Annotated in this window: 50 protein-coding genes; 8 read left to right on the top strand and 42 right to left on the bottom strand. The window is 47.9% G+C overall.

Annotated features, from left to right (window positions below):
• Positions 1-216: 216 nt before the first annotated feature.
• The 8 genes from ACKFKH_RS21395 to ACKFKH_RS21360 form a co-directional block, all read right to left on the bottom strand.
• Positions 217-774, bottom strand: coding sequence for a relaxase/mobilization nuclease domain-containing protein (locus ACKFKH_RS21395; RefSeq protein ID WP_446860378.1), 558 nt, complete (start codon positions 772-774; stop codon positions 217-219).
• Positions 775-814: 40 nt separating this feature from the next.
• Entirely contained in the window at positions 815-1606 is a 792-nt protein-coding gene (locus ACKFKH_RS21390) for an IS5 family transposase (RefSeq protein WP_446860377.1), read from the bottom strand.
• A 103-nt stretch (positions 1607-1709) separates the two neighbouring features.
• Positions 1710-2117, bottom strand: a complete 408-nt coding sequence (locus ACKFKH_RS21385) for a hypothetical protein (RefSeq protein WP_446860376.1) — start codon at positions 2115-2117, stop codon at positions 1710-1712.
• Between the two features lie 12 nt (positions 2118-2129).
• Positions 2130-2501, bottom strand: coding sequence for a hypothetical protein (locus tag ACKFKH_RS21380; RefSeq protein ID WP_446860375.1), 372 nt, complete (start codon positions 2499-2501; stop codon positions 2130-2132).
• A 189-nt stretch (positions 2502-2690) separates the two neighbouring features.
• Complete coding sequence (locus ACKFKH_RS21375) at positions 2691-3353, bottom strand: hypothetical protein (protein WP_446860374.1); 663 nt, start codon at positions 3351-3353, stop codon at positions 2691-2693.
• A gap of 131 nt (positions 3354-3484) precedes the next feature.
• Positions 3485-3775, bottom strand: a complete 291-nt coding sequence (locus ACKFKH_RS21370) for a type II toxin-antitoxin system RelE/ParE family toxin (protein WP_446860373.1) — start codon at positions 3773-3775, stop codon at positions 3485-3487.
• Entirely contained in the window at positions 3763-4029 is a 267-nt protein-coding gene (locus tag ACKFKH_RS21365) for a ribbon-helix-helix domain-containing protein (RefSeq protein WP_446860372.1), read from the bottom strand. Before ACKFKH_RS21365 ends, ACKFKH_RS21370 begins: the two co-directional genes overlap by 13 nt.
• A gap of 500 nt (positions 4030-4529) precedes the next feature.
• Positions 4530-4886: a hypothetical protein gene (locus ACKFKH_RS21360; RefSeq protein ID WP_446860371.1), complete on the bottom strand. Its 357-nt coding sequence runs from the start codon at positions 4884-4886 to the stop codon at positions 4530-4532.
• Positions 4887-5203: 317 nt separating this feature from the next.
• On the opposite strand from ACKFKH_RS21360, the gene ACKFKH_RS21355 reads away from it, so the two are divergent.
• From ACKFKH_RS21355 to ACKFKH_RS21340, 4 genes are read left to right on the top strand one after another with little or no spacing between them, the layout of a single operon-like run.
• On the top strand, positions 5204-5626 hold the full coding sequence (locus tag ACKFKH_RS21355) for a hypothetical protein (RefSeq protein WP_446860370.1): 423 nt from the start codon (positions 5204-5206) through the stop codon (positions 5624-5626).
• 12 nt (positions 5627-5638) lie between these two features.
• Entirely contained in the window at positions 5639-6754 is a 1116-nt protein-coding gene (locus tag ACKFKH_RS21350; RefSeq protein WP_446860369.1) for a ParM/StbA family protein, read from the top strand.
• A 13-nt stretch (positions 6755-6767) separates the two neighbouring features.
• Complete coding sequence (locus ACKFKH_RS21345) at positions 6768-7724, top strand: hypothetical protein (RefSeq protein WP_446860368.1); 957 nt, start codon at positions 6768-6770, stop codon at positions 7722-7724.
• Complete coding sequence (locus ACKFKH_RS21340) at positions 7711-8514, top strand: DUF6753 family protein (RefSeq protein ID WP_446860367.1); 804 nt, start codon at positions 7711-7713, stop codon at positions 8512-8514. Before ACKFKH_RS21345 ends, ACKFKH_RS21340 begins: the two co-directional genes overlap by 14 nt.
• A 222-nt stretch (positions 8515-8736) precedes the next feature.
• Here ACKFKH_RS21340 and ACKFKH_RS21335 read toward each other — a convergent pair whose 3' ends face one another.
• The 29 genes from ACKFKH_RS21335 to ACKFKH_RS21195 all read right to left on the bottom strand — a co-directional run bounded on the left by ACKFKH_RS21335 (position 8737) and on the right by ACKFKH_RS21195 (position 44547).
• A complete protein-coding gene (locus ACKFKH_RS21335) occupies positions 8737-9234 on the bottom strand; it encodes a response regulator transcription factor (RefSeq protein ID WP_446860366.1) in 498 nt (165 codons plus the stop codon).
• 136 nt (positions 9235-9370) lie between these two features.
• On the bottom strand, positions 9371-10234 hold the full coding sequence (locus ACKFKH_RS21330; RefSeq protein ID WP_446860365.1) for a hypothetical protein: 864 nt from the start codon (positions 10232-10234) through the stop codon (positions 9371-9373).
• A gap of 96 nt (positions 10235-10330) precedes the next feature.
• The gene (locus tag ACKFKH_RS21325; protein WP_446860364.1) at positions 10331-12979 is read right to left on the bottom strand and encodes a choice-of-anchor X domain-containing protein; all 2649 of its coding nucleotides are present in this window, start codon (positions 12977-12979) and stop codon (positions 10331-10333) included.
• A gap of 18 nt (positions 12980-12997) precedes the next feature.
• Entirely contained in the window at positions 12998-15103 is a 2106-nt protein-coding gene (locus ACKFKH_RS21320) for a hypothetical protein (RefSeq protein ID WP_446860363.1), read from the bottom strand.
• Between the two features lie 15 nt (positions 15104-15118).
• Positions 15119-17017, bottom strand: a complete 1899-nt coding sequence (locus ACKFKH_RS21315) for a DUF6519 domain-containing protein (RefSeq protein ID WP_446860362.1) — start codon at positions 17015-17017, stop codon at positions 15119-15121.
• Between the two features lie 15 nt (positions 17018-17032).
• Positions 17033-17608: a hypothetical protein gene (locus ACKFKH_RS21310; RefSeq protein ID WP_446860361.1), complete on the bottom strand. Its 576-nt coding sequence runs from the start codon at positions 17606-17608 to the stop codon at positions 17033-17035.
• 22 nt (positions 17609-17630) lie between these two features.
• Positions 17631-20813, bottom strand: a complete 3183-nt coding sequence (locus ACKFKH_RS21305; protein WP_446860360.1) for a phage tail protein — start codon at positions 20811-20813, stop codon at positions 17631-17633.
• Positions 20810-22324, bottom strand: a complete 1515-nt coding sequence (locus tag ACKFKH_RS21300) for a baseplate J/gp47 family protein (protein WP_446860359.1) — start codon at positions 22322-22324, stop codon at positions 20810-20812. The genes ACKFKH_RS21305 and ACKFKH_RS21300 overlap by 4 nt, the downstream gene beginning before the upstream one ends.
• 9 nt (positions 22325-22333) lie before the next feature.
• Positions 22334-22711, bottom strand: coding sequence for a GPW/gp25 family protein (locus tag ACKFKH_RS21295; protein ID WP_446860358.1), 378 nt, complete (start codon positions 22709-22711; stop codon positions 22334-22336).
• Positions 22708-23088 (bottom strand): hypothetical protein, encoded by a 381-nt coding sequence (locus ACKFKH_RS21290; protein WP_446860357.1) that lies wholly within the window; start codon positions 23086-23088, stop codon positions 22708-22710. Before ACKFKH_RS21290 ends, ACKFKH_RS21295 begins: the two co-directional genes overlap by 4 nt.
• Before the next feature lie 10 nt (positions 23089-23098).
• Positions 23099-23812 (bottom strand): phage baseplate assembly protein V, encoded by a 714-nt coding sequence (locus ACKFKH_RS21285; protein WP_446860356.1) that lies wholly within the window; start codon positions 23810-23812, stop codon positions 23099-23101.
• An 11-nt stretch (positions 23813-23823) separates the two neighbouring features.
• Positions 23824-24975 carry a phage late control D family protein gene (locus tag ACKFKH_RS21280; protein WP_446860355.1) on the bottom strand — a complete coding sequence of 384 codons (1152 nt, stop codon included), beginning with the start codon at positions 24973-24975 and terminating at the stop codon, positions 23824-23826.
• Complete coding sequence (locus tag ACKFKH_RS21275; RefSeq protein WP_446860354.1) at positions 24975-25286, bottom strand: tail protein X; 312 nt, start codon at positions 25284-25286, stop codon at positions 24975-24977. Before ACKFKH_RS21275 ends, ACKFKH_RS21280 begins: the two co-directional genes overlap by 1 nt.
• A gap of 5 nt (positions 25287-25291) precedes the next feature.
• On the bottom strand, positions 25292-25954 hold the full coding sequence (locus ACKFKH_RS21270) for a hypothetical protein (RefSeq protein WP_446860353.1): 663 nt from the start codon (positions 25952-25954) through the stop codon (positions 25292-25294).
• A gap of 30 nt (positions 25955-25984) precedes the next feature.
• Positions 25985-28006, bottom strand: coding sequence for a hypothetical protein (locus tag ACKFKH_RS21265; protein ID WP_446860352.1), 2022 nt, complete (start codon positions 28004-28006; stop codon positions 25985-25987).
• Positions 27999-28445: a hypothetical protein gene (locus ACKFKH_RS21260; RefSeq protein WP_446860351.1), complete on the bottom strand. Its 447-nt coding sequence runs from the start codon at positions 28443-28445 to the stop codon at positions 27999-28001. Before ACKFKH_RS21260 ends, ACKFKH_RS21265 begins: the two co-directional genes overlap by 8 nt.
• A gap of 50 nt (positions 28446-28495) precedes the next feature.
• Positions 28496-28639: a hypothetical protein gene (locus ACKFKH_RS21255; RefSeq protein WP_446860350.1), complete on the bottom strand. Its 144-nt coding sequence runs from the start codon at positions 28637-28639 to the stop codon at positions 28496-28498.
• 26 nt (positions 28640-28665) lie between these two features.
• The gene (locus ACKFKH_RS21250; protein WP_446860349.1) at positions 28666-29439 is read right to left on the bottom strand and encodes a T4 family baseplate hub assembly chaperone; all 774 of its coding nucleotides are present in this window, start codon (positions 29437-29439) and stop codon (positions 28666-28668) included.
• Positions 29440-29470: 31 nt separating this feature from the next.
• Entirely contained in the window at positions 29471-29932 is a 462-nt protein-coding gene (locus ACKFKH_RS21245; protein ID WP_446860348.1) for a phage tail protein, read from the bottom strand.
• Positions 29933-29956: 24 nt separating this feature from the next.
• Complete coding sequence (locus ACKFKH_RS21240) at positions 29957-32332, bottom strand: phage tail sheath family protein (RefSeq protein WP_446860347.1); 2376 nt, start codon at positions 32330-32332, stop codon at positions 29957-29959.
• Positions 32333-32344: 12 nt separating this feature from the next.
• Positions 32345-33955, bottom strand: coding sequence for a phage tail sheath family protein (locus ACKFKH_RS21235; protein WP_446860346.1), 1611 nt, complete (start codon positions 33953-33955; stop codon positions 32345-32347).
• Positions 33956-34000: 45 nt separating this feature from the next.
• Positions 34001-35263 (bottom strand): hypothetical protein, encoded by a 1263-nt coding sequence (locus ACKFKH_RS21230; protein WP_446860345.1) that lies wholly within the window; start codon positions 35261-35263, stop codon positions 34001-34003.
• A gap of 665 nt (positions 35264-35928) precedes the next feature.
• A complete protein-coding gene (locus ACKFKH_RS21225; protein ID WP_446860344.1) occupies positions 35929-36510 on the bottom strand; it encodes a hypothetical protein in 582 nt (193 codons plus the stop codon).
• Between the two features lie 88 nt (positions 36511-36598).
• Positions 36599-38416 carry a DNA polymerase gene (locus tag ACKFKH_RS21220; RefSeq protein ID WP_446860343.1) on the bottom strand — a complete coding sequence of 606 codons (1818 nt, stop codon included), beginning with the start codon at positions 38414-38416 and terminating at the stop codon, positions 36599-36601.
• Positions 38417-38466: 50 nt separating this feature from the next.
• Entirely contained in the window at positions 38467-39186 is a 720-nt protein-coding gene (locus ACKFKH_RS21215) for a response regulator (RefSeq protein ID WP_446860342.1), read from the bottom strand.
• Between the two features lie 4 nt (positions 39187-39190).
• The gene (locus tag ACKFKH_RS21210) at positions 39191-41992 is read right to left on the bottom strand and encodes an ATP-binding protein (RefSeq protein ID WP_446860341.1); all 2802 of its coding nucleotides are present in this window, start codon (positions 41990-41992) and stop codon (positions 39191-39193) included.
• A gap of 281 nt (positions 41993-42273) precedes the next feature.
• The gene (locus ACKFKH_RS21205) at positions 42274-43269 is read right to left on the bottom strand and encodes a DUF5895 domain-containing protein (RefSeq protein WP_446860340.1); all 996 of its coding nucleotides are present in this window, start codon (positions 43267-43269) and stop codon (positions 42274-42276) included.
• 61 nt (positions 43270-43330) lie between these two features.
• On the bottom strand, positions 43331-43912 hold the full coding sequence (locus ACKFKH_RS21200; RefSeq protein ID WP_446860339.1) for a methyltransferase: 582 nt from the start codon (positions 43910-43912) through the stop codon (positions 43331-43333).
• 2 nt (positions 43913-43914) lie between these two features.
• On the bottom strand, positions 43915-44547 hold the full coding sequence (locus tag ACKFKH_RS21195) for a hypothetical protein (RefSeq protein ID WP_446860338.1): 633 nt from the start codon (positions 44545-44547) through the stop codon (positions 43915-43917).
• A gap of 175 nt (positions 44548-44722) precedes the next feature.
• On the opposite strand from ACKFKH_RS21195, the gene ACKFKH_RS21190 reads away from it, so the two are divergent.
• Positions 44723-46540, top strand: a complete 1818-nt coding sequence (locus ACKFKH_RS21190; RefSeq protein ID WP_446860337.1) for a type IV secretory system conjugative DNA transfer family protein — start codon at positions 44723-44725, stop codon at positions 46538-46540.
• On the opposite strand, the gene ACKFKH_RS21185 is transcribed toward ACKFKH_RS21190, so the two are convergent.
• Positions 46509-49046: a DEAD/DEAH box helicase gene (locus ACKFKH_RS21185; RefSeq protein WP_446860336.1), complete on the bottom strand. Its 2538-nt coding sequence runs from the start codon at positions 49044-49046 to the stop codon at positions 46509-46511. The two genes, ACKFKH_RS21190 and ACKFKH_RS21185, sit on opposite strands and share 32 nt — an antisense overlap.
• Before the next feature lie 71 nt (positions 49047-49117).
• Here ACKFKH_RS21185 and ACKFKH_RS21180 point away from each other — a divergent pair, with 71 nt between their 5' ends.
• From ACKFKH_RS21180 to ACKFKH_RS21170, 3 genes are all read left to right on the top strand, one after another.
• Positions 49118-49372, top strand: coding sequence for a hypothetical protein (locus ACKFKH_RS21180; protein WP_446860335.1), 255 nt, complete (start codon positions 49118-49120; stop codon positions 49370-49372).
• A 355-nt stretch (positions 49373-49727) separates the two neighbouring features.
• Positions 49728-52145 carry an AAA family ATPase gene (locus ACKFKH_RS21175; RefSeq protein ID WP_446860334.1) on the top strand — a complete coding sequence of 806 codons (2418 nt, stop codon included), beginning with the start codon at positions 49728-49730 and terminating at the stop codon, positions 52143-52145.
• 2 nt (positions 52146-52147) lie between these two features.
• Positions 52148-54934 carry a hypothetical protein gene (locus ACKFKH_RS21170; protein WP_446860333.1) on the top strand — a complete coding sequence of 929 codons (2787 nt, stop codon included), beginning with the start codon at positions 52148-52150 and terminating at the stop codon, positions 54932-54934.
• 355 nt (positions 54935-55289) lie between these two features.
• Here ACKFKH_RS21170 and ACKFKH_RS21165 read toward each other — a convergent pair whose 3' ends face one another.
• The 4 genes from ACKFKH_RS21165 to holA form a co-directional block, all read right to left on the bottom strand.
• Complete coding sequence (locus tag ACKFKH_RS21165; RefSeq protein WP_446860332.1) at positions 55290-55586, bottom strand: hypothetical protein; 297 nt, start codon at positions 55584-55586, stop codon at positions 55290-55292.
• Positions 55587-55826: 240 nt separating this feature from the next.
• A complete protein-coding gene (locus ACKFKH_RS21160) occupies positions 55827-56141 on the bottom strand; it encodes a type II toxin-antitoxin system RelE/ParE family toxin (RefSeq protein WP_446860331.1) in 315 nt (104 codons plus the stop codon).
• Positions 56141-56374: an addiction module protein gene (locus tag ACKFKH_RS21155; RefSeq protein WP_446860330.1), complete on the bottom strand. Its 234-nt coding sequence runs from the start codon at positions 56372-56374 to the stop codon at positions 56141-56143. Before ACKFKH_RS21155 ends, ACKFKH_RS21160 begins: the two co-directional genes overlap by 1 nt.
• 162 nt (positions 56375-56536) lie before the next feature.
• Entirely contained in the window at positions 56537-57484 is a 948-nt protein-coding gene (gene holA, locus ACKFKH_RS21150) for a DNA polymerase III subunit delta (protein ID WP_446860329.1), read from the bottom strand.
• Between the last annotated feature and the right edge of the window lie 187 nt (positions 57485-57671).

The raw sequence follows: 57671 nt of genomic DNA, 5'->3' as shown, positions 1-57671 counted from the left end.
GAAATCGTGCTTGAACAACCGCGAATGTACCTTGCCATTCTTGTTTCAGAATTCGTTGTGCTGCGATCGACGATCACCATAGTTTGGAGTAGAGCATTTTGGCGTAGGACTGAATTAATTGATTACGAGATTGAGGATCAAGTGCATCAATCGGTTGCGAGTTAGGTAAAACCATAGACGGAATAACAATGCTTCACCACCTCTCGGCGGTAGGCATCACAATTCTAACTGACGGATTTGTTCGTATGGAATGGAAAGTCTTTGGTGGTTATTTTCTTCATTAAGACTGGGTAGCACTAACTCTGGATATTGCCTCTTTTCCTTCTCCCAAGTAGATTCAACTGGAGTCAAATTAAACTCCTGTTCTAACTCTCTCACCACTGTCTGAATACGAAGGTGATCCCAGCTATCTGAGACACAAGAGCCATTCAGCTTGATACGACTGGCAATAATGTGAACATGATCATGGGCACGATCGCAATGCCGCACAACCACATACTGGTTATCATCAAAACCCATCTGTTTCAAATACTTTTGTGCAAGGTTATGCCAGACCGCATCTTTTATCTGCTCTGGTGGAGGCAGACTGAGGGATGCATGATACATACAGCGATCAACTGCTGGGTTCAGCCGTCTGAAAAAATCAAACTCCTGTGCCAAGTCAGCGGGCTGTGAATTTGCCATGTTGCTGCCAATCAACTTCGCTCCTTGCTTTCCGAGCGCGTATGCCAGCACTGGATAAAACGCTTTTCCTTTGAACTGCTTACCAATCATCAAAACAGTACTTTTAAGAGGATGTCTGAGAAGTTAAAAGTTACGCCAAGCGCCTGACCATTAACCGTACCATCGCGGCATAAACGAGAGCTTCATGGGTCTCTGGTAAGACCTCATAATCCTTGCTAAAGCGGCGACACCAGTTCAACCAACCAAACGTGCGTTCTACCCGCCAGCGCACGGGCAATTTGACAAAGCCCTTGGCTTCCTCTGGACGGCGCACCACCCGCAACAGCCAGTGATAGGTCTGCATCACCCAGGCGCTAAAGTCGGACCCAGTATAGCCGCCATCCACCCAAACCCAAAGGAGACGGGGAAAGCGTCGTCGAACCGTGGCAAATACCAAGCGTGCACCCTCCCGTTCTGGGACACTGGCAGCAGTGACAACTGCGACTAACACCAAGCCCAGAGTATCGACCAGCAGATGCAATTTGCGTCCTTTGATCCGTTTGCCTGCGTCATAACCCACTGCCTGAGCAATCAGGCTCGCTAGCTTGCAGGTTTGGCTGTCGAGAATCGCGGCACTGGGACTGGGATGCCGACCCTCCCTAACTCGTACCATCCGACGCAGCCGGTCGTTGAGCCGTTGCCATACCCCGTCCCTTCGCCATTGCCGGAAGTAGTGGTAAACCGTTTGGTAGGGGGGAAAGTCTCCCGGCAGCATCCGCCAAGCACATCCACTGACGAGAACGTAGAAGATGGCGTTGAGAATCGTCCGCAGATTCACACGGCGCTGCCGTCCCCCAGACTTGGCGGCGGGTAGAAAGGGTTGCAGGAGTTGCCATTGCGGGGTCGTCAGGTTGGTGGGATAGGATTTACTTACGGCTTTCATTGGCTGTCCTTGAATTTGTACAGACAGCTTACCGAATGGGAGCCTTTTCTCACCCTTCATCACTTCTCAGACATCCTCTAAGACTAAGTCGCTATGCGATCGTTCAATGAGTCAGAGAATTACTGAGGTGGCTGCAATTTGGCTCTACCGCTTTGAGCGTCGTTCTCACCTGCCGTTCCTCAATCGCTGTGCGAACCTGCTCACCTAGCGCCGTGTAGATTTCATTCAAGGTATTCTCAATCTCAGTCAGAATGACTAAATCAGCCGAACCCTGTTCCCCTTCATAGTGATTTGCAGGATCAAGTTCTCGACAGAGCCTCCCTAATTTAACCACTTGTTCTCGGTGCAACATTGCACTGGCAATCGCACCATATTTGGACAAGATTTCATAGCTGATCAGTTGAGCTGCACTAATGCCCAATTTTCTTGCCCGTTGTTCTGATTCAAATTGTCGGACTGAGTCAATCGGGAACTCAATGCGTAACTGGTCTTGAGGTCTTGCTAAATTCACAATAGTTCTCCTTCAAGCATTAATTTGGACAATGAGATTTTGGATTTGCTTGATCATCTCATCCAACTCATCAAGCAGGGTTACACTCACAACTATCGAAGCTTCTGGCTGATACACGTTACTTGATTTCCTAACTTGATCAAGCACCGTATGAATCGCGCCGAGTTGTCGATAGAGACCAGCCAGTTGCAGAAGCTTCGTCTTTGAGAGCGATCTTGACTGGTCAGGAAATAGAAGCGATCGTTGAGCTGCCTGCTTCAACAACACTCGGATGAGATCACTCACTGACAGGTCATATTGAGTCGCTAATTGCTCTGCCAGCTCCCGATCTTCATCACTGGCTCGGAATTCAATGCGATCCAGACGCTGTGTAGACTTTGGCATTTGGCTTTGTCCAAGATGATTATTAAACGGATTATTGCAGAGAGCATAACGGCTTCCTGATCAGTAAGTATCTCAAGTGTTGCCACTCGTCGCCTCAAATCGCCTCTCCCACATGACCGGAAAAATTATTCCTCCCAATAGCAACAAAAACATTTCCAAGCGGTTTCACCTGCTGAGAGATAGAGTACGTTAGTCAAATAGGCTAACTTGCATCGTATTAGAGAGTTCTTCTACCATAATCGGCTTGAGCGCCTCAGTCTTCTGGCGATACTTGGGTGCAGACCTGACCACTTTTCTACGAATGTCCATCCCCAGTTCCCGGTAAGTTCGTTCAACTCGCTCAAATGAGATAGGCACATCGCCGTTCATCTCAAAAAATGAACTATACCCCGCTGGCACTCGGTTATGTCGTTGCAGCACTTGATCAAATGCCCATAAGACTAAATCCGCGTAATCGCGATGCAGCGGTGCTTCCAATGTCAGTGGTTGCAAAGCGCAAACAATCTCAGCCGGAGTTACTTGCTCTGTAATTGCGCCCTGCTCAAATTCATCCAGGATTTGTTCAAACCGCTCCCGTCTAACAGCCTGCAATAGCCAATCAGGAAGCATATCTGCCCAGGCGCTTTTGCCAACCACAATTGGACCCCGGAAGTAGTGGAGATGTTCAGCTTTGACCTGGAGCAGCAGTAGGCAAATTTCCATAAAGGCTGTCGGCGCTGGCTCCAATACTGAAACCATTGCTTTCATTTGGGCGATGGTTTGAGCAAGCCTTTCGCCCTCTGCTTTGCACACAACGTGAGGAGCGCCAGTCGTTTGGTCAGTAATACCGAAAAGTTTGAGTTGGTCTGTCATGGCGTAGTGGGTAACTCATTGCCATGACCATTGCGGTAGCAGAACCAACAACCTCTGCTACTGGAGAGAGTGAGACTATTACCTGCCTACTTCATGCACTGCCCATTACCACAGAAATGCTCCAGAGCAAATTAAGTTGGTCTATCCTCCAAGCCTTGCCAAATCTGAAGAATGTATATGGTGTCGTCTTGAATTTCAAAGTAAATCAAATACCCACGTTTACCCCAAAATACTCGCAGTTTCCTCCGATTCGGATGCGTTCTAAGTTGTGGACAGCGGAAAGGGTTTTCTGCCAAACTATCGGCTGCCGCAAAAATTGCCTGAACCGCACGAGCGGCAGCGTCAGGATTTTTAGATTCTAAGAAAGCATAGACCCGGTTGAGATCATCAAGAGCTTCTGGCAGCCAAACTATTGCGGACATGGCAAGGGATTATCCGTACTCAGGCTGTAAGCCCACTCTCTGATATTTTCATGGGAAACAGCATGACCTGTTTTCTGAAACTTCTGCCAGCGACGATCGTTCTCTTCATCTACCTGTGCTTCAAGTGCCGGGTCAATTAACTCATCAAATTGCAACAACGCCGCTGCAACGACCTCATCGGCGCTACCGTAGGCACCAGAAGCAAGTTGCCGTTCGATGATCGCCGTTAACTCAGGGGTTAGGGAAATTTGCATCGCGAGTACCAATGGGCAGTAGAAGGATTCAGATAATTCTAGTTTAGTCGATGTCACGGCTGATCGCGATTATCACATCTCCAGCGATCGCATAGCGTCTCACAGGAGAATCGTTCATTGCCTAGCTTTCACCAGCAACGATCACCTTCAACACCTGTGTCCATTCTCTAAAAACAAATTGTCCGTACACCGACATAGCTTGCAACGTTTTTCGAGGGGCAGTTCGCGGCGTAAACGAATGGCACATTGCCGCATCTTGACGGACACAGCATCCTGTTCAGTATCAAACATTACCTGTTGCTGACAGCTATTTCTAATAGGTGATTAAAGAAAAGCGGCAGTAGAAGGCATTTTGAGGACGATCGCCGCTATGCGCCTCAAACCGCCACATCACGAATCAGAACAGAGGAACTACTCCTTCGCCCTCACAAAGCGGGTGGGCTGGGTGGGCAAAAAGTAGCCCCATCCCTGAGTAGGAATTCGGAATGGGGATTGCTGGCTTAAGCAGTTAGCTCCGCCAGTTCATCGTTGCGGGCAACAGCTGCTTTATAAGCATTCTGACGTTTGTAAAACGTTGCCAGTTGTTTCTGGCGCTCTGCCCGCACTTCTTCAACCGAAGTGAAGCCGAACTTCGCTGCTTCAGCCATCAACTCGTCTAAATCGAGCTTGCCATACTGCCGTTCAAATAGCACCTTAAACTTTTTCCAATCAAAGTTCTTACCCTGACTGGAAGCTTTGATTTCAAGGGCATGTCCGGTCAATTCCCGCAGAGTATTGAGTACCATGCGGACTTGCACTTCACCGTTGAGGTGTTCGGTGGCAGCATCAATCAAGTTCACGCGAGTGTTCTGAGCCATGTTGATTCTCCTTGTTATTTTCAGGTTGTTCAGGTTGAGCCATGCTCACGATTGGCACGACCGTGGTCGCTCCCTTCGCTTGAGCAGCGTTTGCTCACCCCTACCGCGACAGCGTCGCTATTTCAAATTCCTTTCGCGTTAGGGAGGTGGGTGGGTCCTGAATCGGTGTTGAGCGCTGATCATCTCCCAACTGGCTAGAGTTCTTTGAGTACCAAGCATTCTCCGCTCTTAATAGAAGGTTTTTTCCATCCATCCTTCAGAGGCGATCTGCCACAGGTACTCGATACGGTAAGCAATGTCATTGGTCACGATTTGCTATGACATCTTCCTCCGAATTGGCAGAACTATCTTGTCGCCTGCGGGTTCCGGCAACCTCCATTTATGCTCATTTGTTACGCTACCTGAAGGAGCATCCGTATCACACCATCACTGATTTTTTGCTGGATGCAGCCACCGCCTTCTATCTGCCGCTGTCACTCATGGAACCGTCGATCGCGTCTGCTATCTCACCGGAAGATCTACACATCTATGGCTGTCAGGCAGTCTCCGCGTTAACGGCTCAATCAGCTTTGATTACTTCCCGGCTGAACGCCCAACTTCCGACTTCACTTCAGATTCACGCCTCACTGACAACATTCAATCAAACCTTAACTGCAAATAAAGATGTCGTCCAAGCGACAACTGTGCCTGATAAACTCGTCAACCCATTTAGTAATGCAAACTTCAGCAAACTCAAGTAGTGGAACCATTTCATGCCAACGACTAAACTTCAGTCACGTCACCTTATGGTTGCGATCGACTTTGGCGGCTCGTCTACCAAAGCAATTTATGCAACTCTGAACGAAATTTCATCTCCTACCAGTTTGGTAATGGCTCCTGAAGCGGCTCAGATCTCACCTACCAATTTGGAGCAATTGCAAACAACCCAATTGTTTACACCTGCTCCAGAACACAATACCTGGGTGAAGTTGGGTAATGATTGCTGGGCAGTAGGGACACTCGCCAAACGATTCCATGCTCATGCTGGACTGAATCAACCCAAGTTTGAGCGTGCCCTCTACAAAACACTGGCAGCCATTTGGGTGATTCAGCAGCGACTACAGTTTCCGCATGAATTTCACCTGTCGCTTTCCTGCCTACTGCCACCGAATGAGTATGAGGATAGAACACGCTTTGAGAAACAACTTCGCTCTGCTCTGACCCGCTTTGAAACACCCAGAGGTGGATTGAAGGTGAAGCTAGAGCAGTTTGACTGTCAACCTGAAGGAGCGGGGATTGCCATTCGCTATGCCAATAGTTATAAAGACAAGTTCTCAACTCAGCGAATCGTGATCGCCATGTTGGGACATCGCAATGCTAGCGTGATTGCCTTTGAACATGGAGCCTTGTCTGTCTTCAAATCCTCCAACTTAGGCTTCATTCGCTGCTTAGAGCAGATTGAGCAACGCAGCAGTGGACAAACTCCTGAACTTCTGCTTTCAGCGATCGTCGAGTGGATTGCCAGTAAGATGCAAAGTGAGGAACCCTTTGTGGAGATCGCCCGCTCCACTCAAGCATCCAATCGAACAGAGGAAGCCAAACATTTGGCAGCGATCGCTCGGCAAGCACGGGCTGATTACATTCGCACTATCACCTCCTGGCTACAAGAAGTGATGCCCAACGGTGCCGATGAGTGGGTATTTGCCGGTGGCACGACCAACCTGATCGCCACGGATTTAGTCAAGCACTTTGGTCAGCATCTTTCCTTTCATGTCGATGTAGAAATACCAGAACCCATTGACGCTGATGGATTGGGGCACCGGCTCTCAGACGTTTGGGCACTGTTTCAGTATTTCTGCTCGATTCACCCACAACTGCAACCTGTTTGATTTGGAGACAACCATGCAACCTACAATTCATATCGTCGATGGCTCTGGGGGTGGGCGCGGCAAATCCTTGTTTACCTGTGCGATGGCGCATTATTGCCAGACTCACAACTACCCGATTCAACTGTTCGATGCGGATGATGCACATAGTTACAACGTCAAAAAGTTCTACAACGATGCTGTTGAACTGGTCTTGAGCGAGATTGAATACCAAGACCTGGACAAAGTGTGGAGCAGCGTGGAGCAACATTTGATTCCCCTGGTTAACCTGCCTGCCGGAGCACATCAGTTTGTCTACGACTGGTTCAAAAGCAACGGGCTGCTGGAACTCAATCTCACAAGTGGTGGTGGCATGAGTTCAGAAGAGGGCGAACCTGTGCGCCTGATCAAATGGTTCCTGTGCAATCCCAGTCAGCAAACATTGGAGCTATTTGAGCGATCGCTGGAGGACTATGCCACATATCCTGAAGGGCGAGTCATCCATATCTTTGTTCGCAACTTACACTTGGCAACAGAGCGGCAATGGCGGGAGTTTGGCAACGTGATTGAAACTCAACAGACAGGGAATGGTAAACCCTGGAAAGCCCTTTTTGCCTCGCCCCATGCCAAAGTGATGGATTTCCCCAAGTTCCCACCTTACGAACGAGACAAGTGGGATAAGTTGGGCTGGACGTTTGCTCAGACTATCGCCGCGTCGGATCACTTCCATCTACTAGAACGGCAGCGTGTTGCCACCTTTCTCAAAGAATTTGCACGAGCGATCGATGCTCTAAACCTGTGGAATGGCACTCTCACCCAAGAAGAAACAGCCAAGCTGACCCAAGCTGCCCAACTTCAGGAGAAAACAAAGACTCGAAAATCGAGTACAAAAAACTCTGCTTCTGATAAATCCGAACAATCCACAAAAACTACGACTGACACATCCAAAACAATCGAAGAAACAAATCAGGAGGTTGCCCATGTCCAATCGTAACGGCACTTCTCCAACCCCTACTGATGAGGACCTGATTTTGGATGACGAAGAGATCGCCCCACCACCGCTACCAAACCGTCCACCATCCTTAAAACTGTCAGCAAGCGCGAAATCTGCCCTGGATTATCTGTTGATCAGTGAACCAGACTATGTGAAGGCAAAGGTGGTTGAAGTGTTGACGCAGTACAACCTCAATTCTGATGATCCAGCCTTTATTCTGATGGCAGCAACTGGACGATTGCAGGCTTTGCTGGAAGAGAAACCCAAAGACATGAACGCGCTGTTTGAGCAGTGGCGAGATGACGTGTATCGCCGAGTGGCAGACTATCGGGAAGGTTTGAAGGAATACGAACGCACGGCATTAGAGGCACAGAAAACCGCGATCGCTCATACAGTTCACACGCTAATTCGCAAAACCGCGATCGACCAGTTCATGCACCAGTTGAGCGCTACTTCAACTATCATTGCGGGTGCCTTGCTGCTGGTTGCTGCCGTGATTGGCGGTGGACTAGGGTTGTCCTATGCTCGGTCACAGCAGGCACAGGTTACTCAAGACCCATCTGGCAAGCGCCAACTCACGCTAGATGAAGCGAATACCTTGAAGTGGGCAACCAGCAGTGAAGGCAAGTTTGCCAGAAATCTGACGATGTGGAACCAGGATTTACTGAAACGCGACTGGCAGGGACGATTGGAGTGCGAGGAACAGGCGAAGAAGTTGGGAGTGGTGCTGAAGCTGGGGGAGAAGAAGGTGCAATCAGGCTTTTGTACTTTGTGGGTACGTCCACGGTAAGGCAGTGTTCCCTAACAAAGTCTTATCTCAAAGAACTATTTGCAATTATGAAGATTTAGGAAGTTGGCTAACATAATGCAGAGGTTGTTGGAGGCGCAGCAAGCAAAGCCAGAAGAGGAGATTAAGGAAATCCGTGAGGATGGCTCACCGTTGGGTAAGCATGGAGAGCGGGGACATATTGAAAAGACTGATTGGAAGGCTTTTCTGATACTTATCGGTTATCTAAAATCTCGAATTCTGAGAGTCCTGAAACTTTTGTAGGCGCTCGATCAAGGATGCACACTTATAGACCATTGCCGCACGACTATCAACATTGAGTTTGATAAAAATCCGACGAAGGTGTGATGCGACAGTCCACTCACTAATATGGATCCGAGTTGCAACTTGCTTATTAGATTGTCCTAAAGCAACGAGAGCTGCGACTTGCAGCTCTCGCGCAGTCAAGAGGTTGATACGATCTGAATCTGAATTTATATCTTCAAGGGTATTTTGTGTGCTTATAATAGCGTAATGATTTCCATCACAGCTAAAGTGCCCTAAAAATGGAAAAGCTATAGTACTATCGATCTGCTGACTAGGCAAATTATCATTATTATCATGTTCTTGAAAGGACACAACAAGAAAAGTAGAATCTTTTATATAGAACCTACTTACAACAGAAAAGCTTGGAAAGGTATTATTATTGCTTTTAGAGGGAGCTAACTCGATTTGCTCAGACATAAAATATTCTCCTAGATAGACAGTCCTTTGAGAAAGGTCTTCCTAAAAACAAGCACTAGTCCTTCCTGGTTTTACTGCCACTTAGTAACAATTCGTACTAGAATCTTTGTAGCGAAACACGAGAATTATTGTGAACCTATACTAAGTACCAAAATCCTTTAACTTTGTTCCAATGAGCAAATTGAAGAGTAGGGTGACCTCCTGATTCTTGAATAGCAGACATCTCAGCTTTATGTATCTGTCTTGAGGATACTTGAGGCTCTGGTAGGGTGAGGGAAAGCAAATGAACGACAGCAAGATTTACTCCTGCCCACACGACCTTAGCGGTGTTAGTCTCTACTAATAACTGACGAAAGTAGTTACGCTCCTCTGCGACCAAATTATCCTGTATTGAAAGAGGTTTGCAAGTAATATCCCATTCTTCAAGATATTTACAGATTTCTGGTGGAGAGTTGATATCCAGATCTTCTGGTGAAAGGCGAGTGAGGAGGATGGCTGATTCCAGGCTTAAAGCCAGGGCAATCGTGTCCCGAAAAGCTAAAGGCAAGAGGTAATCTGTAGTTTGGCTCTGAGCGAATTGCTGATTGAGCAAATGGGAGATCGCTTCCCATCGCCAAAAGATTTCCAGTTTCCTACTTGTGGGTAGCAACGATTCTTGGGGACTATCACCCAACCAGAAGAGATTAAGTTTGGTTAAATCAGTTTCAGAGCGAAACCTTTCCCACTCTCTGAGTGACTGAAGTGTTTCTTCTAAGGCAATACGCTCTTGCTCAGGTGTCCTTTTGAGCGAGATTCCTTGAGGTGTAATAAGTTCTGGTTGCTGTAAATACAAGGTTGGATTGTCGAGGATATTCCAAAGCTCTTGGACAACCCACAAATCCATGACTTCTCCCAGATGTTTAATTAGGGTAACACCATACTGGGAGAATGCCAGGGTGGGATCAATAATGCAATTCTGATGCCGATGCTTATACGGCATCAACTCGACTGATAACTCCATTGGGTTTCCCTTTTGGTATATAGTTTGTGTAGATTCTTAGATTATTTTGTTGCTACAACTTTCTGAATACGAATGAATCCATTCTCAGCCTTGCGATTATCTACCTATAAGGCGAAGTAGCCATTCCAGCAAAGAACGTACCCATAGGAACAACCAACCCAAGCAACCTGAGGCAACAACAGTAGGGAGAAACTCCTTGCCTTGAACTTGAACGGTGACGATCGGCACCTCATTTTGAGGATAAACAATCACTTGAGTGTAACGCCCGTCAGGAAGGCTAATAATATCTCCTTGAAACTGTCCAGCTGTAGTGGAAAAAGCTACATCACTAGTGCGGAACGGTCCTAAATACTCGCCGCTTCGATCTCTAGGGGTTACAAAGATCTGAGCTGCCCGAAAGCCTCTAGAGGCATCCAATCCAAAATTCAACACTACAGATGAGCTTAATGAATCAACCTTAACTCCAGCCCATTTAGAGATAGTAAACAGGCGATTAAACATGCTCCCATCAGGTAACTTACCTTCAACGAGAAAACGAAAAGTATATGTTCCTTCTTTACTGGTGTCTTTGAAGATGTTGGCATAATTGCCATCATTGGCTGAACCATCTTCATGATTGCCATCATCAAAAAGTTGGTTTGAACCATCTGCAAAGATAGATGGCGGTTTGAGAATGGGTAGTTCATTCAGCTCGTTCTGACGTAGCAGCTGCTGAAGCATTGCCAATTTCGGGTGTGCCGGATCTGCTCCACTAGGTTGGACTGGTTTATAGTTTGCACCATTGGTCGCCAAAAACGTACCTAGTCCTTCACCAGGTCGAGCAAGTTCTACCGTGACTTTGGCATCGGTGACAGGGTTTGAACCAGCCCGGATGCGGCAAGTAATTGTCATTACATCTCCGGTGTAATATTCGTTGCGATCAAATTCAATGTCAGCTTTGACGAACAGATCAACAAATGCCAGTAGGTTATCTGCCGAGATTGCTTGAGGTATTCCACCACTGCGATGAACTACACGCCATTCCGTAGCTGGTACGCTGTCTTCACCGCCGTATAGCTGTGCCAAATCGACGGTGACGAATCCATGCTTGGGACAACGCTCCACACCGACATCTAGGGACAGAAACGCGGCTGTATCCCCTTGATTACGTCTGGCCAGCTCGATCGTATCAGTTCGGTTGTTCCACTCAATCGCCAATCCTAAGCGGTTTACCTTCGGCTCCAAGCGTAGGTAAATCTGCTGTCCCAGCGGGCTGCGGTCAGTTGTTAAAGGGGGCATGGGTGCGATCGGTTGAGCTTCTTGAGAAAAGCCAACCATTTGAGCGATTGCTTGCTTAATCAAACCCACATCTGTGACATTACGATAAATTCCCGCTGGTCCAGCACCCGCAGGCAGCGGTAGGTTATTCAATACATCGTCTTGAACAGTGCTTCCTAGCCCAATCGTGTAGATGGATAGACGACTGTTAACATTGGGATAGTCATTACGAGCGACTGAAAAATTTCTGACAAAAGCCGGGGCTGAGGTACTGGGATCTACCCGAGTTGTGCCACTGTTTTCGTAGCCATCCGTGAGCAAAATAATGGTGAATCGTGGGTCATCTGCTACCCCCAGTCCATTGAACAGTTCCATTGCTTTTAGCAATCCATCACTAATAGGGGTACAGCTTCCAGCAGGTCCAAAATCTAAGGTACAAATGTCATTAAATTCATCCCCGAAAATTAAGTCGATACTGCTCAAAGGCAAGATAGGTGTAACCAGAGCATTGAAGGGTGGATTGTGCCAGTTACAGGTGTTATCTTCAAACACCAATACACCGACTTTGTCGGTTGGTGATACATCCTTCCGTAGACCCGCAAACAGTTGAGCCAGAATCCGAGCAGCAGTTTGGGCATTTTCCCATTTACTACCCGACATACTGCCTGAGCGGTCAAGTACGAGCATAAGATGTTGCGTCCGGGGCACGATCACCAAAGCTTGAGGTACACTCGTATTTTCGAGGACACCGACTCCTAGCAGTTCAGGTGCCTCAAATCTCGTAGTCACGAGGATATTAATGGTTTTGTTGCCATATACCCCTGGCGGATTGAAGGGGAAAGTTTGACTAGCGCTGGGAATAGTGGGAAATGCTGTAACGGCAATAGCATCGCCACCGCTAGTTCTGTTCCAGGTGTAGGTAATTGTTGGTATTGGAGCACCAATAACCGTTGGTGCAGCAGCTGTCCCATTAGCTAGGGCAGCAGTCAGGTTGACTGAATTTTTCTCTGGAACGATTGCACCAGGGGTAGGGGCGGTAATGGCAGAAACCGGATCAGACATAATTCGGGTAATTGTAGTTTCAAACAGATTTTGCCCCTGAGTGAATACATATGTTGTACTGACTGGGGGAGGGGAGTTGTTGACAATTTTAACTACCCAGAGATCTCCAGCAACGGCAACGCTAGAACTCAATGTGCAACTCAGTTCTGTGTCCGCACCAACCATGTTTGTACTGGGAACAACCGTTCGATTGGTAAATGAATCATTGTGAATTCCACCAGGTAGTAAATCACGCTGTCTGACTACACCTCCTTCAATCTTGATGAGTGTGATCTGAACATTGTTTCCTGCTGTTGGATACTGAACAGTGAATGTTTTAGGCCCACTCAAATCCAGGCTTAAGTTGACGATCGCGCCTCTTGAATTACTAATCGTAAATGTATTTGAGCTAGTAACTGTAGTTGGGGAAATGGCTGGATTAGGCATTAGAACTTCTCCTTACTGTTATGAAGCTGGAATAATACGCTCGTAATGTGAGAAAATCTGAACAGGAATATTTAAATCTGGGGCAATAGCTTGATAGAAGTTAGTTACAGTGAATGAAGTAGAGTCAGCAATTCTGATGCAAAATATCCAAATTGTGTTGTTAAGGGATATTAAAGCGAATGGAGCTGAATTAGCTCCAGCAGACAGCACCTTGCTCCAACTTCCGTCAGAATTACGTCTCTTGAAGAAAATTTGATCATAATAAAAAGTGTCGATGAAAGGACCAATCGCTGCATGGATCCAAAAAAGCCATAAACCACCATCAGAATCTTCTACTGCTGTTGGTTGTCTACTAACTCTGGATTCATCATCATCAATCAGTGTATCCGGAACTGCCTGAACACTTTCCCATGCACTGCCAGTAAATCGAGAGTAATGAATTAACTTGTCTGAATTTAGCTCATCTGAGTCCCAAAAGACCCACACGTTCCCCCTTGACAAAACTAGTACAAAGGGATTTCTATTGTTTCCCTTTTTAGCGTCATGAGTTGCTGTATGAGTCACAATGCCTGTAAATGGATTTAAACACAATGTGTGAATGTTATTCTGCACATTACAAAAAGCAACCCAAATATTTCCATCCAAGTCACGAGCAGCATGAAACAGTCCATCTCCAGTTTCCTGTGCTGAGATTTGCTGAGGTGTAGCATCTAACCAAGTGGGAGGAGTTGTGTTGTGCTGGTAACGGCGATATTGCCAGAATAATGAATCATCACTGCCACCATCTGGATAGAACACGACTACCAATTCTTTACTAACAACGATAAAAGGAGGAATGTACCTTCCTAAATTATTAGTGCTAGCTACTTTCTGTTCTTCTACAGTACTTAGTTTCTCTAAAGATGCGTGTTTGAGGAATATGCCTTCTGAGGAATCTCTATATGCACCATAAACTACAATCAACTCACCATTTGGAAGTACCGCCGCATGTGGAAAGCGTGAAATTCTTTCACTTGATACTTGAGATGCGCCTGAAAACCCTGCAACTATATTGTGTAAATCAAGCCTTTGTTGGTAGATTTGCCATTGACTACTAGAATCTTTCCCTCCGTAGATTGCTATAATTCCGTTGTTGTTATCGAACAAATAGGAACGTAAACCAATAGCTGGATCATCGGGGATTTCATCTCTTGGACCACGGCTATAAAGCTGAGTAATTGCCTCAACCACTAATTCTCGTTTAATACTGGTACTATTGAGAAATCCAACAGTTGAAGGGCAAGCACCATCGAACCAGACTTGTAATGTAATCTCAAATTTCTGATTAGAGTCAACAGCAGGTGCAAAGAAAGCAACACTTTGGTTAGTACCACAAACGGGAAAATCAGGAATAGTGATGGAGCCTTGAATAGTCCATCGATAATGAACTACAGGTTCACTTGCTGTCGCAGTCTTAACAACGGTTGCTGGTGTCAGTCCATTACTCGCTGTAAGAACAACTGATCCCTTTTCTTGAACTTTTGCCCTTCTGGCTTCTAAGCTTGAGTTTCGTGACAGCGGTGAAAAAGTTGCAAGCAGTCCTAAAACATATTGGAAGGCGTAATTCAGACGGAATTTAAACCGCTCCCAGAATGATTCTCCGAAATCATTGAATGAATTGGATGCAATTCGCAGAAGATTAGCGGAAGCTTCTCCACCAATTGTGAATTCCGCAATTGGGTCACACATTATACGGGTAATGGTGCCGTCAAGAAGATTTTGCAATTGAGTAAATTGATAAGATACAGCGGAGTTATTGGCGATCCTAACTTCCCATTCTTCTACAACTGCTTCACTCGAACTAATTGTGCAACTAAGTTCTGTATTAAAACTCGTTGGGTTAATACTGATAGTGACTGTACGATTAGAGAAAGGTTGACTGGCTGGATTGGGCAGCAAATTCAAAGATATGCTACCTCTGATTAGAGTTATCTGGACAAATGCAGCCTCTGTTGGATATTGAGTGGTGAATGTTTTAGGAGAACTCAAATCCAGACTTAAATTGACGATCACACCTTTTGAATCACTAATCGTAAATGTATTTGATTCAGTAATTGAGGTAGGGGAAATGGCTGGATTAGGCATGGCTACTAGCTCTAATTACAGGGCAGTGACGAGTCGTTTGTAATAAGGATTGATGTTACCGTCGCGATCGCTGGACCAAAAAATCCAGATCGCATTGTTTGGAGCTAATAGGGTGAATGGTCTATTGTCATCTCTGGCAGAGATCGTTAGCTGGCGTGGCTGTCCCCAATTTCCCGTAGCAGGGTTGCGGCGCATGAAGAAAACATCTCGACTACCCACTGCACCTCGTGCCCAAAACAGCCAGATACCACCATCAACATCTTCAACCACGCAGGGTTGAACGTCTCCAGCAATTGTATTGGGAATTGGAGTATTGCTAGGTGGAGCACTTTGCCATGCTCCACCGCTAAAGCGAGCATGATGCACTCCATTGGGCGATCGCCAAAAGATCCACACTTCATTACTAGTAGTGCAGAGAACAAATGGTTCTTGATCGACCGCACCTGAATCCAAGCTATTGGCAATTGGCGCAGCCACAGCTCCCGTGGATGGAGTAAACCGTAGCACTTGGATATTGCCTGTATTGGTAGTAAATGCCGTCCAAATATTGCCAGAGCCATCTCGTGCGGCATGGAAATCAGTCTGAGCTGGTTCTGCCGAAAATTCGACTGCGGGTGTATCGACCCAGGTATTGTTCGTATGGCGACGGCGACGGTACTGCCAGCGGTTGGTTGAGCCAAGATGGTAGAAACAAGTCACTAAATCACCGCTGATAACCATAAAGGGATTGCTTTCGGCAACACCTCCTGTGTTAGCAATGGGTTGCTCTGGCGCTGCATTCAGCCCTGCTAAAGCAGCCCGTTTGAACAAAACGTCTGAAGCAGATGCAACACCAGATTGATAAGCAACCATCAAGTCACCATTGGGCAGCAGTACAGCATGAGATTCGCTCTTTTCTGTAGTGCCAGTAGTAACCTGTTGCGGTGGTGTCACAAAACCTGCCGATACATTATCAAGGTTGAGCCGCGTTGCAAAAATTTGAGTCGTTCCACCAACACGATCTGACTGCCACACGGCTACCAATCCATTGGTGTTATCAAACAAAAAAGCGCGTTTAGTTACGTTAATAGTTGGAGCTGGAGCTGGAGCGATCGCGGCATCGGGTGTACTCGGTAACTCTCCTCGCAGCAGGGCGTTGATTGCCTCCCGGAAGCTGATGGCCGGTCTTCCCTGTCCGCGTCGATATTCGGCAGGGTTAGTGCCGAACAAATCTGAAATTAGTGTTGCTGGTGGCAGGAGCAACCGTTGTTCCCGACGGTCGGTGATATCTCCTGGGGTGATGGTATTAACACCCGTTCGACGGGTAATGGTTGCTAACGTGTAGAAGCTATGTCCAGAAGGAGGGGAGGGTAGACTGGTGCCGTTACCCACCCGGACAACCCACTCTCGCTTCTTACGAGCACAACTTTCAGTCCCCAATCCAGACAGTACCAGGCTGGGGTCTTCATTCGGGGTCACCAGTCGCTCCCACACATCTAGATAGACAACAACCGTTCCATCTGTAGCAGGTGTTGTGAGCGCTTGAATCTGGGAAACTCCCCAGGCGGTTGCCAGACCTGCCGAGCCTGTTTGACTGGGGTGCAACGGTTGAGCAGTAAAGTTGATATCTGCCGTGATGATCACATCCAGTCCATCCACCAAACAACGCCCAACATTCCTGAGTCCATCTGCTGGACCTGTGATACCAGCCCGGATGACAAAGTCATTCGCCAGACTCGTCCCTTCAATCCGAAAGCCATTAGTGCCCTCTGGTACACCGTCCCCAACAAACCATTTCAGGAAGGCGCGTAGCTCAAACTTACGAGCATCCTCCAGTTCGTTCCAATCGGCATCGACTATTGGTACACCTTGTTGCAGACGTACACCAACGTAGCCACGTAGTGCCTCAAATGTATCTCTAGATATAACAGCCATAGGGTTACTCCTGGATTAAAATACCAGCCAAATAGTACGCTCCAGCCTGCTAGCAGGATCTTTAACAATCGCTGGATGGCGAACATAGTTGACTAATACATTGGTGTTATTCAATCTGCCAACAAGTCCAAACTCCCGCACTGTACTTGTTGGTGGGGTTTCACTGGGCCAAAGATGGGAACCTGGTCCCAGAATGGCTCTAATTTGAAGTCGCCGAGTGGGTCCAGCAACAATATCGCCAGTTGTTTCATCCACATAATCAAATTGGAGGGTATTGATTGGTGTTGGGGCAGGTGGGGGACTTGGGAGTGGTACTAATACCGGGGCAGGATCTTCCAAAGCCGTTTGCGTTTCAGTGGCGAGGGGGGTGCCCGTCTGATCCCACTCTGGTCTCCCCCGCCCTACCTGTAAGCCTTGTATGCCAAAGGTGTTGGTGGCATTTCGCATCAGCCCTGCCAAAAGTTGGCGGCAACTTAAGACGATCGCATTTCTTTGCCACCCCCGATCCCAAATCAGATTGCCCTGTGGGTCGTAGAGGCGATCGCGGTACATGCCAGATAAGTGATCCGAGACAGATTCCAGCGGGGGCATAGTCTTCTCCTGTTGCTAATGCCTAGAGGGGCGGAGGGAAATAGGTGCGATTGCGGAGCGTCGTCAAATCGGTGGGGTTGGCAGTGATGTTGCCTGGAGTGTTGGAGCGGAACAGCACCCAATCCGGCAGGGCAACCGTGGCACTGTCTGCTAAGCCGGTGTAATACTCCACAAAGGGGAAGCGATCAACGTAAGCATCCTGGAGATCTCTGCCAGGTGGGTAGACGAACTCGATATCGGTACGGGGAGACAGAATTACCACGGCGCGGGTATTGGCGGGTAAAAAGCGGCGTAGTAGGGGACGCAAGCGTTCTACCCTTTGCTGAGTCAAGGGATTGTTGGGGATAATTGGACTCAAGTAAAGCCCGACGGTGCCGCGAGTGTAATATTCGTCGTCCCGCAGATCTTCCTCCAGCGGCAAACCGACTGGCTTTTGAGGGGTATAGGACAGGAGATCGTCCCATTGGCGGCGACGCGATAATCGTTGAAAGTCCGACAGCGACACACTGGTATGACCGGCAAAGTGTTTTAGAGTACCCGTATCAAAAGAGCGCACGCTACTTGAGCGCCCCAGTCGAAGTGTTTCTACAGTTGGCTTGGTTGCTGGTTTCGCTGCGGTAAGGCGATTGTCAGGTCTAGAGATGGAGCGGGTCGCGATGCGCGAGAGGGGCACACTGCGATCGCTGCGATACAGGAGCCACAATGTGTCATCGGCAAGCCTTATCGGTGCGGGTGCGCGATCAGCTGGAGCACCTGTTGTCACAGGAGTCGGAGTGCCGATGGTGCTAGTGGTTGGGTTAATGGTGACTGACCAGAGATCAGAACTACCGCTGCGATCTGACTGGAAAAACACTTGCAGAGTATTGTCTGGCATACGGAGAACCGATGGTTCGCGATCGGCAAAGCGCCCAGTCGCGGGTGGCGTTGTGACAGCCGTTTCAGGGCTCCAACCAGTACCCGGTGTAAAGACTCGCTGGCGCAACGTCCAGATATCTTCTGGTGTGCCAATGCCCTGCCGCTGAGACCAGAATAACCAGAGGCGATCACTGGCATCCAGAACAGTGCAGGCTTCTCGGTTGCCCCCCAGACTGGTCGTCAATATTTCCATCGCAGACCATGCCGTGCCATTCCAGCGGGAGGAGACGATCTGCCAACTAGAGAAGGGACCCCCCGGTGTACTAGCAAACGTAGACCAAAACAGCCAGACGGCGCCTGTGTTATCGGCGATCGCCTGCAAATCTGCATGACGACCGGGGGCAAGCCCTGTAATTGTAATATCTTCCGAAGGCGACCAATCCACCTCGTCTCCCCAATCTCCTTGTGCCAGAGCATTGCGCTGATCAAAGCCAAGTGCTGTCGCTGCTGTAGAAAGCCCTAGATCCAGTTCCAAGTATTCATCGCCTCCGGTGCCAATAGTGCGGAGCGAAATCACTGATGGATTACTGGCATCAACAGCAGCGTTGACGTTTTGAAGTCGTGCATTCAAGACCCCCACCAGTTGGGTTGCTGTGATGGATTTGAAATTTGGAAAATCCGTCGCAGCAAACTCAATCCCATAAGGCTGTTCCCAGTTACCCCGAAGGACTAGCCGCATCCCCTCTTTTAGCTCAAACGGCTGGCTACGCTGTCCGATTAAATAGGCTGGCTGAGGGTTACGAACGGTGCCCTGCCGACTGAACCTGAGACGAGATTGATCGGTATCGGGCTGCTCAATCCAGGCGATCCAAAGGCTACCGTCAGGCAGTTCTACAACGGTTGGGGCACCCTGGGCCATTGGGGCTTCTACCATCAGGGGATAGGATTCTCCCCAAGTACCACTGCGAAATGTCTTGTAACGGATACGACCCTGGGGCAGAGAGGTCAACTCAATTGACGTTGTAGCAACTCCAGGCTGGGCCGCCCAAGTGGTAACAGGGGCGAGCAGATCGACGGTTTCGTAGAACAGGCGAATTCTAGCCGTGCGATCTTTGAAAGCTGCCAACCGACCTTTGAGTGCGCCTTCCAGGGTGACTAAACTGGTGGCATATTGCTCGACTCGTAGGGACGATTGTGCCCCCAGTAGGTGGGATCGCAGTTCAATGCGATTATCCGCGCGGGCAATGGCACTCACTTCCGACAGCGTTCGGTTCAGTACCGCAACCACTTCGCCCACAGTAGCAGCCTGGATGTCTAAAAAGTCTCCAGGTTGAAAGCGGACAGAGACCGGGACGCGATCGTCTGCTGTCACAGCAAACTCCATCCCCGGTCGTAAGCGAAATGGAGCAGCCTGGGAACTAATGAGCGTGGCAGGGGTACCCGCGACACCTGAAGCAGGATCGGTACCGATGGTCGTGTTGTTTCCAGATCCAAAACCCAAAACAAGAGCGGCATCATCGGTTCCCCGCCAGGTGGTGCCCACTTGCTGGATTGCAAATACATTGAACTGGGGTGGCGAGTTCGAGCGAACGATCGCCTGGGCAAACTCCGCAACCTGGGTATACCAACCCGTGTAGCGAGTCACTAGGTTGCGGAGGTTCGGCACCGTACCTACTGTGCGGTAATAGGAAGGGGCGGCTTTGACCTCGTTGCGTTGAGAAGAAATGGGCTGGGTATTATCGAGATCCCACCCTAACCACTGAGCCAGCAAGGGGAGAAAGTCAGGGCGCACCCGATCCAGGTCGTGTAACTGCGGCAAGCCTTCCGCCAAGCTCCGCATCAAATCCATTGACGATGCGGTGGCAGCAAAGAATCGCCAGAGTTGTCCGCGATCGCGCAAGCCAGGGGGTAAGTCCAGTAACGCTGTTTGAATGGAAGGACTAAGTCGCCCTATTTCGGGAGCTGTTAGCGGCAGGTCGTAGCGCAGGTGAACGGCTGGCAAGAGTTTGTAGAGTCGTTCGGTCAGGTTGTAATCTTGGGTGGCAAAGGCAGAATAGCGAGATTGATCACCGGCATAAAATGCCCCTGTACGATCCTGGGTAAAAAGGGTGTAGTAGTAGGTAGTCAGCGGTTGCAGATCGCGATCGCTGAACTGATTAATCACCGGCCCATAGTAGACACTCTGGTCAGGATTTGGAGCCAACGGGTAGGTGCGCTCCTGGCGCATAATACAGACCTGGGTCAATGGCCCGCTGGTGTCAAACTCTGATGCTGGCGGGTTCTGCCAGCTCAAGTCAATGCGCTGTCCCCGTAAATGCGGTGTTGCCTGAATCCCGGTGATGCTTCTCATCGCACGGTTCCTCCATTAACCACAATCGAAGTGGGGGGAATTGGAGGCGTTCTTAGATTTTGTAGATAGCCCCAGCGCGGTAGTTCATTCGGTTGCAGTTCAATTACGCCATTACTATCAAGAGTGTTGGAGTTGGGAGTCTGGCTGAACTCAGTAATAAATACGGATGCCACCTGAGGCAAGCTTTGGATCACGTCATACAATCGGCTGAGATAAATTTGCTGCCCAAAGTCGATCGCATCAAATGTCAGGTAATTATTTAATGCATCCTCGACTGCACGCTGTACATCGGTTTGCAGAAAGTACGGTTGGGCCTGTACCGTAGCCCGCAGGTAAATATCCGCTGGGGTGGGACCGATAATGTTAAGGCTGGTGGTTGCCATGCGGCGATTCTCAAAAAATGCCAGCAAATCCCGCTTGAGGAATTCAGATGGCTCTGCTACCTGCCCAGCAGGTGCGATGTACATCACTACCTGGTTCCAATTCACGGCGATCGCCCGTGCCTTGCCAACACCAGGAACCTGTAGGGCAAGGTCAGTGTAGTCATCCAACGTGACAGCCCGATCTTGGGTACGGAACAATCGTGGGGCAAATAGACGGGCACGATCCAGATCTTCCCCCTCCATGCCACCCCCCGCTGCCTCTAGGGCGATCGCATCCTTGATCATCGGCAACCTTGCCTGAAACCGAGTCCCCGTTGGCACATTGCCCAGTACACCCCCGCCCACCCGGTAGGTTGCTTGAAGCGTGACCGGATTCGTTGCCGTCCCCTCCAGAGGAATTAACCCATTGGTGCCATCCCCAAAGACAATTACAGCGCTTCCCCCAGCATTGCGCTGCACCATAAAGTGGCGATCGGCAGGGCTGCTGTTAGCAAGGGTATCTACCTCTTGCCAGAAGGTGAGTCCGCCTGGTTCTATCGCTGTTACCTGAATTGACCCTGAAATGATCTGGGGCTTGCTCAAGGAATACATCTGATTAGGACTGCCATTCGATCGCGCCACAACTTCATTCAGTTCGCTCTGACCTTGTATCACCAGCAACGGCGAAAAATATCGCCAATTAGTTGCCGGGTCGGCAGGCGTGAGCTGATTATTCGCAATTTGCAAATCTGTTTCAGTCTCAAAAACGATTTGCTGCCTCGTAGCCAGTTCCACAAAGAACTGTGTTCGGGCAGGAATTGAAATGGGAGTGCGTTCAGTCGCATTCACCGCAATTCGCAACGCAGCGGTTGCAGGGGTTGGGGGACGTAGCTCATATCCAATCAACCGCAGCAGTTGAGTCAGGGCTTCTGGCTCATCGGATGTGGCAGGAAGCAGATTACTAGCAATCCGATTTTGGTAGTACAGCGTGATATCACAGGCATAGGCAAAGAGATCAATCAACAAAACGCCCAAATCGCTTTCGCTGAAGTCTGTCCATTCCGGCAAACTCTCTCTCGCCAAGGCCAGCATGGCTGCGCGCATGGACTCATAGTCGAGATTGGTGTAGTCGATCGTGGGCGGTTTCACAGTAATCTCCTATGGAATCTGCAATTCCAGACGGCGGATGACATCTTGGGGGGCGGCGGTGTATTCCACCACAATGCTGAGTTCGCTTTCAACCGTGCGAATGCGAATCGGAGCAGTGAGCTTGACCTCTGGCATGTACGTGCGGAGGGCTTGCTCAATCTCGTGCTTGATCAGGGCACCCAGGGTTGTGCTGTTTGGAGCTTGCAAGCGGTGGTGTACGCCGCCACCGTAAGTTCGCAACATCACCCGTTCACCCAGACGGGTGCTGAGGAGATGGCGCACATTGTCTTCGATCTTGTCAAAACCTTGCGATCGCTCAATTCCTCCATTCGTGATCCGAAAGGGAAAAGCAAATCCCATTAATGCATGGTTGGGGAAGGCGTTCATTGGATTTCTCCTCGGAGGACGTTGGGAGCAGTCGATGGAGGGTTACCCGGTTGGGGAACAGCTGTCAGAGCAGCTTTTAGGTTTTGTTCAGCAAGTTGAGTAGGAGCCCAATTGGTAAACGCTTGGGCAACACCCCTCTGCCACGTGGAGAGGGACTGGAGCCAGACATTAGTCTCAGAGACCCATTGCCAGAAGGCTGGGTCTAAACTGGGATCGGAATTAGTTTCTGCATGAATCGTTGCAATCCGAAACACCGCTTGTCCAAGGGCACCAAAGTTTGGATCGACATCGGGGCGATCGACATTCGCTCCCGCAATGGGGCGCATTGCCTCTTTGAACTCTGTTTTACAAGTTGCGTTATTAGTTCCTAAACTCATAATTCATCTCTCAAGACGCTATAACCGTTGAGGTGCTAATAAGAACAACAGGGGCACCTAAATTCCCAATCGCTTGATCTGTCATCCGCATAACAGGTGCTACTGGAGAAGCACCTAGCAGGACAGAACTTCCCTTAATCTGAATCGGTCGGCCTCCACTATCTACAGTGGTCATACCAGACATTAGTTCCACTTTTGCACCCTGTCCAGTTTCAATTTTGGTCGCTGTCGCTGTAAGTTCAACTTTGGCTCCCGATTGAGTCTGAAGCTTTGCTCCATTTGCATCAAACGTGAGGCTGTGACTATTCACACCATCATTAATTTTGATGCCATCTTTGTCTAACGTAATTGTGTGACCATTGGCTGATTGAATTTGAATGGCTTTTTCATCTGATTTGTCATTGAAGATAATCAAATGTTCGGATGCCGTTTTAATCACTCGCTTTTCGGGAGGATTCGCCTCTGCCTCTGCAGCCCATTCCCCAGCGACATACTGGATGCCTGTCCAAATTGGTAAACCAGAATCTCCCCCCTCAAATTCGACCCAGACTTTGGCATCTACTTCAGGAATAAAAAAGAACCCGTAGGGCAGAGCAGGACGAGCAACCATCAATTCATCGGGTGGAAAAATGGTAGGGACAGAGACTTGGATCTGCCCCAGATTTTGGTCATCGCGATTATCTTTGACAATGCCTGTATATTTACCAAAGTATTGATCTGACATCATTCCCTCCATTAACGAACGCATCTAAAGTCAGTTTTATAACCACTGCTATCAATCTTGTGGGTCACGTTAGAGACGTACCACTCCCCGTTAAAGCGAGAGTTCGCTCCATCAATCGTGATGTTGGATTTTGCTCTGAGCCAAATATTGCCAAACGTACTGCCACTGGCAGTCATGCCAAGGCGACGAGAGTCCAATGCATCATTGGTACTTTCCAGGTCACCGCGATCGGCGACTACAACACCAGAAACAGCTTGCCTTGCGGTGAGTTGCTGTTGGAGTTCTGGCTTTAGGCTAGCACCCTGCTTGTAAAGCGCACGAATTCTTTCCAGATCGCTCTGACTTGCCTGTGCTAAAAGTCGATCATCAAGAGACCACAAAACTTCTTCTGTCGGCAGTGGTTCCTGACTCTCAACAGCATTCCCCTGTTGATCAATATCATTAATTTCCCTCTGGCGATCGATGTAGCTACTATCAAAGCTGGGTGAAAAACTAATCAGATTGCTATTAGGTCCTTGACGGTACCTTAAAACTAGTTGATCAGGGCGATTTAATTGCATAATCTGGCGATCGGGAATGAAATACAAGACCTCCTGACCTTGCTCATTCAGTTCTACAAAACATTTGGCGTGATAGTCTTCTGCTAATTCTTGCAAAAATGCTAAATCAGTTTTGCCATCCTGGTTAAGGGGGCGACTGCGAATTTCTGGATCAGGATTCAGTTGAGCTTCTACTCCAGCAAAGTCATAAGATCTTGCTACTTTCTGAACAATTGCAGTTACGGTTTGGTTGCGCCAGACTTTGCGCTGCTCTTGCAGCCCCATCAGAATGGACTTGTCTTCACCTTTCAAAGTTAGAGTCGGCACACCGTTTTGAGGGTAGCTCAGTTCCACTTTGGTGATCAATGCCCGCAGCATCAAGGCATGTTGGTTAGGTTCTGCGTAGCCCACATCTACAGCAACGTAACTACCCTCAAAGAGGGCATCTGCGTAGATTAGTCGTGGATCAGGGATTGTCAGCGTCACATTATCCGCTTGACGATCGTCCTCTACCACCGTCACAGAACTGACCCAAGAGGCGATATCCACGCCGCTATTAGGTCCATCTAGTGCGACGTTACTTCCACCCATCTTGACTTGATAAAACGGTGTCCGTACTAGCATTAGAACTTCCTTGTCCGTGTAATCCGAGTGGCAGTGCCCGTATCAGGCAAATTCAAACGATCGCCTGCTTTGATATCCAAGGGGTAGACTGCTGGATTGGCATCTAAAATGCGCCACCAGAGGCGGGCATCACCATAAAAGCGATGAGCCAACAGATCGATCGCTTCCCCTTGCATCACCTGATGTTGGCGATCGCTCAGCGCAGATGGCTTAGTGAGCCGTAACGCTACAACCTGGCGATCACGACCATCGGAGGCTCTAACTCGAAAAAGGGGCAAATTTGCAAAGCGAGAATCGGGTTTCACAGGCATAATGATTAACCTCTAGGTGGGGGAGTGGGCGTGTTGCCGTAGGGCGACAGTTCGACAAGTGTGACAGCGACATCTGCTCGTAAAGGCAACAGCTTATCGTTAAACAACAACTCCGTGATGCCAACTTCAGTCACGATGCAATCGATAATGCGAGTTACTTCTGCACTGCCTCGAGTGCTCCCTGTCTGTTGATCAGAACCGAAGCCAAATCCAAATCGACATAGAGGCGGACTGACAAATCGTTCTTGAGCATTTCGCTCATTTGAATACAGTGGGAGAAAGCTAGCCCGCGCATCTTGCCAACGGTCAGTTTGTGGGTAGAGAAACGCTCGATATTTATTGAGTTCGGGGAGAATGCTACCGTCGTTATCACGGTCAATATAGACATTATTGTCGGTATTGCCATAGCGCATAATGCTGCCATCTGAGAGTTTGACTGAACCATCAAACAACCCATCAATTCTCACTGTGAAGCTAATGGTGCGATCGCCCCCCTGACTATACTGTCGCGTCGGCATTAGCAGCCCAGGAGCGTCGATCGTGGCGTAGTTAACGGAACGCTTGTCACTTAATTGAGTCGGGTTATACTGAAACTCGACCAGAATTTCGTCGGGATCAAGTCCGACACTAACGAGAAAGCCTCGAGCTGGAAGTTGTTGTTGTAACATCACAGATTCTCCTCGTGTTCTCTCTGTCAACTATGCGGGTGCTGCACTGCGAACACCCGTGCGGAAATCCCGCTCAGTCCGGAGGGCATCTAATCGTTCCCTCAGACGGTTCACAATCTCATCACTCAAAAGTTGGGCAGCATCCGCTTCCAGACGTTCAGCGTTGATGTTGATCGTGACATTCTCCAGGGTAATCGACTGATCACCACCACCTCCTCCTGTAGAAGCAGCCAGGGGCATGCCCTCAGGTAACCCCGGACGCTGTCCTAGTAAACCGCCTCCTTCAGGAAGGGCGGGACGTCCTCCGCCCTCCGGCAACCTGGGGGGTGCGGCGGTAGCAGCTTCTGCTCGCTCACTGGCACGGCGTTCCTCATCGGCTCGTTCTGCCTCAGCGACAACCGCTTCCTGTTCCGCGATCGCCCCTTCTAATCCTCCCCGAATCTCGCCTGTCTCAAACGCGGCTCCAATATTGATCTCTGGAGTTTCCATCGTTTGCAGTTGCAAGGCCTCTGCATTGACTTCAGAAATCCGATCGATGTAATCGACACCAGGAATATAGGCAATCACTTCATTTGCCAGGTCAATCAGTCCATTGAGTAATCCAATGAAAAAGTTGATAATGCTGGCACCAAATCCAATAAAAATATTAATGATTCCAATAATTGCGTTATAAACCGTTGCAACAATCCAATCCCAAATTTGTCCAATTAAAGTGCCTAAGCCAACAAAGAAATAGCCAATCCGTTGTACTTGAATACTGATGAAGTTAGCTGCTTGTAAGACCGCGAGTTTAATTTCATCCCAATAAGCAATGACCACAATAATGACTCCAATTAACCCGAATAAGACAGCGATAACCGCTAGCCATGGATTGTCTCGCAATGCAGCTTTAACTTCGTCCCAGTAGATGATTAACGCCGCGATCGCTGCAATCAACGCTATCACTGCAATCACTACCAACACGACTGGATTCAACGCCATCACCGCGTTAAATACCCCCTGTGCTGCTGAGGCTAACTGAGTCACGCCAGCCAATGCTTCGATCGTGTCTACTCCCTGAGTGATGGTACCGCCTAAGGCTGAAAAGAGATTCATATAATCTTCTGTGCTTTCTAGCGGGCGATCCCAGGCTTCACCTAATTGGTTAACTGATTCATAGAGCTGAGGAATAGAAGTCAATACATTACCAAGCGATCGTGCCCCTGCCCCTACCATTGATGCCAAGGATTGAGCACCATGAGCAGCGATTTCATCTCCCGCTTGATCCATCGCCTCTGTAACACCTGCTTCAATCTCCTGCTCCAAATTTTGAAGCGCAGGGTCTAAGTTTACTCCTCTAGCAGCATCACCAGCAGCATCTGCCAGTTTGCCACTTGAGCCAAAAATCACCTCCATTGCCGGACTAAAATTTGGGCTATTTCCAGCCTGCTTTGTCGCTTCTTGTGCAATTTTGCCATCGGGACCAAAAATCTCACCCATGGCATTTCTAAAGATCAATTCACCACTTTCATTAAGCTCAGCCCGAATTGCTTGTTCAGAAGCATCAACGAATCTGAAACTGGCAACTGCAGATCGCACTTCCTCTGGAGTAAATCCTTCTCTAGCCAACCGTGTTACAAGATCCTGCATTCGATTCTGAATACTTTGTGGCAAACGTTCACCAAATTCATGGTCAGCAATTCGCCATATGTTTTGAAGTTCCTGTGCACCTTCGCGAGCAGTTCTGATAGCAAGTGCAGCATCTTGTAAAATTTGATCTGAATCAAGTGCCTGACCAATGTTTGCATAGCCAGTCTTAATTTCAGTATGAATTCTTGTGAATAGATCTCTTGCAACAACATCTATATCACGATTAATATCAATGCCTCCTCCTGTGCCAGATGTTATCCTCCCACTTAATCGTTGTTCAAACTGTACAAGGTAACCTTGTATGTGTTGCTGAACCCCGGCTTGTAACTGCTCAATCACGTGCCTATTCAGTAGATCACCTTCACTGCGAAGCCGAACTACTAGTTGATTTACAGCACCTAAACAGTCGGCAACATTATTCATTACTTTGTTGATTTAGTAAATGAGCATAATGAACTCGGTATTCTTGACAGTTGTAAAATCGGCTGTTTTCGGTGTCAAGGATTAATCCGCCACCCAAATCACATACGACATCGACCAAGTTAATACGTAACTGTTTGTACTCTTGATTCTGTGTATTAGACCCAGAAAAACGATATTGAGACTGAGCTATTACTAAAGCATCTTGCTGTGCTTCTGTAAGTACATCCATGTAGGATTCTACTATTTCCTCTCGCATAAAGGGTTGTAATTCTTCTCTAGAAAGATTGATTTCTAGTTTTGCTTTACTAGATAGAAAATATCCTGATGTCCAGCTATTAGATTGATTGCGCTCTGAAAGCAGTCTATACTTCCACTCAACAGGTAAACCACGTGCATGCATTTGGAGAAGAATTTGCTCCATTGGGATACACTCAGCCATAAACGTGTAGATAAAAACATCCCGACTCATCACTCTTGCCTACACCTTAACTACCGTCGTTTAGTCTTCTCTAATTCTTCTCTTTCCCGCTCTAGTTGTTCTGACATCAAGCGGACATAAGCCCAACGCTCATCGGTGGTCAAATCCATGACTTCAGCATGACCCCAATGCAGGTAATAGGCGAGGAAAAACACTTCTTTGGGTAAGCGATCTTCCTGACCTATGAAGGCGATAAAAAATTTGACATATCCAGCGTGGCATCAAACTCACGACCGCAGTTGACGCAGTTGATGTGGCGACGCATTTTAATACCGGGTCCGCCATTATTCAATGCTTTGTCCACAAGAGCGCGATCGGACAGGGTGAGTTGATCGAAAATTGCGGTACCCAATGCCTGAATGCGTTTCTCTGGCATATCTCCCAACACTTTCAAGCAGCGTGCCATCAACGCATTTTTGCCGTGAGAAGCGTTTTGACGAATGGCGGAGGCGGTTTTTTCCTCATCACTGCCAACCGGATAACGAAACACCATACTGGTGTATACTTCACCATCGCGATCGACATAGCCATCTTCCAGTTCCACCACAACATCCTGCGGCAGTTCCCCATCATCTAGTTTCGTCACTTCCAACTCTGTCAGGTCATCACGGAGTACGTTGGCAGTATGGCAGGTGGGGCAGGAATAGTTTCCCTCGATTTCTGAACCAAAGGTGATTTCGCGCAGTTTGATCAGCAAATAGTGGCGATCAGCAGAATAAAGCGATTGCACGATTTTGTTTCCAGGCTTTTCGATCGTGCCAATCTGCACTAAACAACTGGATAGTAATTCAGTGATCATCCGGGCACCGTTATTGCGATTGCTTTTATCTGCCATAATCGCTTCTTCTCGCCCAGTCATTTTACGTAACACTGCAACTTTATGCAGTTGGCCATCCTCATCAATGTGACCAATGGGAAGTTGAAACTCGAATGTTCTAACCAGTGTACTGACCATACTTAATCTCCCTATCAATTTCAATGACTCTTTAAACCACTCGCTCTAGACCGTTATGCTCAATTTCAACCGTTTGCTTGAACAAGTTGGTTGAAGCAGCTTCTAAATCAGCAAACTTGGATGATTTAATCCACCCTTCGTAAAAGGCAAATCGAACCACTTCCTGACTATTTTCCAGCTTAATCACAGCGCCATTGCGACGGACTGAAGACCCGCTACTCGTACCATTGAGTTGAAACATCTCACTAAACCAATCTTTGAATAATTGGTCATATTGGCTGCCATCCATATTGCGCTCAATCACTAACGTGTCGAACTTGACAATTCCGCTGGCAATCTTGCGAACAATGTTGGAACCGCCATCAGACTGCTCAATGGTTTCTGTCATACCTTCGTTCAGTCCCGTCACTTTCGTGACAGGGCAGCGATCTCCGCCAATCTCAACGGCAAACCCGTGGGTGCGGTAGGATTCTTTGAATGATAGTTCTGCCATAACTCAACTCCAAATTGCTTAAATCTAAGGTTCTGATGCTGTAGCACCGCTCTCCTGCTGTCCAACGACGATAATGATCGTCTCTGCTGGCTTCACTGGATAGAAGTAAACTTCCACTTTGAAATTGCCCAGGTTCACCTCTGTCGGTGGGTTATTCTCGGCATCACATTTAACGGTAAACACCTGATCGGGTGGGTCTGAGCCAAATGCCCCCTGCCGCCATAAACCAAGCAAGAAGGGTGTAATCACATTGAATTTGACACTCCGCCGTAATTCTTCACTATGGGGTTCTTGCTGCACAAATCGCAAGCCTTCCCGTAGAGAAGATTTGACGAAGTTAAACAGACGGCGCACGTTGACAAACAGCCAGCGGGTGTCCGTACTCAGTGTGCGGGAAGCATCAATGATGATGCCGGAACCAGGAATTGCTCGAATGCCATTCACCCCACCACTTTTCACTAAATCGGTGTGGTCAGTGTCAGTCATATCAAACTCCACTGCCAATGCATTGCTCAGGCGGGCTTCATCCCCTGCTGGAGCTTTCCAGATGCCTCGCGTATCACTAATCCGGGCATAGGACCCCAGAATGTGACCGACCGGGGGAATCCAGAGCAGTGGATTGTTGCCCGTGGTATCGAGGGGGTTGGCGATCGCAATCCAGGGCGCATACAACGCACCGTATACTTTCCGTCCCCGGAAATTGCTCGCGTGGGCTTTGATGCCATCAAGATTAAAGCCACGGGGAGCCGTACCGACAAACATGGCATCTCCACGACTTTCGCAGTAGCTCAAGCAAGCGGTGGTTACACCTATTGCAGTGGTTTCGGGGCAGGCTAACAGTTGGATAGCAAGGGGGTTGAAAGCATACAGTCCGGTTCGTTGGGCTGGATCACCGATGTAGTTGGTATCAACTGGAGCATTGCCATTATTACCGCCTGCCAGGGAAAATGTGCCAGTCAGTGGCGCATTTAATCCCGCTGCCGAGGCGCTGTTTTGATTGGTGACGGTAATATAGCGCGAGCCGCGATCAGGATCATTGATCACTGAGTCCACGGAGTAGTCAAGGGCGGGCTGCATACTCAGTGATTCAAACTGCTCCACCGTTAAACCCCGGTAGTTCACAAAGACATCAAACTCCACCGATTGGATGCGGGCAAAATTGGCAGGTAGGGTCAGTCCCCCTGTCCAGGTAATCAACTTGGATGATTCTGCCACGGAATCCACAGTGCGGTATTGCCGGATTCCAGCAACTGGGGTATTGCCTGCCAAGCCCAGGGCGGTGGTTGCATCTGTTGCCCCAGCAGTCACGGCAAGAGTAGATGTGGCCCCATAGGTGTTAGATATTAAGACCAGACGGTTGCTGAGGTTCAGGGCAGCGGTAAATCCCTGCGCCTGACGATTGATGGCAGCAACCACTTCTGAGGAGGTCACTGCCCCCACTCCACCGACAAAGTCACTGGCAGTAAATCGAATCGGCGCTGCCGTTCCTCCATTCACACTGACATTAATACTCGCTCCATCAGTGAGGCTAGGGAGGATCGCATTCGACGCAATTACATGTCCCCGTGTCTCCAACTGAATTGCCGATCCTGGTAAGAAGCCACCCGTATTTTGTACAACTGCTAGTGTGGTGTTGGTCGGTAGCGCGGCATTGCTGTTGGCGGTTGTTGCAGTAAATCCTAGAGGCGTTGCTGCTGCTCCAGTGATTTCCAATCGAGAGAGTACACCAGCACTCGGGCTTGCCACAATCAGTTGACGGTTAGGCGTAACCACAACTTTTACAGCAGCAGTTTGCCGTCGAATTGCCGCCGCAACTTCTGCTGCCGATGCGGTGGCAATATTGACAAAGTCTGTCGTGTTAAAGGTAATGGTGATGGCAGGTGTTGCGCCATTCACGGTGATTTCTAACTGTTGACCCGCAATGAGGGCAAAGGGTTCGGCAGTGCTGCCAATAATTTGAGCCGGAATTGCCGCAGCACCGCGTGCATGATCGGAGATCGTCACTGAGAGATCATTACCCCAGCTACCTGGGTCTTCCCGTCCTCTGATTCCTGCTGCTATCCGTAAGGTTGCTTGAGGGGTTGAGGCGCGATCGTTTAAGACTCGATTAGCAGCTCCACTGCCACTTCCCACAATCCGGACGACATAGGCTGTACTGCCGCCGTTGTCAAAAAAGCCCCGAATGGTATGGGCACCGTAAAGGGGGTTGCCGCTGGAATCAACGGTATAGCTGCCAAAGTTGGTGACAAAATCGGTGAACCCTCGCACCACAATAGGGAGATTGGGCACGCCCCGCTGACTCCGCACTAAAAATCCAGTTACCGAAGTTGGAGCCGCGACGATCGTGGGCGCTGCCCGACCATCCACTTCAAGCACATTCAGCCCAATGTTAAATGCCATTTTGTTCTCTCCTTATCCTTCGTTCGCAGAGGCACCACTAGATTGCTGACCGACCACGATAATGATCGTTTCTGCAGGTTTGACTGGATATAAGTAGACCTCTAGCCTGAAATTACCCAGATTCACCTCATCGGGTGGGTTGTTTTCACCATCACATTTGACACTGAAGACCTGATCGGGTGGATCGGAACCAAATGCCCCTTGCCGCCATAACCCCAAAAGGAAAGGCGTTACCACGTTGAATTTCACCTGGCGGCGTAACTCCTCGCTATGAGGTTCCTGCCGGACAAAGCGCAGTCCGTCGCGTAGAGAAGATTTCACAAAGTTGAACAGCAAGCGCACGTTCACGAACCACCAGCGGGTATCGGTACTCAAGGTGCGCGAGGCAGCCACAATAATTCCGACGCCAGGTAAGCGGCGAATTCCATTCACAAAGGCAGTTTTCACCAAAGCAGTATGTTCGGTATCGGTAAATGTAGCAGACACATCCAACGCCCCCCGAACCTGTGCTGCATTTCCTGCTGGGGCTTTCCAGATGCCGCGCTCTTGTTCTGTCCGAGCATAAACCCCCATTACATGCCCATCCGGCGGAATAAAGCGAGCTGGAGCGGGTCCTACCCCGATCGGGTCGTTCACCCGAATCCAACCAGCATAGAGTGCACCATAGACCTTATTTGCCTGGAACTGAGACCCATATTGGGTAATGGTGTTGACGTAATCACTTTCTAGCTGAATGTAGTTACTCAAGGCACGGGGGATGACACCAGTAGGAGAACCGCGATCGGGAGCCGAGCCAACAACCGTACAATCGCCCCGTCCAGCACAATAGTCCAATGCCGCTCGCACTGCACTATTACGTCCGGTGGCAGGCAGAGAATGTGCATCTGGAATGGCTACTAGCTGTACCTGCACTGTATCGAACGCGTATAGACCCGTTTTTTGAGCAGGGTTTCCGATATAGTCGGGTGCCGTTGGAGCCGTGTCTGTTCCCCCAGTCAGCGCTTGATTGGAGACAACCGCTGGATTTTCAACATTAGCAGCAGTGCTGCCGCTAAGGTCGGTTACAACGATATAGCGTGAACCGCTGAAGGGGTGATTAATCCGATTCACGACATAATTGGTAGCATCGGTTGCCATGCTCAACCCCGTCCAGGTTTCCACCTCTGTAAAGTCACTAGTGGGTGTGTCTTGATAACGAATAACTAGACGAAATTCCGTAGCGGTCTCTGCACGCACATCCACCCGCAGGCTATTGCCCCAAGCTCCTGGCATGACTTGTCCTAACGCACCAGCGGTTACTCGTAACGTTGGTGCAGGGGTCGGTTGAATGTTGTTTAAGGTGACCAATGCAGCAACACTTCCCGCTCCAACAATTCGGTTGATATATGCCTCCCTACCGCCATTCAGGAAAAAACCTTCCACGGCATAGGCAAGATAGCTATCACTCCGATAGTTGCCAAAGCGATTCTGAAACTGTTGCATGCTTGTAACACGCACTGCCTGATTAGGTACCCCTCTTTCTGCCAGCCCCAAAAATGCTGCGACGGAGGTCGGTGCTGCTTGAATAGACGGACTGGCACGACCATCAACCTCAATGACATTAACTCCAACCTCAAGCGCCATAGTTCTTTCTCCTTGACTTAATGGATTCTGACGTTCCTCGCATCTCTAAAACCGCAATACAATTTCTTCCTGATCAACAGGGGCATCAATACGAGCGGCTTCAATATTGGTTCGCTGTATCCACGGCACTTCCTGTCGGACAGCAGTTTCCAGTCGTGTGCCGATCCGCACATAGAGCGGTGCTAGCAACCCTAATCGCCGATCATCCAGCGGCGCAGGCTGAGGCAGCAATGAGACGGGTGAAAATAAACCGTTGATGGGTAACCCCCGATCCATCGATAACTGTTGCAGTAGATAGGTATGAATCAGACGTTGTTGATCAGGTTCCGGTGCTACCGCAGTGATTTGATAGTCCACAGTATAGGCACGGGCAGGCGATCTCACACTACAGATGGTGAGATTGCCCCGTTGACGAAAGCTATCGCGCTGCGTGGCACAACCAGTGCGTTCCAAATCCTCCCGTGCATCTTGAGGAGTCAGGATGATCGCCGGATTAACTGATGGTAGGGCAGTAGGTGGATTCTCCAAAATCACGGGCACAATCACAGACACCGTTGCTGTACCAACCACCAAGGAACCAATCACCCCATCTCCGTTGCCAAATTGCAAGGTCGTTGTGCCTGCCCCCGTGTCGTTTTGCACTTGAGTTACTAAGTGAATTTCATCACCCGTACTACTTCCGCGAATCCGAATTTGATTTCCCACCCACAACTGAGGCGTCAATGGCACGACAATTTGTAAGCTACCAGGGCTAGCAGGTTGACTAAGTGGCAGATTGGTCAAACCGGTCAGTTCAACCCGTTGATTGAGCCGTTGAATCAGGGCATCCTCTACATCTACTAACATCTCCTCTCGCACTGCCAGCAATTGAGCAATTTGTAGACTAAAGGCAAAATCAGTAAGTACTCGAAATCGCAGGCGGGTGATAGCGCTACGGCGATCGCTCTGAATACCAATTCGCGTCTGATCCCAAACATCAACCTGATTGATTGGCACCAGCCAACGATGTTCCTCACCGGGAGCATCATTAGCATCGACATAGGAAAACTCCAAGTAAAAAGGCTTAGCGATAGATCCATCCGCTGCCTGACTAGCAAACGTCCAAAATCGTAGTTCCTCAAACGAACTCAAATTGATCGGGCTGACTAGAACAAACTCTGCGAACTGGTTGACAGCAGATGACGCAACTAATTTATTACTAGCGATAGCCTCACCGAAGATGGGTTGAACCACCTCCGAAATCTGTAAGAGAGCAGAATCTGAGGAAGTCCATGCTGTATTCATACCGTGAACCAGAAGATTGGTCACAGGCTTGTCCTGCCACTAAAACCATGCCTTCAGTAATAAGTCTGCTTAACGTCGATTACAAGTCGCTTTTTCTATCTAGCTTGTTCTGATTAGCTCAAATAGTCTAGGCTAATTTACCTACTCCAATCCCACACTTTAATACTGAAGCCTGCAAGTTATGTTCAAATCTATGTTGGCTTGACAGATGGGGTGATTCTGGAGCACAGTCGCAATGATATTTTCTGAGTTAACCCATCTAAACTCATTTCTGTGTATGCAGTTCAGGTTAGTTTTCTAGAAGTGTCTCCAAATCCTCTTTTAAGTTTTTGCAGTAGAATTATCTTATTTCACTCAAACAGTTCCCGATAGTGCTTAGCAAAACGAGAAATATCCTGCCCACTTGCAGGTCTCACGTACGTCGCCTGATTCCGAACTGCCTGAATCTGCTCAGATTCTCGCTCCATCGCTAGGGTAAACTGCTGCTACCCCAACAAATCCCCCACTTCAACCTGCCCTGATCTATCGTGATAAAACACCTCCTCCGCACAACGTTGCACCGCATTCTCGATCTCAGCAAGCATATAGATGCGGTTATTTGAGCAGAAACTTACTTCTCTTCTTCATCCAAACAAAAAAAAAGCCCGACTCTTTTCAAAATCAGGCTTTTGGGTTTCCAAGATTACCAACTATTCATCATCCAAGTCGAGATCATCCTCGTCAGTTTCCTCTAGATCGTCGCCAGCGTCCTCTTCGAGTTCATCGTCAAGATCCAGCTCATCTAGACTGTCAAGCACATCGGGAACATCAGGTTCAGCCAATTTTCTGCCGTTACGACGCTCTAGGCTACGTCGGTTGACTTCAATCAACGCCCGAATCCCCTCATCGGGGTCTTCTGGAATTGCAGCATCAAAGTGAGCCGCAATTTGCGCCATCACTGCCAGGTCAAACTTTAGCGAGTCTGGCTCACCAAATAGTTTGGGAAACACTTTCGTATTCCATGCCTGCCAGTCAAAAGTGCCGTTGTTCTTCTTAACCGCCGCGGAGGTAGCATTGCCCATCACTTCTCGAAAACCGTAATAGGCTGGAATGACAGCACTTTCAGCCCGTAAAGCCACCTTCACTTTGTAAGTCTGGAACAGGGCATTACGGATTGCTTTGGTTGCCACCTTTGGATCACTTAGGTCAAGTGACGGTGCAGGCTTTGCAGTCGTTTTTGCTGGAGCCGTCTTGGTAGCATTACCGTTTCTCGCTTTCGTAGTTGTTGCCATATTGATGAATTCCTCATCTCAACTTCACCCTAACCGCCGCCAGGGGCGGCAGGGGCACTGGTTGTGCCCCCTTTTTTTCACTCTTTTTTCATGCCGCCCAACTCTTACCCACTCGCACATCAACAATGACAGGGATTGGGTCAAGCAATCGCTGCGCTACCTGCTCCATCCACCGATGCACGAGGCGACTAACCTTTGCTGCCATCCCTTCTGGGCATTCCACCAACACTTCATCATGCAACATTCCAACGATGTAAGCCTCAAATGGTAATCGTCCAGTTAGAATTACCAGCGCCAGCTTCGTGATGTCAGCGTTCAATCCCTGCACGGGTTGGTTAATCATCTCGTTTAATCTGGGCTGTTCTCGCCAGCGTCGTCGCCGTCCGGTCATCGTGCGGCATTCTCGTAACTTACTGATATAGACATCGCGCTTCACTTGTTCATGCCACTTTTTAATGCCGGGATACAACTCGAAAAAGCGTTTACAAAAGTGTCGGGCATCTTCCAAGCTCATCGTTACTCCATACTTCACCTGTGCCTGATTTTGCAGCTTGACTGCTCCCATACCGTAAATCAGTCCAAAGTTAATGGCTTTGGCTAAGCGGCGCTCCTCCTCAGTCACTTGTTCTGGTGGCTTTCCGAGAATGAAAGCGGCAGTCAATCGATGCAAGTCTTTTCCCGCTCGATACGCCTGCTGCATCCGGGCATCACCACTGATCTTAGCAACAATTCGTAGCTCAATCTGGTTGAAGTCTGCCTTGACAATGACGTTTCCTGGTTCAGCAACAAAGCAACGACGGATCGCCTCGTTGCAAGGAATGGTTTGCAGAGCAGGACCACGACAACTGGCTCTCCCCGATCGCGCGCCGAGTTGATACCATGTCGGATGCACTCGTCCCGTTGCAGGATGAATATGGCGCAAGAGCGGTTGATAGAAGCTGTCAGATAATTTGCTAAGGTGGCGGTATTGCAGCAGAGTACGAATGGCAGGATGTTTATCGGTGATCGGCAGCAACGTTCGCTGATCGGTTGATTTGACTGAAATGCCAATGGCAGCAAGGGCAGCTTTTACCTGCTTCGGCGAATTGGGATTAATCCCATCACTACAGTCAGGCAATAGGCTAATTTGAAAATCTCCAGGCGATCGCAGTTGTTGATGCAGTTGTTCTAAAGTCTGTGCTAGCTGGGTGTTAAGGGCAGACTGTTGCTCCTTCCACCGATGCTGATCAATCCCCATACCATGAAGTTCCATTTGGGCAAAGGCAACCAGGCATTGAGATTCAAGATGGGCGATCGCTTCTAGCCTCGTCGCTTTCAACCGCCGAACCAGAGCGTCATGCAGTGGTAGCAGAATTGCCGCATCCATCGCCGCATACTGTAGCTGCTTGGGAGTCAGGTTTGATTGCGAAAAATCACTCTGCTGCTGGTCTTTGTCGAGTTCAATCTCCAAAATTTTCTTGACTACCGCCTGTAGCGATGAACGAACTTTAATACCAGCCGTCCACACTTTAAAGGCAAGCTGTGTGTCGAAAAACGAACCGGATGGCGACATTCCAGCCTGCGTGAGAAATTGCCAGTCAAACTTGAAGTGATGTCCTACTTTGAGAGCACCACCCTGCAATAAGTGCTTGAGCAGGCGGTAGTCTTTGACTGCAAACAGGTCAACGATTACAACGGGTTGATTGGATGTCGCCAGTTGCACTAACCGCAGGCGATCTGTGTGCGGATCTCTGCCAGTAGTTTCGGTATCGATCGCCAGAATTTTTGCAGTCAGCAGCGGAGCGATCGCGGCTTCCAGATCAGCATCACTTTGTACATAAGCATAAAAAGGTTTGGCACGAACACCAGGAGATACCTTCTGCTGCGCCCGTTGCGTGTCTTCATAGGTATAAAAATCGGCTGACATGGGGAACCCTTATTTCATCTCCATGTCAGCGGCGGTAGCAGGGAAAGTAACTATTTCTGATTCAAGAGTCCAGTTGTCAACGCACGGCTAGCAGCTTCCGTTCGACTCTTGGCAGACAACTTTTGCATAATGCTGGCAACGTGGCTCTTGACCGTGCCTCGACTGATGAACAGTTTGTTAGCAATTTCACCGTTGGTCAGTCCTTTTGCGACCAGTTCCAGCACATCAACTTCCCGATCGGTTAGCTTCTCAAAAGTCTGGATGGGTTCATCAAACAGGGCTAAAGTCTCTTCAGAACGCGACTCTGGCTCTATTGGCACCTGAGGTTGAGTAGGCTTCAGCACGCAGCTTTGGAGAATGTAGCGAGCGATCGCCGGGTCGATCCAGTGGTTTCCTTCATAAGTTTGCTCCAATGCGGTTCCAATTAGCCCGATCGGATTATCTTTCATGCAATAGGAATCCGCTCCCGCTTCAAAAGCAGAAATCACATGGGCTTCATCTCCGCTGACCGTCAACACCATTACCTTGACTTGAGAATGGTGACGCTTAAGATGCTGGGTCACTTCAATGCCGCTCATTTTTGGTAGACTCAGGTCTACGATCGCAACATCTGGTTGTCGCGTCTTGATCAGCGTAAGTCCTTTCTCGCCAGTCTCTGCATCGCCAATGACTTCAATTTTGGGATTATGTTTGGGAAGCGCTACTGTCAACCCAAACCTGACCAGTTCTTGATCCTCAATCAGAAAAATCCGAATTTTGCTGCCAGCCATAATCTCACCCTCTTTTTGAGTCTGAGTGTGTACTGGTCGATTGCACCCAACGATTAATTCGCAAGACTTCCCGGCGGCAATGCTCTAACAACCGTTCTCCCTCAACAGCCAGAGGATGAGGCTGCTTTGCCAATACTTCCAGTTGCTTTGTCCACTCTATGAGAGATTGATTTCTGACGATAGCACAAGCTCCTCGAAACCGATGGCTACAGTAGGCAACTGCCTGCCAGTTTTGTTGCTTTAGAGCAACCTCTAGAACGGCAAGTTCCCGTCGAGCGATTCTTACAAACTTTTGAACAACTTCTAATACGGCTCTTATGCCATCAAACGTTTCCAGCAAATACGTCACATCCACGGGCACAGGATCAGAGGGTAGCACTCTCAAGTCACGGGGCAGAGACCTCCGCTTAGGCTGGTCAGGCGGTGAATTGTTCCGCAACTGCAAAGTCGATCGTCTGCCCCATTGATTTAGCATTTGGGCAAGTTCTTGTTGAGAAACTGGCTTGCTCAGGTAATCATTCATACCTGCATCCAAGCAACGCTGCCGCTCTTCCACCATTGCATGAGCCGTTAGAGCAATGATGGGCAAACTTGCGTGGGCAGCGTTGCATCGAATCAGACGGGTTGTGCTGTAACCATCCAACTCTGGCATTTGGCAATCCATTAAAACTAGATCAAAAGGCTTCAGTTTCAGCTTTCCCAACGCATCTTTTCCATTGTTGGCAACCTCTGCTCGATGCCCCAAGCGCTGTAGCTGGTGCTGTAAGACATATTGATTCATAGCATTATCTTCAACCAACAGAACGTTTAATGCCTGAAGAACAGATTCCACAGGCACTACAACCCCAACAGGTTCTGACTGTAAATCTGAGGTCCTTACATCAAACCGAGCTGTGAACCAGAATGTTGAGCCTTTTCCAGGTTGACTCTTGAAATCGATCTTTCCACCCATTTGCTCCACGAGTTGTTTAGAGATTGCCAGGCCCAAGCCTGTCCCTTCGTGTTGGCGCGTCGAGGAAGAATTAACTTGTGAGAAAGCCCGGAATAGTCTGGGATAGTTGCTGCGAGCAATGCCAACTCCGGTATCGGTTACTTCAAATCTCAGCAGGGTACTCGTCAGTTCGCAGACCTCTGCCCTAACAGCCAAACTGACCTTTCCTTGCGTTGAAGTAAACTTAATCCCATTGCCAATCAAGTTGAAGAGTATTTGCTTGAGGCGATGGGCATCTCCATACAATCGCTTAGAGACTTTTCCCTCGATCTGAACCGACAGGGTAAGCTGCCTATTTACTGCTTGTAGTTCCATCCCCTGGATGACCTCATTCAAACACTGATTGAGATCAAACCAGTGGCGCTCGAGAACCAGTTTGCCCACTTCTAACTTCGACAGATCCAGGATGTCATTAACGATCTTCAGTAGATGCTGGGCATTGGCATGGATGATTTCGACGAAGCGGCGGTGCTGTGAATTGAGCCTATCTCCTAGCAGCAGTTCTGTACTGCCTAACAATCCATTCATCGGAGTCCGAATCTCATGGCTCATATTCGCTAGAAATTGAGACTTAAAACGAGCTGTTTCCAGCGCCGCCTCTCGTGCCTGTACGAGCTGGTCGATCGGTTGTACTAACAAAAAACTACCGCCAATTTGCCCATCTTGGTACCACGGTTGAATCGTCCATTTCAACCAATGGTTTGAGCCATTATCCAACAGCACGGCTTCTTCAGAACGATGGGTAATCTTGCCGCGAACCGCCTGCTGGTGAACTTCCTTCCAGTGGTGGGGTACGCATAGTTTACTGCCGACAATTCTTTTACCGAGGAGATTGGCTTCTGCCAGCCAGTATTCACTATAAGCAATTATTCGTCCAGCACGATCAAAAATAGCCATTGCAACAGGAGCATGGCGAATCAAAGACTGGAGGCGCTGCCGTTCGTATTGTAAGGCGACAGAGTATCGAAGTTGCCGCCACACGCCAACAGCCGCGACAACGATCAAGCCGCTAATTACAATTACCAGAGTATTGAGCGGCATTAAGCGAGTTTCCACCGTTGACTGTGGAATGACCTGTGCCAATAGCCAGGGGGCTTTCTTCAGCGGTACATAGACGACTGTGTAACCTTGCCAAGTTTCGATGCCTTTTTTGTTAGGCTGCCAACGTTGCAGTAGTCCTTTGGGCGGGGGTTGAGTTGCGCGGATCACTCGCCCCGTTGAGCCAAAGAGAACCGTGCCACCAATTTTTGGCGCATCAATCTGGAATTTTTCAGTAGGAATTCCACCACCTAATACACCCACAACAGTCCCCTCTGCTGCACGTATCGGAGCCGCGATCACAATGGTAGGCTTTTGCGTATTGCGGCTTATAAGAGGATCGCTCACTGTCACATAGCCCCGAATCGCGTGTTGGAAATAGGTACGATCGCGAATTGAAATTTGCAGAAGACCTTCATTGGTAGTAAATATCTTGCGCCCGTTTCTTGATGCGATGAAAAAGCGATCCAACATGCCCATATGCTTTAGTTCGGTTTTCAGGTAAGGCTGTACGGACTGCCAGTTGAAAGAGCGCGTTACGGGGCTGTTAGCGATTGTGGCAACTTCTGTTTTCTTTTCCAGCAGCCACTGATCAATTTGTTGTGCCTGTCTTTCGGCATCTGCTAGAATTTCTTGCTGCACACTGGTGAGTAACAATTTTCTGACCAGCAGATAACTGCTGATGGTAACTACCCCAGCAACGACTGCAACACTCACACTAATGACACCCACTGCCCGCCGTTTACTGAGTTTCTTGAAATTTGGCTTCTTAAACATCGGCACCTCAAGAGCGACTGGGCATTCAAGAGCATTTGAAAGAATAAAAATATTCAGTTTTATCTTTAAGAAGTTTTGTTAAAAAATCTAAAACGCTAATATAGCAAGGCAATGTGAGCAATGGCATCTGGTCAGGAATAAAATCCATCATTAGTTGGATTTACAGACGTTGAGATACAAAACAGTCCACCTGTCAGATGACAAGCTCAAAACTAGCCAATCAGCAGATGACTGAAAAAAGAATGCCAGTCCTCTACTAAGCATGAGGGCTGGCAGTTCGATTATTCCTCGTCTAAATCGTCATCGTCAAAGTCGAAATCATCGTCGTTGATCGCTTCTGCTTCCATATCAAGGATATCTACATCATCGAGTTCATCATCTGGCTCTGCGATCGGTTTAGCACTCTTGAGCTTACGAGTCGTAGCTGGCAATGCCGGAGCGTCAGCCTCACCAGGCAAGGCAGGAAGCGACTGCTGCTCTGTAAAGCCTGCAATATCGTCGTGAATACTCCAAACCAATGCTTTTGTTGTTGACGTGCCTAGAAATAATTGAGACAGGTTGTTTGTTGCTGGAGGCGTAATGTTCTCCGTCTTGCAGCACCAGGACTTGTTGTTGCCCTCGCCCTCCTTCACGGCTTTGAAAGTGACTTCCAACACACCTAGACTACGCCACTTATCACTTTTGCCGGAATACCGCTGTCCGGTGAATTCGGCAAACGTTTTCTCCAGCTTGCGGTAGAACTCTTCACGGGCTGATTTGAAGCTCCAAAGGGCTACATTCTTGAAGCGCACAACAACTGGAGTTGTGTGTAGTGGTTGATTATCTTCATCAAGAAAGACCAGCGCGTGTTCGGAGCAAGCATCCATCGTCTTTTTGTCAAAGGTGTGGCGATACTCATCGTACAGTCCGACTACCGTATTGCCCAGTTCTTCAATGTCAGACTTGTAGCGAATGTACTCTGGCACAAACGCTAGCACCAACATTCGCACTTCAGTGAGGAGTAGTCCTGTTACCTCTTCCGTCAGTTCAACTGTGTGAAGATCCTCCTCGTTCGGCATTGCTTTCCATCCGGCTTTATCAAGCTGGTCAGAGGGAATCAAAATGCCTGCTGGTTTATCGTTAACGACAATTCCGTAAGGCAACTGCGGACGGCGCACCTGGTTATAGTGTTCGTCTAGCAATTCTGGATCAATCTCCAATACAGAAGCTTTCGGTTTGGTGCTTCGAGTTGTTTTTGTCGTCGTAGATTGGGCGGGTCTGGTTTTTGTATTGACCATGCATGGAATTTCAAACTCAGCACGGGAGAGGGGGCGATAGCCACCACGCTCTACTAATTGTTCAGCCTTTGTGGGCAACGACTAATCGGCTCTCGACTGTCACCGGGCGATCGCTCCCCCAAAAGATTTCCAACGGCAAATCAAGGAGAGTTGCATCAATTCGCTTGAGAAATCTCCGAAACTGCTGCGCTCTGGGACAGTTTTTACAGTTCATGGAGTTGCTAACGACACTCACCAACTGTCCACCCGGAGCCAGAAATTCTCTATAAGCATAACGAATATGTGCTAGATCAACTCCACGCTGCTCAAAACTGGCAGAAAAGGGAGGATTCATCAAAATCAGGTCATAGAGTTGAGTGGCTTTGGTATTTAGAAAATCACTGCCCACAACTTTGAAACCTTGCTGGAACAGAAGAGCTTGGAATCGAAAATCAAGTTCAACGACATCAACAACTGCCCCTCGTTGTCGCATTGCCTGAGCCAGGATACCAGAACCAGCACTGGGTTCCAAAGCAGTTATGCCAGATTGAATCGTGACTTGTTCTAGCATCATTTTGGCTAGTTCAGGTGTAGACGGAAACCAACCATATGGAGGACTTTTGAGGATTGAGTCGTAGAGAGATCGCAACACAGGAGAGAACATAGCTATATCGGCACTTCCTCAACGGCTTCTAAATTCTTCAACACGACATTTATTTCATTCGAGCAAGTTACTGAGGCAGAAGGTATTGGAACAATGGGCTGACAACTTTCAGATAGCAAAGAAAATAGCCACCGCTCCGTTTGCTCATGTAATTCAGCATTCCAGTGAAGGACTATTTTCTGAGCCGATTGGTTGGGGTGTAACGCAACAACAATCAGCGTTACGTCGTTGGGGTGCATCTCAAAATGTTTGGTAGTTACCCAGAGTTTGACACGATCGCTCCAAGTTAAATGCGGCTGTCGAATTGCCCATTCGAATAGCTTGGGTTGTCCCTGACGGAATCCCACATTTACCTCTACCCTTACATAGATCTGGCCATCTAACAGAGCCGCGATCGGGTAATTTAGTTGTAATCTCTTGCCCGGACATAACGCATTTGGCAGAGCTGCCTGCACTTCACAAACTAAGTGATGCAGAGCCGGATCAGATTGCAGCAACGGTTCCGCAGGTAAGTTGAGGTGTAATTGTTGTATCACCAGTTGTAAATGGTCTTGTAGGGCTGAAAAAGGTGATGGAAATAAATCATCAAGACCTGAAGGTTGTAGTTTTCGCAGGTCAGAGAGGGTGATCAGCATAGCGAAGAGAGGTTAACAGCTCACTTCTGCGCCGGAGGGCGCGAACAGATAAACCTCAGTTAATATCTGCCATCTGGCTAAAAAAACCTGACCATTTATCAGTGCTGAATGGAAGTTGATGTCTCTGACAATGGGTTGGCAATTTTTCGAGAAGCTTTACACGCAATTCACCACCATGCCTAAACACACCCCCCAATTTTCAGCAATCTCCCCCAACAATTACTTGGCTCCCTTTATCAAAACCTTCCAAGAATACAACAATCCTCAAGGCTGGGCATTCATGGGAGTTTTCCTAATGCTGATGTTGGTGATGATGATTGCGGGAAAAAGCAAAGGCAAAATTACGACGGGGAGAGTGGCACGGATGGCTGAAAAATTAGCTGCCGTTAGAACTGCTTTAAAGCAAATACGAGAACGCAAGCACAATCGGGTCACTCTTTGGTGTGGCAAACCGCGCTACTGGATCAAGGGTTCATTTCGAGCCGTGGGAACTCATCTTCAAACTCTGCTGGGAAACCCTCCAACCATCTTTTTACCCGATGCTCAGCGCAGCCTACTGGTAATCGGAACGCCAGGAAGCGGCAAGACTGCCAGTGTGATTGATTCAGCCCTTGAGAGTGCTTTCGCTCAAGGATTTCCAGTCATTCTCTATGACAAGAAGGGTGATCAGATGCGGCTCCATGCTCCACTTGCCGCCCGCTACGGCTATCAAGTGTGGGTGTTCGCGCCCGGTGAACCCTACAGCGGAGTCCTCAATCCACTCGACTTCATCCGAGATCCTTATGATTCTGTGATGGCAGGCGAGATCGGACAGGTAATCAATCGCAACGCTTCCAGGGGGGGCAAGAGTGATGAGTTCTTTGCGACGGCGGGTGATTTACTGGCAAAAGCCCTGCTGCAACTAGCCAAAGGCACCCAGTATCCTGACATGGCAATGGTTTATGCACTACTGCGTCTGCCGAATTTAGCTCAACGGATTGACTATGCGGTGCAATCCCATCAAATGGATGAGTGGGTTGCTACGTCTTTTAACCAGTTTCTCAGTGCCAAAGATGCGGAGAAAACGATCTCTGGAATTCTAACGACAGCAGCGGCAACCTTCAGCAACTTCATCCAGGCAGACCTGTTACGAACGTTCATTGGGCAATCTGACCTCCCTGCTCAAATTCAAGGCAGGCAAATGATTGTGTTTAAGCTGGATGATGCCCGCCGAAGTGTGGTAGGCCCACTGCTAGCAGCTGCATTGCATTTGACGATCGTGTCAAATCTGTCCAAACCTCGTAAAGATCCCCTAATCATTTCCCTGGATGAATTACCATCGCTGAAACTGGAACGGTTGCCGCAGTGGATTAACGAGTACCGCTCCAACGGTGCTTGTTTCTTGTTGGGCATACAGTCGCTCAATCAACTTTACGAGCAGTATGGAGAGAAATTGGGAGCCGCGATCGCCTTCGCGTGCAGCAGCCATATTCTCTTCAATCCTGGTGATGTCAAAACCGCAGAGGAATACTCTAAACGCTACGGCGAAAAAGAGGTTGTCGTGCGAACCCGCTCTACGAGCCACAGCACAGGACTTCATAGCAGTCGGTCTACGAGTTGGAACGAGTCTCTCCAGAAAATCCCAATCCTTACCCCTGATGAAATTTTGCGCTTTGAGCAAGGGAAATGCGTGATTACGAATCCTGCTTATCGATCGCGTGGTGAGGGTTCCATTCCCTATCTGCTGAAGATTCCGATCGCGCAGGCTGAATTTAATCACCGCACCAAAACTGAGAGCCTGTGGGATAGCCAGGTACAGCCTGCTCTTCAGCGTCGAGTTCGGCTGGCAGATCACCAAGCACTGACCCAGGCACTGTACGAACGTATTGAAGCTGCCGATCGCCTCTTGCCATTACCAGAGAACAACTCCCCATCAGCCAGCGGAGGAGTAGAGCGATCGCCAGATGTATTAGACAACCTGCCTATACGCCAGTACCGACCAGGGTTAAGTTAGGGTGCAATACAGCTCTTACAAAGTTAGCTTTTGAGCATACTTTGCACCCTAAAAACTTTGGCAAATTTTTGAGAATCCCTTCTGTCGAGCCATTGCCGCCATCTGTTGTGTCGTAAAACAAACCACAGAAACCGCTGCCGTCCGGCTCCACGACAAAATTTAGATCATGACGAGATGCCAGAACCACGAGTGGCAACGCCGACATTAGCTGATGTCCTAAGCTGTGCAGTGCTACGAAGACAGCAGGATAATCCCACAACATTTGATATTGAGGAGGAATCGGCTGTCCTTCAAACGCGGCTTTTGCTTCGCTGGCAAACTTCGGTAGATAATTCTGTGCGTCGGCATTGAGCGACAATTTGAGGATCGGAGTACTGTAGCTGACTTCGTAGGGCTTGCGAAAAGCGGTCTCTGTGACAACTTTTACAATTTCCGCTTCTCGGGTTCGCTTGCTGCACGCTGGACAGTGAACCGTATTGGGTAGTGATTCTCGATAGTGAATGCACCTTTTGTTCAAGCAGGTGCGCTCATACTGCCGGGTCATCAGTTGGTAGCCAGTCGTCATCTGGCTCAATGTGCCAAACCCTAACTCCAAAGTGAGGTGGGCAGGTGATGTCTCTAAAGCAGACTGGCTCTCTTGCCCAACTGAGAAATTTAGTGAGATCTGTATTGGCTGGGTCAGTAAACTTTGTGTTTTTGCTTCGTGATGAGTCAGGGCGCTAGTGAATATAGCTCCGTCATCGATGGGCGTGAGGGTCGCCAATCGTTGGGTCAAGTCTAGGGATTCAGATCGATAGGTCAGCATCTGCCCAATTTCGTCCTGCCTGCGGTAAATTGCACCCGGAAACACTTCACGGTATGCAATCTCATCGTTCATCTCTTCCAGTTGTCTACCAGAAATGATATCGATCAGCTTGAAGCTACCTTGACCCACTCCTCCCCGAAAGTTGACATCACTATGAGGAAAACCTTTAGCATAAAGTCCGTTTCTGCCTTTGAGCAGGTGTCCTTGAGCCGTCAGCAATTTGGCAACCTTCACCGCTTCAGTGCCGAAATAAGGCTTCAGTTGATTCGTTTGAATTCCTGTTTCAACGGCGGCACAGAGCAAGTGTTTGGCAAGTAAGATTGGGTAGTTAGGGTTAAAACTGATGGATTCGGATGCTGCGAATAGACGATCGCGCTCTGTAAAATGAACATCCACCAGACTTTGAGCGATCGGGATGTAGATTGCCAATCCTCTATTCCTCCGTCCTGCCCGACCAATTCGCTGCCAGAAACTCATCAGGCTACCAGGAAAACCACGCACGATCGCACAGTCCAGCACAGGTAAATCAATTCCAGCTTCCAGTGCTTCAGTGCAAATAATCCAGGTAATTTGACTCGTCTCAAGCTGCTGAATAATTTCCGCCCGACGCTCATCGCTGAGAGAGCCATAAAAAACCGCAACTTTTCTAGCAAATTGGTCACAGTGTTGTAATTGGCATTCCTGTTTGACTAACTCTGCCAATGTTTTCGTCACTTCTCTAGCATTACAAAAGGTGATGCCTCGTAATCCCTGACGCATCAGAAAAACCATCAGCTTTGCCGTTTCAGCATTCGCGTTGTAAGTCGGTTGAGTGACTATCAATTGCTTCTCTGGTGTAGAAGCACCGCTAGTTTTGATCCAAGTTAGCCGTTTGGGATCAGTTTGTTGCCTATGCCCTGATAGCCTGCGGGCAAGTTGAGTCGGATTACCACAGGTGGCAGAGAGAAAGATGAATTGCAGATCGTTAGAATTCCCGCCGTGGCGATCGACTGCCAGTTTCAGTCGTCGCAAGAGCAACGCCATATTTGCCCCATACACTCCGTTAAAACTGTGCATCTCGTCTACCAGAATGTAGCGAAGCCGAGAAAGAAAGTGCTGCCATCCCTGCGATCGCCAGACAGTGCGAAGCTGGTAATGCAGCAATTCTGGCGTGAGCGCGATAATGTGCGGATAAGCATTGAGCAAAACTTCCCGCTCAGCCTTGCTGGTGTCTCCAGTCATCTTGGCAAATACGGGACGCTGATTGTCAGGCATCTGCTCCAGCAAAGCATTCAGCTTCGTATTCTGATCACTTGCCAAGGCTTTTAGTCCGTAAAACGACAGGCAGCGATCGCCCCTTGCCATGCATCCTTCCAAAATCCCCACGTAGGCAGCCCAGGTTTTACCTGATGCAGTCGGAGGAGTGAGAACCACATCTTTACCTGCCCGAATCGCTTTTAGTGCCATGCGCTGATGGGAGTAAAGTGTTTCAATTCCCTGTGCCTGGAGTGCTTGCCTCAATACGGTTGGCAGCGACTTGGGTAATGGATGCACCTCTGCGGATTGAGCCGCGATCGTTTCTTGCCACAGCAATTGATCACCTAGAAACTGAAAAATGTCTCCATCGTCCAAAATCTCAGGTTCTGATTGTTCTGGCTCAGTGGCAGTTGCCGCAGGAGCCCATAGTTCCTGTAATAATGCAGCATAATTCGGTGATGGCATAACCCCTTCCTCAAAAACTTATAAAAAATCCCCAGAAGGGGGAAAAAGGAAAGGAGAAATTACGGAAGAATGTGCAATTGTTTGGGGCGATGTATTCGATCGTCGTGGCGCTGACTCAGTTACAGGAATTGGTGGATGATACCTGTTTGGCGGTGGGGAGTGAGGCGTATGCGACGGCGTTGCAGATGTATAACTATGCTAGGGCGCGTGGACAGGGTGGAGGCTTGAATGCAGTCGTGGGTGAAATGAGGCAACGGTTTGCCCGCAAACCCCGAAAGGCGAAGGCTCAGGAGGGAACGGTGAAAGTTGAAGGGACAACGGCATAGTAAAAAGCCTGACCATTTGACCTCTGAGACTGACGGTTGAAGCTCAGAACTCGAAAGATGGAGCAAAAAGCTCGACGTTCCGGGTTCTGAGCTTTAATTCTGGAGCAAAAAGGCTGATGTCCCGAGGTCAAAGGTTGGAATTCCAAGTTTTGAGGTCGAAGTTTCAAGTAAAAAGGTTGGAATTCCGAATTCTGGGGTTGAAAGGTGAGGTTCAGAGGGAGATCGCAAATAATTTCCTGTAGAAAGTATTATGGTTTTGGGCGATATTCGACGTTTTGAGCTAAAAGTATTTATCCTTGAAGAGACTCATCTCTCCTTGAACTTTGTCCTCTGCACTTGAGGATCTACCTTTGCAATGGAACCAATCACCTGGGCATTTATTCTAACCAGTATTCTCGGCGGAATCATTGGTAATCGAGCTGATGCAGGTTTCGTGGGTGCATGGGGAACCGGTACAAAAGCTTTAGCATCTCGTATTGGGCAGGGAGATCAGTATGTCAACGATGAATTAGAGAAGGCAGTACGTCGATCGTTCTTAAGAGCATTGCAAACGATAGCAAGTGATAGCCTGGAACAGTTAACGGGGGGATTCCAGAAGTACCGAGGGATTTATGTATGTAGTCAAGAAAATAGACAGGACGTAACTTGGCTAGACCAGTATCTCAAGAAAGTAGAGAAGCAGATTACTCAAATAGGAAATGATAATCTAATAACAGTTCCTCTAGAGTCAGTACAGCAAATTGAGTTGTTGGTAACTCCAGATGGAATATTAAATGAAACTTTAGTTGAGAAAGCGAAGCAACAGCTAATAGATTCAGCAGCACAGGAGCCAGGAACTCCAGAACTCTATCGAAGGATAGCTGAGGAAAGCTTATTCGAGCGACTCTGCCTATTTTTTACTTACGAGATTAAAAATAACTCTGCGGTTCGTGACATTTTCCAGACTCAACTTCTAGCTAAGGTTAATCAAATTCTTGAAGGGCAAGCCTTGACGCTGGAGAGTATGCAATTAGCATTGAAAGACATTACAAGCTCACTACCACATTTACTAAATAAGCTAGATTCTTTAGAAATTGCAGTTCAACAACTTGGATATAATCAAGAACAACAATTTTCCGAACTTACTTCAATTCTGTTGAATAATGCTACCACTCTGGAAGATGTTAAAGCTTTATTACTTGAAAATCGCCAAATCCATGCTGATCTTGAAAAGTTACAGCAAGAGGCAAGATTCATATTAGGTGACATTCGTGCAGATATTGGAGGTTTAACGCTTAGTCGCAATAATATAGTTGCTGAAGCATTGGAAAAACTATCGAGTACTTCGCTTTTAGAGATAGGAGGTGCTCCTGGAGTTGGTAAGTCAGCAATATTGAAAGTTCTTGTTGAGCATCAGAAAAGCGAAAGATCTGTCATAGTTTTCTCAGGAGATCGCATCACTGGCACAGGTTGGAATGGTTATGCCAGCTATCTACAACTCACTCAACCACTAGATAAATTGTTGCTGGCACTAAGCAATGGTGCTCAAACCACGATTTTTATCGATGGGATCGATCGCATCAATGAACAGGGAAAGCGTACTGTTATCAATGACTTGTTTCGCACTTTAGCGGAGCTTTCCGGTGATGAAAATGATTCTCCACGCTGGGTAGTTGTATATTCAGCACGGGAGGAAAACATCCAAGATGTTTATCGGTGGCTAAATTGGCAATTATTAGGAAAGCCAATAACGCTGCGAGTGTCTGAATTGACTCTAGATGAACTTCAACGAGTTGCTGAACATAGTCCTCGCCTTAGACCACTGTTGTATCTTGAGCAACTATCTCCTGTACTGAAGACCCCATTAATGCTGAGCTTGTTAGAAGATGTGCGAATGCTGCCAAACTCAGGAGAACTACCACCCCTTGCTACAGAAATAGAAATCAGTAAGGTTTGGTGGGAAAGAATGGTAGGAGATGAAGGCTCTGTTACTGGTCGTGACAGGAAGAGTTCTCTCTTAAAAGTAGGAAGGCGAGTTGTTCGATCTCCTGGAAAGCTTTTTCCTACTGAGGACGATGCTTCTCCTGAATCGATTGTCTCTCTCAAGTCAGATCGAATTCTCTCACAAGATCCTGAACGGGAATTGTACCGCTTTAGTCATGATCTGCTAGAGGACTGGGTAATGTACCGTGTACTAGACCAGCACCGAGAAGAACTACCTGTCTACTTACGAGAAATAGGTGAACCATTTGGTTTATATAGAGCAGTTCAACTGCTAGGAATAGCTTTACTAGAAAACTCTGAAACAGCAGATCCTTGGATTGAACTACTAGAAAAGATCGAAGGAGCTTCGGAACTCTCAGTTAGATGGCGGCAAGCTTTATTAACTGCTCCTTTAGTGTCCCCACGCTCCGATGAATTACTCAATAAAGCTAAACCATTGCTCATGGCTGATAATGCACGACGACTTATTGAGCTACTTATTGCAGTACGAACATTAGAAGTTATGCCAGATTTCTCTCTGCTAAACCTATTTATGGAAGAAGAAATAAAGGTTAGTGATCGATTAATGCCGATTCTAATGAGTAATCCAATTCCAAGATGGTCTGTTTGGCAACCATTCATGGGTTGGTTATTAAAACATATTCATCACTTACCTATTAATACTCGTTCGGAGGTTATCAAGTTAATGGAAATTTGGCAAGTCAAATCCCAAGTGGGTTCAATCTATCGAAAGGAAATAGGTGAAATAGCTATGATATGGCTTCACGAATCTGAAGCAGGAGAAAATTGATAATGCCTAGATTTGATCCATATGAGAAACAATTACATAAAATCATTGTTCATTCAGCAGATGTTTTACCAGAGCAAGTCAAGGTTTATCTGAAGAAGCTTGCTCGATCTAGAAATGATGATATAAAGAAAAACTTAATTTCTCAAATTCAGGATTTTAAGCCTCTTGTTGATTCAGTTCCAAAGGAGTACGTTGATTTTGTACTTGATCTACTGATTAAAAAGCCTATTCGCTTAGAAGATTTACCTAATTATCCTAGAAGAAGAACTATCCCATCATCAGATGATGTATGGCGGCGAGAATACAGTATAAATGATACTTTTTCCTTCTTGCCACCTGCTCCTATTCAGGGACCTTTTTTCTATCTTTTACTAATTGACGAAGATGAAGGTTTACGATTAATTCGCTCTCTTACTAATGTCGCAACTGATAAGTGGTGTGAGTATCAGGGGCAAAAAGAGTTTGACCGTCCTGGGTTAACTCCTTTACCAGTCAAAATCAACTTTCCGTATGGCTCTCAGAAATTTTGGGGTAATACTCAGGTTTACTGTTGGTTTAGAGGTACAACAGTCGGTCCGTACGCAGTTATGTCTGCTCTAATGGCATTAGAAGAGTGGATGGAGCGGCAAATTGAATCAGGTGAAGATGTGGAAACCCTCTTCCGTAAAGTCTTAGCAGAGAGCAGTTCTGTCGCAGTGTTGGGTATCTGCGTCAGCATGGCGCTTGCTTATCCCGAAAAGTGTTTGAAAGCAGTTCTACCAATTGTTAGTTCCCCCTATATTTGGGAAATGGATCTTGCTCGTCTGGTGCATGATGGTAGCAATTCATGGAGAACTTTGAAAGAATGGGAATGGGATAGTAGTAAGAAGCTATATTATGATGTTATTGAAAGACGGAATGAAAGACCACAACGTTCACGTGAAATTAGGCATTTAGCAATGTATTACGTTTTATCAGATGATGAATCCTTAAGGATTCCATTTGAGAACGCAGTTGCACAATTTGCAGAAAACCTTCCCTTTTGGTATCAAGAAGAAGCAGAAGACCCAAATGCTTTAGCTCCGCTTCTGGATAAGATGGAGAATTATCAGGTTTTTGGTAAAAGAGAGAATTATCGACAGCAGAGAGTTGGTCAACATTGGCAGATTTGGGTTGAACGCCCTCAAGAAATTAAGCAACGAAACGAGGATCTTCTTGCTTCTAACTCCGACTGGGAAAGTTGGTTAGAAGTTTACCTGTGGGCAGAACAGACTATTAAAGATGCTAGCCCCCAAGAAAGAATGACCTTAGAGCAAGCTGTAGTTGCAGCTAAGGAACTTCAAACATCTGAAGATTTCATTGAAACAGATGGAGAGGATATTTGTAGCTTTACTCGTCCTCAAGCAATTGTTGGTGTTGCAACAGCAATTCTCGCTGTAGATTTTAAGTGGGCAAAAGCAAACAACCATTTAGAATGGAGCCGTATGGTTTTGCTTGCAGCATCTCGTATGGTTGAAACTGACATGTATGCTATTTCACCATCTAGTGTAAGAGTGTATGCTGGTCGTGGCTTGGCTTTACTCGTTGCCCATGGAGTAGCCGATTTTGAAGTGCGGCAACAAATTCTGCTGCTTATCAATGATTCGATGAAGCGACCTCATCCTCTTCAGGAAGTAGTCAAAGCGATATTTTATGGTTTACAAAATGCTTGGAAAATCGATTCAACTCTATGCTGGAATAGTTTAAGTCTTTGTCTTAATTTATCTATAGTTCCTCAAGATCTATACGTTTGGAAAACTATTGGAGAGTTTGGTATTGAGTACGAAAGTTTAGAACCCTGGAAGCAACAAATTTTCAGAATGCATCTAGATAACCTACCGCAAGATTTAATTCCAGATCTTCCTAGGATTCCAGTAGAAGCAGAGACAGCTTTTCTGTATGAGTATGCAACTTGTGCGCTCTATGCCCTTCCTTTAGATGAATTAATGCAAGATTCAACAATCAAAGACAAGCTAGTTCAACTTGGTGATGATTTAATAGCTCGAACAATTACAGACAATTTACCAGTAGAAGGTAAACAATATCAACGCTCTCATAAACCATTCGAGTGGAATACCTTTGTCTTTAATTGGCTGGCTAAATTAGCTAAATCTTTAAGCACTAAAGAAATTCGTAGCCACATTTTGGCACCACTACAAGACAATTGGACTGAGGCTCCAGACTTGGTGGCTAATCTATTAAACGGATATATCAGTCATCAAATTGCTTATGTTGAAGAACCATCTGAGCAAGCTTTGGAAATTTGGAAAGAAGTTTGCACTTGGGTGCTGAATAGCCCGGAAATTTCTAAAAAAGTTAGCCATGACTATCTTGATAATGAAACTGGGGAAATTTTACAGCTAATCATCTTTACCCAGTATGGTAGTTCTCGTATTAAAGATGATTGGCAGCACGCCCACCTTTTTGTTGATGTTTTTGATAAATGGGTTGGTGCAGTTGGTCATAATCCCTATGCTTATACTCATCTTATTATTATGCTCAACGGAATTGGTTGGCAGTTTTCACCAGAACCAACTCTCAGGTGGCTTATTCAATGTGCAAGCAATGCTACTCACGATCTTTGGAGCGAAGAACGCAGAAATGGCAGTAGAACGGCAGAATTATTGAATCGAATTTGGAATAACTTTGAGAAACAGATTCGGAGAGATACTGAAAGCTTGCAACGGTATTCTGGCCTTGTTTATCGTCTGGTGAGTGCAGGTGTGCCCTTAGCAAGCGTTCTTCAGAAGAAGCTGGAAGGTCGAGGATAAGCTTGGTGTGCAAAATAGTAAGCTCAATGCTTCTAGCACATCAGGAGCGATCGCCCTCTAACCCTCACCTTCGATCCTCTGCTCCCGAAATTCCGATCTTTGAACCCCAAACTTCGCCTTTCAATTTCAAAACTCCGACTTCAGAGCTTGGAACTTTGACTTCAGAACTCGGAACTTTGACCCCGAACACCGAACGTCAGCCTTAAAGCTCGGAACTCCGACATCTGAACACGGTACGTCAAGCTTGGAACTCGAAACTCCGAGATCAAAGCTGCAATGGTCAGGTTTGCTATGCAACGCAACTCTTCCAGAAGCTGAAGCTATACGAACAGAAGCTCAACTGTGTAAACCTGTATCAAAAACCACTCGATGCAGGCTCAGCGGTGAGTAACCAACGTTGCTCGTGGAGACGGTGCCATGCCTTACGAACGTGCTGAGGCTTCATAAGTTCTCGATGTCGTGGACTCCAGTCCTGGACTTTGACGATCGCCTTCTCAAAGCTTGCTGCTGTTTGCGGATCTTCCTGAGTAACCCAGTGGGTGATCGCCAGCGTCTCTAACCCATACTGGCGCTCGAAGCCTTCCATCAGATCAGACACCCGACTTAGAACTGTCGGTTCGCTGACTTTTCCTAGAGGAAAATATTTTCTCAACGACAGAATGCAGCATTCAAGCCTTGTAAATTTTTAAGAGTTTAGCTAATTTTTGAAGCAATTTATGCATCCCTCTTTTTTGTTGAGCTAATTGCGAGTTTTCTCAATAGCAGACGAAAATGCAGTACAAATAAATTACTTTTGGGTTCAAAAAATGAGCGAACCGACAGTTAGAACGTCAGTCGTAGCAGAGTTATCAGCCAGATAAGCATGAGCAATTTCTGTTGCGATTGGAAAAAGTCAAACTCTATCTGTCCAGTAATTTGGCTTGCGCTGGAGATGCATAAAGGCAACAATCAAGATGCGATCGCCCCGAATCTGGTAAACGATGCCGTAGGGAAAGCCAACGGTTCGGCAGCGTCTCGTGTTTATGGATAGTTGTGCCCAAGCCTCTGGAAACTTGACAATGCGTTCCAGCGTGCAGCGAAGCTGATCCGTTCCGGATCGCTCTACCTCATCGAGAAAAGCATCGCCTAATTCCTGATTGATCCCATCGTAGTAATCAACCGCTTCTTGCAGTTCTCTCTGAGCATCAGGATGAAAATCGTACCGCATCAGCGATTCCGAGAACGCAGTTCCCGTATAACCTGTTCGCCAGGAATCAGTGTCACTGTTCCTTGCTCCACCGCCTGAACTCGCCGTTCAGCTTCCTCTGCCCAGAGCATATCGACTTCTGCCTGTTGTTGGGCATCCAGGCTTTTCAGAAGATGCTCCGCCAGCATCGCCCTTAAACCAGGTGGGAGCGCCAAAGCAGCACCAAAAATGTCATCGTAGGCAGTATTAACCATACTTATGAAGTTCTGCGTTAGAGGCTATACCCATTTTAAGCGTTTTTTAGAATACAGGCATGTAAACAGTTTCTCCAGCAACAGACATAGCCGCTAAATTACATTTTTAGGGTGCAGCAGTGCTCAGAACCTGGTGATTTTGGTCAGATTATGCACCCTAAATCAAGTCTTGAATAGCCTTGCAACCCCCACCAGTGCTGGCATTATCACGTCAGGATTGGCTCCCTGTTTCAAGTCGCATTCCAACTCGAACAGCGATGTCACTGCTTGAGTCAACGCTATTATCGGCGTTTTGGCAACCTCTTGACGCAGGTAGTAGAGCCGCTTGGGGTTGCCCACTCCGCATAGTTGAGCGATTTCGGTGTCTTTCCGCCGCGTCTGATCGTTGAGGGCACACTTGACCCATAACCAGGTGCGAAACTGAGTCAGAAGAGTTGAGAGAACCACTAGCGGAACCTCAGCTCTCGATCGCAATTCATGCAGTAATTGCAGCGCCAGCGCCACATCCCCTTCTCTCATCGCACTCGCCAGTTGCAAGCTAGTGCTCGTCGTACTGGAGACCAAGCGTTTCACCTCTGCGAGGTTTAGAGATTGACCGTTGGCATACACTTTCAACTTTATCAGTTCAGAATCCATTCGCGCCAAATTATTCCCGATCGCCCTTGCCAGGTATGCAACCACAGGTTGAGCCATTTGCTGCCTCGCTCGATGAGTGATCGCAGCCTCAATCAAATCTGTGCGCCAGGGTGGAATGATCTCAAATTCTTGCAGTTTGCCGTGTTTGAGTAGATGTTTTGCCACTTTCAGGCGCTTATCGATGCTTTTGCCTGTCAATATCAGTGTGGTGCTGATGGGCAAGCTGGGAAGCATTTGCAGGATTTCAAGTTGTTGTTCGCCAAACTGATTGAACTGGCAGTTCTCAACAACAACGACCCGCTTTATGTCAGCTAGAGGTGAAGTGCGGGCAGTTGTGATCGCTTCAGCTAAAGCTTCCGGTGCATAGGTATGGAAATTGAACGCCAACCAGGTTGAATCAAGTTTGGACTTGAAAACTGCAAGCTTTTGCTGAATTGAATACGTGTCTTCGCCAATCAGTAAATATGTGGGCATGGCTGTTGTAGAAGAGAGGGTAGAGAAGAATCCAGCTGCCGGGCAATTCAGTAGCGGTCGCTGTCAGTGACAGAAATCGTTGTTCATCAGAGAACAGCGGTAGCAGTCGCACGAAGCTCTAATTCCACAGGTTTGTTGGGTATGTCAATAGTTTTGTGTCAAAGGTGAAAAGTTAGAGGGGAAATCG

It is taken from the genome of Phormidesmis sp. 146-20 (genome assembly GCF_052939475.1).
This window is presented reverse-complemented; position numbering and strand designations above follow the sequence as displayed.

Bases quoted from the DNA above. Each gene is read 5' to 3' on its own strand.
- ACKFKH_RS21270 (WP_446860353.1), bottom strand. From the start codon at position 25,954: ATGTTACAACAACAACTTCCAGCTCGAGGCTTTCTCGTTAGTGTCGGA.
- ACKFKH_RS21350 (WP_446860369.1), top strand. From the start codon at position 5,639: ATGCCAACGACTAAACTTCAGTCACGTCACCTTATGGTTGCGATCGAC.
- ACKFKH_RS21345 (WP_446860368.1), top strand. From the start codon at position 6,768: ATGCAACCTACAATTCATATCGTCGATGGCTCTGGGGGTGGGCGCGGC.
- ACKFKH_RS21325 (WP_446860364.1), bottom strand. From the start codon at position 12,979: ATGCCTAATCCAGCCATTTCCCCAACTACAGTTACTAGCTCAAATACA.
- ACKFKH_RS21235 (WP_446860346.1), bottom strand. From the start codon at position 33,955: ATGGCGCTTGAGGTTGGAGTTAATGTCATTGAGGTTGATGGTCGTGCC.
- ACKFKH_RS21340 (WP_446860367.1), top strand. From the start codon at position 7,711: ATGTCCAATCGTAACGGCACTTCTCCAACCCCTACTGATGAGGACCTG.
- ACKFKH_RS21395 (WP_446860378.1), bottom strand. From the start codon at position 774: ATGATTGGTAAGCAGTTCAAAGGAAAAGCGTTTTATCCAGTGCTGGCA.
- ACKFKH_RS21185 (WP_446860336.1), bottom strand. From the start codon at position 49,046: ATGCCATCACCGAATTATGCTGCATTATTACAGGAACTATGGGCTCCT.
- ACKFKH_RS21285 (WP_446860356.1), bottom strand. From the start codon at position 23,812: ATGTCAGATCAATACTTTGGTAAATATACAGGCATTGTCAAAGATAAT.
- ACKFKH_RS21225 (WP_446860344.1), bottom strand. From the start codon at position 36,510: ATGGCAACAACTACGAAAGCGAGAAACGGTAATGCTACCAAGACGGCT.
- ACKFKH_RS21310 (WP_446860361.1), bottom strand. From the start codon at position 17,608: ATGCCCCCGCTGGAATCTGTCTCGGATCACTTATCTGGCATGTACCGC.
- ACKFKH_RS21175 (WP_446860334.1), top strand. From the start codon at position 49,728: ATGGAACCAATCACCTGGGCATTTATTCTAACCAGTATTCTCGGCGGA.
- ACKFKH_RS21330 (WP_446860365.1), bottom strand. From the start codon at position 10,234: ATGGAGTTATCAGTCGAGTTGATGCCGTATAAGCATCGGCATCAGAAT.
- ACKFKH_RS21205 (WP_446860340.1), bottom strand. From the start codon at position 43,269: ATGGTCAATACAAAAACCAGACCCGCCCAATCTACGACGACAAAAACA.
- ACKFKH_RS21365 (WP_446860372.1), bottom strand. From the start codon at position 4,029: ATGCAAATTTCCCTAACCCCTGAGTTAACGGCGATCATCGAACGGCAA.
- ACKFKH_RS21380 (WP_446860375.1), bottom strand. From the start codon at position 2,501: ATGCCAAAGTCTACACAGCGTCTGGATCGCATTGAATTCCGAGCCAGT.
- ACKFKH_RS21360 (WP_446860371.1), bottom strand. From the start codon at position 4,886: ATGGCTCAGAACACTCGCGTGAACTTGATTGATGCTGCCACCGAACAC.
- ACKFKH_RS21390 (WP_446860377.1), bottom strand. From the start codon at position 1,606: ATGAAAGCCGTAAGTAAATCCTATCCCACCAACCTGACGACCCCGCAA.
- ACKFKH_RS21370 (WP_446860373.1), bottom strand. From the start codon at position 3,775: ATGTCCGCAATAGTTTGGCTGCCAGAAGCTCTTGATGATCTCAACCGG.
- ACKFKH_RS21260 (WP_446860351.1), bottom strand. From the start codon at position 28,445: ATGGCTGAGTGTATCCCAATGGAGCAAATTCTTCTCCAAATGCATGCA.
- ACKFKH_RS21155 (WP_446860330.1), bottom strand. From the start codon at position 56,374: ATGGTTAATACTGCCTACGATGACATTTTTGGTGCTGCTTTGGCGCTC.
- ACKFKH_RS21335 (WP_446860366.1), bottom strand. From the start codon at position 9,234: ATGTCTGAGCAAATCGAGTTAGCTCCCTCTAAAAGCAATAATAATACC.
- ACKFKH_RS21215 (WP_446860342.1), bottom strand. From the start codon at position 39,186: ATGGCTGGCAGCAAAATTCGGATTTTTCTGATTGAGGATCAAGAACTG.
- ACKFKH_RS21210 (WP_446860341.1), bottom strand. From the start codon at position 41,992: ATGTTTAAGAAGCCAAATTTCAAGAAACTCAGTAAACGGCGGGCAGTG.
- ACKFKH_RS21315 (WP_446860362.1), bottom strand. From the start codon at position 17,017: ATGGCTGTTATATCTAGAGATACATTTGAGGCACTACGTGGCTACGTT.
- ACKFKH_RS21355 (WP_446860370.1), top strand. From the start codon at position 5,204: ATGACATCTTCCTCCGAATTGGCAGAACTATCTTGTCGCCTGCGGGTT.
- ACKFKH_RS21170 (WP_446860333.1), top strand. From the start codon at position 52,148: ATGCCTAGATTTGATCCATATGAGAAACAATTACATAAAATCATTGTT.
- ACKFKH_RS21280 (WP_446860355.1), bottom strand. From the start codon at position 24,975: ATGCTAGTACGGACACCGTTTTATCAAGTCAAGATGGGTGGAAGTAAC.
- ACKFKH_RS21295 (WP_446860358.1), bottom strand. From the start codon at position 22,711: ATGAACGCCTTCCCCAACCATGCATTAATGGGATTTGCTTTTCCCTTT.
- ACKFKH_RS21200 (WP_446860339.1), bottom strand. From the start codon at position 43,912: ATGTTCTCTCCTGTGTTGCGATCTCTCTACGACTCAATCCTCAAAAGT.
- ACKFKH_RS21250 (WP_446860349.1), bottom strand. From the start codon at position 29,439: ATGGTCAGTACACTGGTTAGAACATTCGAGTTTCAACTTCCCATTGGT.
- holA (WP_446860329.1), bottom strand. From the start codon at position 57,484: ATGCCCACATATTTACTGATTGGCGAAGACACGTATTCAATTCAGCAA.
- ACKFKH_RS21240 (WP_446860347.1), bottom strand. From the start codon at position 32,332: ATGGCATTTAACATTGGGCTGAATGTGCTTGAAGTGGATGGTCGGGCA.
- ACKFKH_RS21375 (WP_446860374.1), bottom strand. From the start codon at position 3,353: ATGACAGACCAACTCAAACTTTTCGGTATTACTGACCAAACGACTGGC.
- ACKFKH_RS21245 (WP_446860348.1), bottom strand. From the start codon at position 29,932: ATGGCAGAACTATCATTCAAAGAATCCTACCGCACCCACGGGTTTGCC.
- ACKFKH_RS21220 (WP_446860343.1), bottom strand. From the start codon at position 38,416: ATGTCAGCCGATTTTTATACCTATGAAGACACGCAACGGGCGCAGCAG.
- ACKFKH_RS21160 (WP_446860331.1), bottom strand. From the start codon at position 56,141: ATGCGGTACGATTTTCATCCTGATGCTCAGAGAGAACTGCAAGAAGCG.
- ACKFKH_RS21290 (WP_446860357.1), bottom strand. From the start codon at position 23,088: ATGAGTTTAGGAACTAATAACGCAACTTGTAAAACAGAGTTCAAAGAG.
- ACKFKH_RS21190 (WP_446860337.1), top strand. From the start codon at position 44,723: ATGCCTAAACACACCCCCCAATTTTCAGCAATCTCCCCCAACAATTAC.
- ACKFKH_RS21265 (WP_446860352.1), bottom strand. From the start codon at position 28,006: ATGAATAATGTTGCCGACTGTTTAGGTGCTGTAAATCAACTAGTAGTT.
- ACKFKH_RS21195 (WP_446860338.1), bottom strand. From the start codon at position 44,547: ATGCTGATCACCCTCTCTGACCTGCGAAAACTACAACCTTCAGGTCTT.
- ACKFKH_RS21305 (WP_446860360.1), bottom strand. From the start codon at position 20,813: ATGAGAAGCATCACCGGGATTCAGGCAACACCGCATTTACGGGGACAG.
- ACKFKH_RS21275 (WP_446860354.1), bottom strand. From the start codon at position 25,286: ATGCCTGTGAAACCCGATTCTCGCTTTGCAAATTTGCCCCTTTTTCGA.
- ACKFKH_RS21320 (WP_446860363.1), bottom strand. From the start codon at position 15,103: ATGCCTAATCCAGCCATTTCCCCTACCTCAATTACTGAATCAAATACA.